This is a genomic window from Peptoniphilus rhinitidis 1-13 (assembly GCF_000246925.1).
Classification (GTDB): Bacteria; Bacillota; Clostridia; order Tissierellales; family Peptoniphilaceae; genus Peptoniphilus_A; species Peptoniphilus_A lacydonensis.
Map to the genome: position 1 here is coordinate 1 of NZ_BAEW01000006.1, position 57671 is coordinate 57671.

The 57671-nt window shown below is 29.1% G+C and carries 57 protein-coding genes and 1 pseudogene (1 of these 58 running past the window's edge); 10 read left to right on the top strand and 48 right to left on the bottom strand.

What is annotated here, in order from left to right:
• Nucleotides 1-254: 254 nt before the first annotated feature.
• From RH95_RS09565 to RH95_RS05120, 18 genes and pseudogenes are all read right to left on the bottom strand, one after another.
• Entirely contained in the window at nt 255-407 is a 153-nt protein-coding gene (locus tag RH95_RS09565; RefSeq protein WP_158309965.1) for a hypothetical protein, read from the bottom strand.
• A gap of 454 nt (nt 408-861) precedes the next feature.
• Nucleotides 862-993: a Maff2 family mobile element protein gene (locus RH95_RS09330; RefSeq protein WP_010245392.1), complete on the bottom strand. Its 132-nt coding sequence runs from the start codon at nt 991-993 to the stop codon at nt 862-864.
• A gap of 3 nt (nt 994-996) precedes the next feature.
• Entirely contained in the window at nt 997-1317 is a 321-nt protein-coding gene (locus RH95_RS05040; protein ID WP_010245394.1) for a hypothetical protein, read from the bottom strand.
• Nucleotides 1318-1645: 328 nt separating this feature from the next.
• Nucleotides 1646-3313, bottom strand: a complete 1668-nt coding sequence (locus tag RH95_RS05045; protein ID WP_010245398.1) for a DUF2326 domain-containing protein — start codon at nt 3311-3313, stop codon at nt 1646-1648.
• Nucleotides 3294-3554 carry an ABC-three component system middle component 6 gene (locus RH95_RS05050; protein WP_010245401.1) on the bottom strand — a complete coding sequence of 87 codons (261 nt, stop codon included), beginning with the start codon at nt 3552-3554 and terminating at the stop codon, nt 3294-3296. Before RH95_RS05050 ends, RH95_RS05045 begins: the two co-directional genes overlap by 20 nt.
• Nucleotides 3538-4530 carry a hypothetical protein gene (locus RH95_RS05055; RefSeq protein WP_010245404.1) on the bottom strand — a complete coding sequence of 331 codons (993 nt, stop codon included), beginning with the start codon at nt 4528-4530 and terminating at the stop codon, nt 3538-3540. Before RH95_RS05055 ends, RH95_RS05050 begins: the two co-directional genes overlap by 17 nt.
• 166 nt (nt 4531-4696) lie before the next feature.
• Nucleotides 4697-6469 (bottom strand): VirD4-like conjugal transfer protein, CD1115 family, encoded by a 1773-nt coding sequence (locus RH95_RS05060; RefSeq protein ID WP_036743113.1) that lies wholly within the window; start codon nt 6467-6469, stop codon nt 4697-4699.
• Between the two features lie 281 nt (nt 6470-6750).
• Nucleotides 6751-7035, bottom strand: coding sequence for a type II toxin-antitoxin system RelB family anti-toxin (locus tag RH95_RS05070; protein ID WP_010245412.1), 285 nt, complete (start codon nt 7033-7035; stop codon nt 6751-6753).
• A complete protein-coding gene (locus RH95_RS05075; RefSeq protein ID WP_010245415.1) occupies nt 7028-7387 on the bottom strand; it encodes a type II toxin-antitoxin system RelE/ParE family toxin in 360 nt (119 codons plus the stop codon). Before RH95_RS05075 ends, RH95_RS05070 begins: the two co-directional genes overlap by 8 nt.
• A gap of 55 nt (nt 7388-7442) precedes the next feature.
• Nucleotides 7443-7934 carry a PcfB family protein gene (locus RH95_RS05080; RefSeq protein ID WP_010245418.1) on the bottom strand — a complete coding sequence of 164 codons (492 nt, stop codon included), beginning with the start codon at nt 7932-7934 and terminating at the stop codon, nt 7443-7445.
• A 14-nt stretch (nt 7935-7948) separates the two neighbouring features.
• Nucleotides 7949-8806 (bottom strand): ATP-binding protein, encoded by an 858-nt coding sequence (locus RH95_RS05085; protein ID WP_010245421.1) that lies wholly within the window; start codon nt 8804-8806, stop codon nt 7949-7951.
• 14 nt (nt 8807-8820) lie between these two features.
• Nucleotides 8821-9804, bottom strand: coding sequence for a replication initiator protein A (locus RH95_RS05090; RefSeq protein WP_010245422.1), 984 nt, complete (start codon nt 9802-9804; stop codon nt 8821-8823).
• Between the two features lie 85 nt (nt 9805-9889).
• Nucleotides 9890-10180, bottom strand: a complete 291-nt coding sequence (locus tag RH95_RS05095) for a CD1845 family protein (RefSeq protein WP_000587722.1) — start codon at nt 10178-10180, stop codon at nt 9890-9892.
• 65 nt (nt 10181-10245) lie between these two features.
• Nucleotides 10246-11091, bottom strand: coding sequence for a GspE/PulE family protein (locus RH95_RS05100; protein WP_010245423.1), 846 nt, complete (start codon nt 11089-11091; stop codon nt 10246-10248).
• Nucleotides 11084-13165 carry a type I DNA topoisomerase gene (gene topA, locus RH95_RS05105; RefSeq protein ID WP_010245426.1) on the bottom strand — a complete coding sequence of 694 codons (2082 nt, stop codon included), beginning with the start codon at nt 13163-13165 and terminating at the stop codon, nt 11084-11086. Before topA ends, RH95_RS05100 begins: the two co-directional genes overlap by 8 nt.
• A gap of 25 nt (nt 13166-13190) precedes the next feature.
• Nucleotides 13191-14270, bottom strand: coding sequence for a DNA-processing protein DprA (gene dprA / locus RH95_RS05110; protein WP_010245427.1), 1080 nt, complete (start codon nt 14268-14270; stop codon nt 13191-13193).
• A pseudogene (locus RH95_RS05115) lies at nt 14271-15790 on the bottom strand (YifB family Mg chelatase-like AAA ATPase).
• 150 nt (nt 15791-15940) lie between these two features.
• Nucleotides 15941-17188: an aminopeptidase gene (locus tag RH95_RS05120; RefSeq protein ID WP_010245436.1), complete on the bottom strand. Its 1248-nt coding sequence runs from the start codon at nt 17186-17188 to the stop codon at nt 15941-15943.
• A gap of 243 nt (nt 17189-17431) precedes the next feature.
• On the opposite strand from RH95_RS05120, the gene RH95_RS05125 reads away from it, so the two are divergent.
• Genes RH95_RS05125 through RH95_RS05145 form a run of 5 tightly spaced genes read left to right on the top strand, consistent with a single transcriptional unit; the run spans nt 17432 to nt 23048 of the window.
• On the top strand, nt 17432-19117 hold the full coding sequence (locus RH95_RS05125; RefSeq protein WP_010245438.1) for a peptide ABC transporter substrate-binding protein: 1686 nt from the start codon (nt 17432-17434) through the stop codon (nt 19115-19117).
• A gap of 51 nt (nt 19118-19168) precedes the next feature.
• Nucleotides 19169-20110 carry an ABC transporter permease gene (locus RH95_RS05130; RefSeq protein WP_234346990.1) on the top strand — a complete coding sequence of 314 codons (942 nt, stop codon included), beginning with the start codon at nt 19169-19171 and terminating at the stop codon, nt 20108-20110.
• 4 nt (nt 20111-20114) lie between these two features.
• Nucleotides 20115-21044 (top strand): ABC transporter permease, encoded by a 930-nt coding sequence (locus RH95_RS05135; protein WP_010245443.1) that lies wholly within the window; start codon nt 20115-20117, stop codon nt 21042-21044.
• A gap of 10 nt (nt 21045-21054) precedes the next feature.
• Nucleotides 21055-22086: an ABC transporter ATP-binding protein gene (locus tag RH95_RS05140; protein ID WP_010245446.1), complete on the top strand. Its 1032-nt coding sequence runs from the start codon at nt 21055-21057 to the stop codon at nt 22084-22086.
• Nucleotides 22083-23048, top strand: a complete 966-nt coding sequence (locus RH95_RS05145) for an ABC transporter ATP-binding protein (RefSeq protein ID WP_010245449.1) — start codon at nt 22083-22085, stop codon at nt 23046-23048. Before RH95_RS05140 ends, RH95_RS05145 begins: the two co-directional genes overlap by 4 nt.
• 107 nt (nt 23049-23155) lie before the next feature.
• Here RH95_RS05145 and RH95_RS05150 read toward each other — a convergent pair whose 3' ends face one another.
• Nucleotides 23156-24499 carry an oxaloacetate decarboxylase subunit alpha gene (locus RH95_RS05150; protein ID WP_010245452.1) on the bottom strand — a complete coding sequence of 448 codons (1344 nt, stop codon included), beginning with the start codon at nt 24497-24499 and terminating at the stop codon, nt 23156-23158.
• A gap of 230 nt (nt 24500-24729) precedes the next feature.
• Between RH95_RS05150 and rpsD the strand changes: the two genes are divergently transcribed.
• Nucleotides 24730-25326: a 30S ribosomal protein S4 gene (rpsD, locus tag RH95_RS05155; RefSeq protein WP_010245455.1), complete on the top strand. Its 597-nt coding sequence runs from the start codon at nt 24730-24732 to the stop codon at nt 25324-25326.
• Between the two features lie 53 nt (nt 25327-25379).
• Here rpsD and RH95_RS05160 read toward each other — a convergent pair whose 3' ends face one another.
• Both RH95_RS05160 and RH95_RS05165 read right to left on the bottom strand, forming a co-directional pair.
• Nucleotides 25380-25673, bottom strand: a complete 294-nt coding sequence (locus RH95_RS05160) for a hypothetical protein (protein ID WP_010245459.1) — start codon at nt 25671-25673, stop codon at nt 25380-25382.
• A gap of 117 nt (nt 25674-25790) precedes the next feature.
• Complete coding sequence (locus RH95_RS05165) at nt 25791-27095, bottom strand: sodium-dependent transporter (RefSeq protein ID WP_010245462.1); 1305 nt, start codon at nt 27093-27095, stop codon at nt 25791-25793.
• Nucleotides 27096-27253: 158 nt separating this feature from the next.
• Between RH95_RS05165 and RH95_RS05170 the strand changes: the two genes are divergently transcribed.
• Nucleotides 27254-27511, top strand: a complete 258-nt coding sequence (locus RH95_RS05170; protein WP_010245465.1) for a putative signal transducing protein — start codon at nt 27254-27256, stop codon at nt 27509-27511.
• Between the two features lie 59 nt (nt 27512-27570).
• On the opposite strand, the gene RH95_RS05175 is transcribed toward RH95_RS05170, so the two are convergent.
• The 8 genes from RH95_RS05175 to RH95_RS05210 form a co-directional block, all read right to left on the bottom strand.
• Complete coding sequence (locus tag RH95_RS05175; RefSeq protein WP_010245466.1) at nt 27571-28125, bottom strand: DUF6648 family protein; 555 nt, start codon at nt 28123-28125, stop codon at nt 27571-27573.
• A gap of 103 nt (nt 28126-28228) precedes the next feature.
• The gene (locus RH95_RS05180; RefSeq protein ID WP_010245470.1) at nt 28229-28654 is read right to left on the bottom strand and encodes a hypothetical protein; all 426 of its coding nucleotides are present in this window, start codon (nt 28652-28654) and stop codon (nt 28229-28231) included.
• The gene (gene mnmL / locus RH95_RS05185) at nt 28651-29559 is read right to left on the bottom strand and encodes a tRNA modification radical SAM protein MnmL/YtqA (RefSeq protein ID WP_010245472.1); all 909 of its coding nucleotides are present in this window, start codon (nt 29557-29559) and stop codon (nt 28651-28653) included. Before mnmL ends, RH95_RS05180 begins: the two co-directional genes overlap by 4 nt.
• 8 nt (nt 29560-29567) lie before the next feature.
• Nucleotides 29568-29903 (bottom strand): DUF1292 domain-containing protein, encoded by a 336-nt coding sequence (locus RH95_RS05190; RefSeq protein WP_010245475.1) that lies wholly within the window; start codon nt 29901-29903, stop codon nt 29568-29570.
• A 14-nt stretch (nt 29904-29917) separates the two neighbouring features.
• Nucleotides 29918-31372 (bottom strand): beta-Ala-His dipeptidase, encoded by a 1455-nt coding sequence (pepD, locus tag RH95_RS05195; RefSeq protein WP_010245478.1) that lies wholly within the window; start codon nt 31370-31372, stop codon nt 29918-29920.
• Between the two features lie 48 nt (nt 31373-31420).
• On the bottom strand, nt 31421-32752 hold the full coding sequence (locus RH95_RS05200; protein WP_010245481.1) for a GTP pyrophosphokinase: 1332 nt from the start codon (nt 32750-32752) through the stop codon (nt 31421-31423).
• A 7-nt stretch (nt 32753-32759) separates the two neighbouring features.
• The gene (locus tag RH95_RS05205; protein ID WP_010245484.1) at nt 32760-33509 is read right to left on the bottom strand and encodes a peptidylprolyl isomerase; all 750 of its coding nucleotides are present in this window, start codon (nt 33507-33509) and stop codon (nt 32760-32762) included.
• A 77-nt stretch (nt 33510-33586) separates the two neighbouring features.
• Nucleotides 33587-34306: an acyl-[acyl-carrier-protein] thioesterase gene (locus RH95_RS05210; RefSeq protein ID WP_010245487.1), complete on the bottom strand. Its 720-nt coding sequence runs from the start codon at nt 34304-34306 to the stop codon at nt 33587-33589.
• Between the two features lie 292 nt (nt 34307-34598).
• Between RH95_RS05210 and glmS the strand changes: the two genes are divergently transcribed.
• Nucleotides 34599-36425, top strand: coding sequence for a glutamine--fructose-6-phosphate transaminase (isomerizing) (gene glmS / locus RH95_RS05215; protein WP_010245490.1), 1827 nt, complete (start codon nt 34599-34601; stop codon nt 36423-36425).
• 86 nt (nt 36426-36511) lie between these two features.
• A complete protein-coding gene (locus RH95_RS05220; protein WP_010245492.1) occupies nt 36512-37759 on the top strand; it encodes a hemolysin family protein in 1248 nt (415 codons plus the stop codon).
• A 103-nt stretch (nt 37760-37862) separates the two neighbouring features.
• On the opposite strand, the gene RH95_RS05225 is transcribed toward RH95_RS05220, so the two are convergent.
• From RH95_RS05225 to RH95_RS05260, 8 genes are all read right to left on the bottom strand, one after another.
• Complete coding sequence (locus RH95_RS05225) at nt 37863-39125, bottom strand: sodium/glutamate symporter (RefSeq protein ID WP_010245494.1); 1263 nt, start codon at nt 39123-39125, stop codon at nt 37863-37865.
• A 237-nt stretch (nt 39126-39362) separates the two neighbouring features.
• The gene (locus tag RH95_RS05230; RefSeq protein WP_010245497.1) at nt 39363-39713 is read right to left on the bottom strand and encodes a hypothetical protein; all 351 of its coding nucleotides are present in this window, start codon (nt 39711-39713) and stop codon (nt 39363-39365) included.
• Between the two features lie 74 nt (nt 39714-39787).
• Nucleotides 39788-40657, bottom strand: a complete 870-nt coding sequence (locus RH95_RS05235; RefSeq protein WP_010245499.1) for an S-layer homology domain-containing protein — start codon at nt 40655-40657, stop codon at nt 39788-39790.
• 80 nt (nt 40658-40737) lie between these two features.
• The gene (locus tag RH95_RS05240; protein WP_010245502.1) at nt 40738-41289 is read right to left on the bottom strand and encodes a hemerythrin domain-containing protein; all 552 of its coding nucleotides are present in this window, start codon (nt 41287-41289) and stop codon (nt 40738-40740) included.
• Between the two features lie 8 nt (nt 41290-41297).
• Complete coding sequence (locus RH95_RS05245; RefSeq protein ID WP_010245505.1) at nt 41298-41870, bottom strand: hypothetical protein; 573 nt, start codon at nt 41868-41870, stop codon at nt 41298-41300.
• A gap of 116 nt (nt 41871-41986) precedes the next feature.
• Nucleotides 41987-42169 (bottom strand): 50S ribosomal protein L32, encoded by a 183-nt coding sequence (gene rpmF, locus RH95_RS05250; protein WP_010245509.1) that lies wholly within the window; start codon nt 42167-42169, stop codon nt 41987-41989.
• Between the two features lie 2 nt (nt 42170-42171).
• Nucleotides 42172-42711, bottom strand: a complete 540-nt coding sequence (locus RH95_RS05255; protein ID WP_010245512.1) for a YceD family protein — start codon at nt 42709-42711, stop codon at nt 42172-42174.
• Between the two features lie 71 nt (nt 42712-42782).
• The gene (locus RH95_RS05260) at nt 42783-43979 is read right to left on the bottom strand and encodes an acetate kinase (protein WP_010245517.1); all 1197 of its coding nucleotides are present in this window, start codon (nt 43977-43979) and stop codon (nt 42783-42785) included.
• Nucleotides 43980-44080: 101 nt separating this feature from the next.
• Here RH95_RS05260 and RH95_RS05265 point away from each other — a divergent pair, with 101 nt between their 5' ends.
• Entirely contained in the window at nt 44081-45220 is a 1140-nt protein-coding gene (locus RH95_RS05265; protein WP_010245520.1) for a tRNA(Met) cytidine acetate ligase, read from the top strand.
• A gap of 36 nt (nt 45221-45256) precedes the next feature.
• On the opposite strand, the gene ftsZ is transcribed toward RH95_RS05265, so the two are convergent.
• From ftsZ to RH95_RS05320, 11 genes are all read right to left on the bottom strand, one after another.
• Nucleotides 45257-46348 carry a cell division protein FtsZ gene (ftsZ, locus tag RH95_RS05270; RefSeq protein ID WP_010245523.1) on the bottom strand — a complete coding sequence of 364 codons (1092 nt, stop codon included), beginning with the start codon at nt 46346-46348 and terminating at the stop codon, nt 45257-45259.
• Nucleotides 46349-46464: 116 nt separating this feature from the next.
• Nucleotides 46465-47289 (bottom strand): cell division protein FtsQ/DivIB, encoded by an 825-nt coding sequence (locus tag RH95_RS05275; protein ID WP_010245526.1) that lies wholly within the window; start codon nt 47287-47289, stop codon nt 46465-46467.
• A 15-nt stretch (nt 47290-47304) separates the two neighbouring features.
• Complete coding sequence (gene murG / locus RH95_RS05280) at nt 47305-48384, bottom strand: undecaprenyldiphospho-muramoylpentapeptide beta-N-acetylglucosaminyltransferase (protein WP_010245529.1); 1080 nt, start codon at nt 48382-48384, stop codon at nt 47305-47307.
• Entirely contained in the window at nt 48381-49493 is a 1113-nt protein-coding gene (locus RH95_RS05285; RefSeq protein WP_010245532.1) for an FtsW/RodA/SpoVE family cell cycle protein, read from the bottom strand. The genes murG and RH95_RS05285 overlap by 4 nt, the downstream gene beginning before the upstream one ends.
• On the bottom strand, nt 49494-50813 hold the full coding sequence (gene murD, locus RH95_RS05290; RefSeq protein WP_010245535.1) for a UDP-N-acetylmuramoyl-L-alanine--D-glutamate ligase: 1320 nt from the start codon (nt 50811-50813) through the stop codon (nt 49494-49496).
• 9 nt (nt 50814-50822) lie between these two features.
• Nucleotides 50823-51773 carry a phospho-N-acetylmuramoyl-pentapeptide-transferase gene (mraY, locus tag RH95_RS05295; protein WP_010245538.1) on the bottom strand — a complete coding sequence of 317 codons (951 nt, stop codon included), beginning with the start codon at nt 51771-51773 and terminating at the stop codon, nt 50823-50825.
• 15 nt (nt 51774-51788) lie between these two features.
• Nucleotides 51789-54200: a penicillin-binding transpeptidase domain-containing protein gene (locus RH95_RS05300; RefSeq protein WP_010245541.1), complete on the bottom strand. Its 2412-nt coding sequence runs from the start codon at nt 54198-54200 to the stop codon at nt 51789-51791.
• Nucleotides 54201-54210: 10 nt separating this feature from the next.
• On the bottom strand, nt 54211-54618 hold the full coding sequence (locus tag RH95_RS05305) for a septum formation initiator family protein (RefSeq protein ID WP_010245544.1): 408 nt from the start codon (nt 54616-54618) through the stop codon (nt 54211-54213).
• Between the two features lies 1 nt (nt 54619).
• Nucleotides 54620-55558, bottom strand: coding sequence for a 16S rRNA (cytosine(1402)-N(4))-methyltransferase RsmH (gene rsmH, locus RH95_RS05310; protein ID WP_010245547.1), 939 nt, complete (start codon nt 55556-55558; stop codon nt 54620-54622).
• A complete protein-coding gene (gene mraZ / locus RH95_RS05315; protein ID WP_010245549.1) occupies nt 55558-55986 on the bottom strand; it encodes a division/cell wall cluster transcriptional repressor MraZ in 429 nt (142 codons plus the stop codon). Before mraZ ends, rsmH begins: the two co-directional genes overlap by 1 nt.
• A gap of 299 nt (nt 55987-56285) precedes the next feature.
• Nucleotides 56286-57671 carry the 3' portion of a sensor histidine kinase gene (locus RH95_RS05320; protein WP_010245552.1) on the bottom strand. It continues 51 nt past the right edge of the window, so the window shows 1386 of its 1437 coding nt (coding positions 52-1437); the start codon falls outside the window, past its right edge; the stop codon is at nt 56286-56288.

The following is a 57671-nucleotide window of genomic DNA, read 5'->3' on the forward strand; positions in this document are numbered from 1 at the left end:
TTGAAGTTATTAACCCCATTAAATTTGAAAATACTTTATCCTCACTGCTATCTTTATATAGATTATCAAGGACCTCTTGCAAGTCATAATATTCCGTATAACGGATTTTATTTTGTTTTAATCTTGGTTTCGAAGTGGACACAGGCACCATCTCCTTTCGGATTTGATTTTCTTTGTCATACTCGAAGCTGTGTTTATCTTAATTTCAGTTCTTGTTCTTTCTTGTGACTAGTGGCTATCCCTCCACGAGCTTATTATTCTCGCTTCATAGGTACTATGCCACCACTTTCACCAAGATAAAAAATAGTTATATGATTTTTTTTTCTTATCATTTTCCCATTTAACACTTCATTAGCATTAGTCTGCCTCCATGTTCTTGGTTTACCACGTTCCAACAATCCTATCATTGAATACGTTTAGGTTCTTCCTCTAAGCCTGTGTTTAGCTCTCGCCTTATCGCCTGTAACGATATATGGACTTTCATAACAACCATTCTTACTAATCCACAAACACACCATCTTTGATGGTAATTGCCGTTAGACAAATTCAAACGTCTAGACTTGTACATTCGGAAGTGCGTCAGTGTTTTGGTATACACATTCTCACCATGCGTATTCGACACCCGGCATATAGGTAGCACCATTTACCTCTAAACAGGTTTCGTATAACTATATAGCTATTTACGGCTACTCTCTGCCGACTTCACCGAGCTTTTGACAATAAATTAGTCTAATATTTATTGCCAATCGGAGTATCAGTGTAGGCATTTTAGGGCGTTACTCCATCATTCTACCTATTAGATTGTTAGTTCTCCTAAGTTTCGGACTTTATGTCCTTAAACTTAGTGCATAAGCTTTTCGCTTATGAACGTGTCGCACGGTTATCATTACCATAACCTTCCATTAGATTAATTACTCCCCAAGAACCAAGTCCAGCTCCAATCGCTGTTACTAATACCTTTAATACATTTACTGCTTGTGTGAAAAACTCCATTTTTTATTCCTCCTCTTTTTCATCTTTATTTATTCTATTAATATGTTTTACAATAAAATTTTTGAATATTTTCTCCTCTTTTTTTACCTCTTTAAAATATCCAAATATATGAATATACTCACCGATTTCGAAATCCTCTACCGTCTCTACTTTTTCTCCGTATAGATTGCAATAAATATATTCTTTTTTTGTTTTTCCATTTTCTTTAAATTTATTTACTACAGTAAAATTTGCTACTTCTCTTTTTCCTTCATTTGTATCTATTGTTGTTGTTTTTATTTCTCCAACTAAGTTTCCATTTATGTTTATCATTTCTCTTTCCATTTATCTTATAACTCCTTTTCCCATAAAAAATAGCGATAGTCTCCTATCGCTCCCACTTATAATTAATATCTATATTATCTAGTATTTAATTTCTCTATCTTTATGCCTTATTTTTATCTATATCTTTTTTTACTTGGTTGATCTCTTATATAACTCATCTCTCCTCCTAATTTTTGGTAAAAAAATACACCGAAACTTTCCTTTTTTCGGTGTATTTTATCAATTATTTATAAACATTATATATTGTAAACTCTCATTTTCTATCTATTTATTAATTTCGTCAGATCTTTTTTAATTCATTAACAAAAATTCATTTCATTAAAAAGCCTTAAAATGAAAATCCTAACAGATTCTCATTTTCTGATAGTATCAATGATGACTTTTCATGTAGAAAATCATCAATATCATTATCCATTATAAGTTGATATCTATTTAACGATATTATTGCTTGCTTTTCTCGATCTTTTGCAAGTTTATCAACCTCCTTAATCATACTGGTTACCTGCCTTGGATCAATTCCATTATAACACGATGAATCTTGAATAAGAATTTCAAGTTCCTTATTATAACAAAAAATCAGATAATCTATTAAAAGCTTTTTAACATTTCCTACACCTTCACCAGTATCTCCTCGAAGTTTAAGTTCTAATTCAATAGGACGTCGTGTGAGATGTCTCTCTTTTATTTTAATATCGAAAAAAGCATCTACTCCTTCTGAATAAATTAACTTAACAAAGTCATAAATAAAATCCGTATAAACCTCTATTAATTCTCTATTATTTTCTGCTAATATTTTTATCTCTCCAAATTCTTTTGTCAACCTATTACTTTTTGAATCAATCTCATTATTGATATTTTTCAGCTGAACAAGTTGACCCTGTCTATACTTTAATTCATTTAAATCTTTTGTAAACTTTTCATAATACTTTACAGATTCTTTATATGCTTCATTTTCAGAAATTAATTTTCCTAATTTATTCACTTTATCAGTAAGTTCTCTATATTCATCTTCTAATTCAATAGATGACTTTTCCAGGTTTTTTATTTGTCCTAATAGGTATTCTTTTCTCTCTAAATATACTTTATTATGGAACTCCTGTACCTTGCTAAATTCTTTTTTTACCATGTCAGGTATTTCAATTTTCGCCTGGTCATAAATCAACATCACATCCTCATTTTGAATTTCTGTTTTACTTGACGTGATTATATAATTTTCTAGTCGATCTTTCTCAATTTTTATTGAATCAAGTTTTCGTTTAACTTTTTTTAGATTACTATTTTGAACTGCGAATTCTTCTAAAACATTTTCTTTTAGATCCAGAATTTGAATACTTTCAATTTTTTCAGTCACATTCTCCAATTTTTCTTCATATTCCTCAACTCTTTTATCTATCAAAAATATTTCTTCTTGTAAGTCTCTAGGCTTTTCTAAACTATAGGAATTCATTAATATATCTAAACTTTTTTTAAGTTTTTTAATAGAATCCTGTATTTTATATATTCCACTGGCTTTTTCTCCAAGTTCTTTCAAATTTAAAAGTGTTAAAACATCTAAATAATCATTACAACTAGGATTCTGCCTTGATGAAATCAAACTATTTTTTTCATCGAAAAAAACTTGCTTGTCTAAAAAACTTCTTTTAATAGAAAAAAAATCTTTATATTCACTCAAACTATATGATTTACCATTAATAGTATTATCATCCGGCATCCCAATAGTCCTTGAGCATAAATAAGACTCATTGTTAAACTTGATTTTCCCCTCTATAATATAATTGTTTAGTTCGTCTTTAAAATAGTATTTATCATTATTAGATGCATAAAGATAATCTATCATTTTAAGTAAAAGTGTCTTACCTAAACTATTAATCGTTTCTTTTTTCTTATCTTTTCTTTTTATATCCGCAAGTATTATAGAGACTCCGGTTTCATTAAACTCTATCTTGCGTTTTATTTCTCTACTTGGAGTGAATATTTTAAGTTCCAATATTTTCATTATATATTTCACCCTCTTTATTATAATTCAACATATTTGTAAAATACATAAAATCAAGTGTTAACAAAAATTTTTGATAAGAAGGATTGTTAGCTCCATTATTATTGACAACATATTTCTTTTCAAAATCTTCCCATAATTTCTCTATAGTAGTCTTACTTGACCCAATTATTGTCAAAATCATTGCACTTATACCTAAATAACTTTGTGAAAGTGTTACATATTTATTGGGTAATATCATTAAGCTCACCTTCCTCCTTCTTGAAAATATCACATCTATCAAAAACATAGCATATCAATAGTCTTGTTGGATATTCTGTAAATCCGTTCCTTGGAGAATACTTTTGTATTTCTGCAACTAAATTTTCTAACAATTCTACTCCATTATATTTTTTAGATAACTCTTTATACTTTGATATAATAAGGTTTACTACTCTAGTAAATGCAGTTGATGATTTTATATCTTGATTTATAATCTCAACGGTACTCTCTACTATATCTAAATGATTGATTAAGGATTCTATTTCTTCTTTCTTATTACCTAAATCATTAATATATATCTTCTGAATTGTTGAAATCTTTTTATAATCGCCATAATTTAAGGAGCAAAATAGCTTTTTATTTATATTGCTAGCTATACTTTCTATGGTATCCATTAATAGTTTTTCTGTTATTGATTCAACAAGTACAATGTTTTTAACTTTTAAAGTTGACGCTATTTCCATTAGAACATTAATATCAGAAATCTCCATTAAAATATCTTGAATATAATCTAAGTTATCAACTCTATAATCAAATTCTATTCCATTCTCTTTTTTTATTTTCTTAACCACTCTATCAAAAAATCTATCAGGATCCTTCGGTAAGGGTGTATCAAAAGTGTTAACTATAAAGATAAACTTATTTAAATTTCCGCCCCAGCTGCCTTCACTTATTTTTTCTACTAAACCTATTAGATCATTTTCAAATTTTTTACGTATTTCTTTAGATAAAGATGATTTAACTTGTGTTGGTGCATAAATTTGATAAAAAATAGCATCTTGTGGAACCCAACCATCATTTTTATCGTCTCCTCCATATGGTGATGGCATCTCGTATTTTTTGTCAAATGACTTGTAGTACAATCTTAAAACTTCTCTAATTTTAAGTTGAAATTGCAATCCAGTCGTCCCTCTTAAGTCATCTAGAATCGCCATTCGGCAATCATATTCGTCCAAATTATACACCCCTTTCATATTATGAAATTATACTAAATAAAAAATATTACGTCAATTTCATTAACTTATATTTATCACAGTTTCTTGCCTATGAAATTCATATAAGTTCTATTACCTTATCAATATCATACTCTTGTATGCTTAATATATAAATTATTTTAACGAACTAAAATTCTATAGCATTTACTATTAAGTCTTTTCTTAATTTTACTTCATCTTTATTCTTTAGATATTTATCCACATCAAACAAATTTTTCTTATCATAATCTTCAAGTAATTTATAATTCTTATGTTTTGTAATGTCAAACTTATCGGATAGAAAAGGTCTTACTCCTCTTAGTTGATAAATGCATTTACCTCCATCCATTACAGTTATCTCATCTTGACTCATTAATTCTTTTCCAGTTTTTTGATAATTTAAGCCAAAACTTTTTTGATTTGATCTAGTTTCCGACGTATTATATAAGTCTATTGTTTCTTTGCCTAAACTTTCAGATAGCTCTTTTAAGGTTGTTTTTTCTTTGCCACCTAAAAATAATGTGGAATCACAATTGCCTACTATGGTGTCCGCATTATCTTTATAAATTGCTTTTAGTTGAGACTGAGCTTGCAAAATAATGCAGGCTGATATTTCTCTGCTTCTAATTGTGGCAATTAGCTTTTCAAACTTTGGAATCTGACCTATATTACTAAACTCATCAAGTAAACATCTTACATGAACTGGCAACCTTCCGCCATACTCATCATCTGCCTTATCACATAATAGATTAAACAACTGAGAATACATTATTGATACTACAAAGTTAAAGGTATCATCTGTATCTGATATTATTACGAATAAAGCAGTTTTTCTATCTCCAATTTTATCTAGCTCTAATTCATCTTCACTCATTAAGTCCCTTAATTCTTCGATATCAAATGGTGCAAGTCTTGCTCCACAAGAAATAAGAATAGATTTAGCAGTCTTGCCCGCAGCAAGTTTGTATTTTTTGTATTGTTTTACTGCAAAATGATCTGGCTTTTCTTTTTCTAAAGCTTCAAACATATAATCAACAGCATTTTTAAAGTTTTCATCTTCTTCTCTAACTTCTGATGCATCTATCATAGCTAACAAGGTTGAAAAATTTTGTTCTTCTTTTGGTGCTTCATAGTAAATATAACCGACGAGGGCAGTATAATAGAGCTTTTCTGCCTTAATCCAAAAATCTTCAGTTGACTTTTCACCTTCACCTTTTGTATTTGCAATGATTGTTTGTACTAATTTGAGTATATCTTTTTCACTTCTAATGTAAGCGAATGGATTGTACTTCATAGACTTCTTAAAGTTAATGGTATTTAAAATTTTTATCTCATATCCATTTTTTTCTAGCATTTTCCCACATTCTAATACTAATGTTCCTTTAGGATCAGTAACTACATAAGACGAATGCATTTGCATGAGATTAGGCTTTACGAAAAATCTTGTCTTTCCTGAACCAGAACCACCAATGACAAGCACATTTTTATTTCTTGCATATTTAGGATTCTGAGGGCGATTATTCATTGTAAGTCTCTCTGTTTGAGTAAGTAGAATGTTATTTTCAAACTTTTTATCAATATATGGCTCTATATCTTTTTCATTTCCCCATCTTGCAGATCCATACTCTTTACCTTCTCTAAATTTTTTTGCTTTTTTCTTCTTTTGTATTAAAACCAATTTAATAATTAATGCTAGTATTAACCCTGCTAATATATTTCTTATTTTAAACGAAAGAAAATAATTTAAACTATCAATCTGACTAAAGGCTACCATAATTCTATCTAATATATCTCCTCCTTCATAGGAGTTTATATGACTAGCTAGTATATTTCCTATATAAAAAAATACGAGATATGGAAGATTTTCTAAAATAAATCTTTTCTTATCTCGTATGTGAAATACATTCTTTATATCTTTCATTACTTCATTAAGTATTTTCGTCTTGTTCACTCCCTTTCTAAAAAATTAATAACTCTCTTATCAGTTTTGTTTATTTTTTATACCTTATTACTGGAACTTTTTTTACCTTTTTACCTATTCTTCTTTCCAAAGCAAAAATCATATCTTCACTTCTTTCAAAATATCCTAAATCTTTAGGATAACTCATTCCACATTTACAATGTAATAAACCTATAAACTGTTGCCTCATTTCCTTTTTACATCTAGGACAAAGATTTTTTTCATTTCATACACTTATATACTTATATTTTACTTTCAAAGGTAACTTTCAATTTCTTTCCTAATGCATCTGCAAGTCTATCCAAGGTTTTAATAGAAGGATTAGCATTACCATTTTCTATTTTACTAATATCCCCTTGGGCAATACCTGTCATATCTGAGAGTTCTCTTTGAGTAAGGTGATTCTCATTTCTTCCATCTATCATAGCCTTTATTATTTGAAATTCCACCTCTAAATTATCCCATTCTTTTTTAAATTCGGGGTTTTCCATTTCTTCCTTTAAGGTATCTCTAAAATTTTTACTCATTTTTATAACTCCTTCTCTGATAATCTTCCCTATATTGCTTGGCTAATTTAATTTCTGACCTTGGTGTTTTTTGTGTTTTCTTTATAAATCCATTAGTCAGTATCACTTTGTTTCCTATGACAAAAAAATATAAAACTCTTGTTATGTTTTTTCCTAGTTTCACTCTTAACTCAAATATTCCATCTTCTAAATGTTTTGAATATGGCTCTCTAAGTTGATTCCCCTTTATTTCTAAGAGTTCTAAGTTTCTAAATACTTTAGCCCTCATCTTTATATCCAAAGATAAGAGGAATTCCTCTACTGGATAGCTTCCATCTTCCTTTTCATAATATTCAACTATAAATTGATTCATCCCATCTCTTCATCTTCATTTTATAGGATATATCCTATATTGTCAATCTTTTCCCTTATAAACTTTGCTCTTGATGTTTATGCTTAACCTTATCCTTATCCGTTGTAGCTTTTACTTTCTCTTTGAAGTTAGCTAATTTTTCTATAACAGATTCTTTTTTCATGGACTTTTCTCGAGTAAATTTATATACAGTTTTCTTAAAGGCTTGTTCCATTATCTTTTCATCTTTTGCTTGAAAAAATATAATATTATTTCCGCTTTCTAAATCTTTTTTTATTGAAAATTTAACTCCATATCTTTTTAATTCTCTTTTTAAAGTCTTTAAATCTATATCATTAAGCTCTAAGGTTTCTACTTTTCCTTTTTTTACCAGATCTTTTACTTTAACTTTCTTAAATTTACTAATTGTACCTGTCTTTTCTAAGCTTGCTTTTTGCTTATTTATTTCTAATATTTTTTTCATTAAGTTTATAACTTGCTTAGCTGTTACTACTCCAGCTTTTTTCATTATGGCAATTGTTCTACTATTGACATCGTCATTTTGCATTTACTCACCTACTTTCATTTATTTTTTAATATTCCATAGGCTAATTTCGATTTTTCTTTCATTTTTTCTATTCTTCTGTTTTCTCCCGTAAATATGATTGGGCTACATATTTCAAGTATTCTTGAGTAAATTCTTTTATCTTTTATTGTTTGAGGGTTTGTTAAGGCTGATATACTTAAATTCGTAGTTATAATCAGAGGTTTACCTACTCTATATCTACTATCTATGATATTAAAGATGTGTTCTGCTGCAAAAGCTGTGTCTCTTTCCATTCCAAAGTCATCTATAATAAGTAGTTGCTTATTATTTAGCTTTTCAATATATTTACTTTTGTCAATTTCAAAGTTTGTCATATCATTTAAAATTACTGAAAAGTTTGTCATCTTAACTTTTATTTCTTTTTCTAAAAGACCATTAGCTATGGAACTCGCAAGATAAGTTTTTCCACATCCTACATCTCCTGTTAAAATTAAACCTATATTATTTATATATATATCATCAAATTTTTCTACATAATTTCTTGCTACTTCTTCATATTCGCTGTCTTTATCCATGTTAGCAAAGTTCCAATTTAAAAGTATAGGATCATCAAAGCATTCTTTTTTTAATCTATCAATCTTTAAAAGCTGATTAATCTTCTGCCTTTCTTCTTCCTGCTTTTTTTGTTTTTCTTGTTTACACTTACATAAAATAGGTACTTTCTTTCTTTTTCCTAAAAAGTCAATTTCTTTTTCCATTGGACTTTTACAATGTGAGCAATATTTTAGTCCTGTTTTTTGATCTATATAACTTTCATTATTGTCTTTTTTTGAAGAATATATTTTTTCTAATGGTTCTATATTGTTTTCTAAAATATCTTTAATTGATTCCATAGAAATTTTACCTCCTATTTCATATTTAAAAATTCTTGCCAGATATCTTCATCCCTACTATAGTCATATTTTTTATTGTTATTATTACTGCCTTTTATAATTTCCATATTTTTAATATTTTCATCTGCATTACATAAGAGTGTAAGCAAGTAAGCGTTTATGTTTCTTATATCTTTAGGTGCGTTTTCTTTTAAATATATCAATACATAATCTATATGCTTATAGTTTAGATTTAAAATCTTTTCTTTTAACTTTTTATGATCTATCTTCTGCCCACCTATGTGAAAGCTTTTAGAATTATTTAATGCTCTTACCAGAACATTTATAATTACATCTACTTGTTTCTTATCTTCTATCCTTGATTTTTCAAATATTTCATAAGATATATTATTTTTAATCTTTTCTTTTAATTTTGCCTCCTCCAAAATTGTTCTATCTAAATTTTCTTCTTCATCTTTTAAGAATGCTATGGAGGTGGTATTATTAAAATCAGTATTACTAATATCAGTATTATTAATATTAGTATTATTAGAGTCCTCTTTTAAAACTTCTTGAGATTTATTATTGAAACTTCTTGAAGTTTGATTTTTAAACTTCTGCAAGTTTACTTTTGAAACTTCTGTAGGTTTATTGTTTTCTGTGTATATAAAGTTCTTTACATAAAGTAGATTTGGCTTGCCAAGTCCCTGTCTCTTTTTTTCTAATAGTCCTATTTCTTCAATTTCTTTCATTATCTTAACGGACTTATTTCTACCCCAATTTAACACTTCCATGATTTCTTCTATGGTGTAGATGATATATACTTTGTTTGACTCATCTAACCATTTGTTTTTTAGTGACAAACTCATTCTATCTAATAAAATTCCATATAAGACTTTAGCTTCTACTGACATACTATTAAAATATTTATTAGTAAATAAAGATTTTGGAATTCTAAAAAACGAATATTGATCTGCTTCATTACCATAGTAATATTCAAATTCTACTATTTCTTTCATCTTACACCCCCTTTCTTAGTACAGAAAAAGAGACAGCATATCTTAATTTGCTATCTCTTCTTGAATTAATTTTTATATTTTATTTTTATATTAATTTTATTTTTTCATTCACCTCTTCTATTAATTCTACTACAACATATCCTAACGCTGGAATTCCATAAGGACTAAAAAGAAATGCTAATATAATGGCTTCAACTGCAAGATTTTTTTCTCCGTTAATAACAGATCCTAAAAAACCCATTATTGCAATAAAAGATATTAATTTAAAAAATACCGTACTAAGTCCCAATATAAAAGTTAAAAACATAGCAATAATACTTAGTGCTATACTAATAGGAAAAAGTATGATTTTAAAAATCACTCTAACTATTATCATATCCTCTTCAATCCTTTTTACCTAAATTAAATTTATTTTGTGAATTCAACAAAAAGATGACAGATTCAAATTAAAATCATCTTGTTTAAAAATTTTGTGGAAGCCTTTAAACCTTGATTTAACTTAATTATTGTATCTGTCACCATTATACTATTCTCCCCACTTGAAGTGGGACCGCAGCAAAGTATTAATCCTGAAGGCTGACTTATTAAATTCATAACTTTATCCAAGTTTTCTCCACTTAATCCAATTCCCTCTGGAGTATAAGAAATTCTTTGTACATCTAAAATTCTAAGTACAATTTTTTCTCCTGTTCCCGTTGGCGTCGTGGCAACTCTTATATCTATATCTTCATTTTTAAATTTAAAACTAAATCTTCCATCTTGAGGAAGTCTTTTTTCAGAAATATCTAACTTAGATAAAATTTTTATTCTAGTTACAAGATGTGGATAAATATTTTTTGGCAATCTCATCAATTCATTTAGAGCTCCATCTATTCTTATTCTAGCTACTATATCTTGAAATCTTGGTTCTATATGAATGTCACTTGCGTTTCTAATTATACTTTGTCTAATTATGTAATCAAGAACTCTAACTGCTGGAGAATCCTCTTTTTCATTTTCTTTTAATGTTATGTCATCTTTATATCTTAAATTAATATCTCTTAATATATTGTACTTTTCTTCATCTCTATATATTTTATCTATTTCATCAATAACTTTTTCTTCTGACTTAATTTCAAATAGAACTTTCTTCTGTAATTTTTGTTCCAAATTATATTTTAAAAGTTCATCATTATGTAAAGAGTAGAAGACAAAACAATCATCTTCTTCTCTAGCTGGAGCAATAAAATTTTTGCGACAATAATTTTCGCCAAACTTATCCTTTATTTCAAAAGAAAATTTATTCACTTTCCTCTCTCCTATAATCACAAGTATTATTACTGCACTTTATTATTTTTTTACCTTTGGAATTCATTTCAGTTAAAATATTTCCACACTTTGGACATTTTTCATCAATTGGCTTATTCCACGAAACGAAATCACACTTTGGATAATTGTCACACCCATAAAATTTTCTTCCTTTTTTACTTCTTTTTACTACAATTTCTCCATCTTCACATTTTGGACACTTTACACCAATTTTTTCAACAAGAGGTTTTGTATTTCTACATTCTGGAAAACCTGGGCAAGCCAAAAATTTTCCATATCTTCCCATTTTTATTACCATATTTCTTCCACATTTATCGCAAATAACATCTGTTACAGGATCTTCTATTTCAACTTTTTCTATATTTTCATAAGCCTTATCTAAATCTTCTTTCAAATCTTTATAAAAAGATCTAACAAGTTCTTTCCACATTTTTTTACCAGCAGCAATTTCATCAAGTTCATTTTCCATTTGTGCTGTGAATTTTTTGTCAACTAAATCGTCAAAATTCTCTACTAAGATTTCGTTTACTGTAACTCCCAACTCCGTAGGTACAAACTTTTTTTCTTCCAACACCACATAGTATCTACTTTGAAGAGTTGATATTGTGGGAGAATATGTCGACGGTCTTCCAACTCCAAGGTCCTCAAGTTCTTTTATAAGAGAAGCTTCGTTATATCTTGGAGGAGGATTTGTAAAATGTTGTTCCTTTTTTACATCTTTAAATTTTAAAATTTGATTTTCTTCAAGGGATGGCAATTCCTTAGATTTTTCAGTATTATAATCATAGACTCTTAAAAAACCATCAAATGCCATATTCGATCCAGAAACTCTAAATACTTCATTATTTGAAATAACATCTGCAGAAATGGTATTGTAAATTGCACTTGCCATAAGCGATGCCACAAATCTCTTCCAAATTAAAGAATACAGTTTAAATTGATCCTTTGAAAGCGAATCTTTTATTGAATAGGGAGTCTTTGTAACATCAGTTGGCCTAATACACTCGTGAGCATCTTGGATTTTTTCACTTTTCTTAGTGCTTGCAATTTTTTTCTTTCCAAGATATTCTTTTCCATAATCTTTTTCTATAAATTTTAAACAAGCATCTTGTGCTTCAAGAGATATTCTCGTTGAATCTGTTCTCATATAGGTTATTAAACCAACAGAGCCTTCTTTTGGAAGTTTTACACCTTCATAAAGACTTTGTGCAACCATCATAGTCTTCCGAGTAGAAAAATTTATTCTTCTAGAACTTTCTTGCTGCATTGTAGATGTTGTAAAAGGATTCGGAGATTTCCTATTTCTTCTTCCCTTTTTTACAGAATCAACTACAAATTTTTCTTTATCTATATTTTTTATAACCTTATCAGCGTCATCTTCCGATTTTAATTCTACTTTTTTTATTTTATCATTCTCTTTTATTCCATAATAATCTGCCAAAAGTTTCTTTCTTCCTGCTCTAAGATCTGCTTCAATAGTCCAATATTCTTCTGGAATAAAATTATTTATCTCATCTTCTCTGTCACAAATTAACTTTAAAACAGCAGACTGAACACGACCAGCAGAAAGACCAGCCTTTACTTTTTTCCACAATAGAGGAGAAATTTTATATCCTGCAAGCCTATCTAGTTCACGTCTAGCTTGTTGTGCATCAACAAGATCCATATCAATCTTTCTAGGGTTTTTTATCTCTCTTTTTACTGTATCTTTAGTAATTTCATTAAAAGTTACCCTGTTTTTATCTTCTGGATCCATTTCCAAAATATGTGAAAGATGCCAAGAAATCGCCTCTCCTTCTCTATCAGGGTCAGTTGCAAGTATTACATTATCTGCTTTTCTTGCTTCTTTTTTTATATCTTTAATAAGTGATCCTTTGCCATATATATTCATATACTGTGGTTCAAAGTCATTTTCTATATCAATGCCAAGCTTTGATTTTGGTAAATCTCTAATATGTCCAACAGAAGCAATCACATTATAATTTCTGCCAAGCATCTTTTTTATTGTCTTTGCCTTTGTAGGCGACTCGACAATCACAAGATTTTTTGCCAAAATAACATCTCCTTCTTCCTAAAATTTATTTTAATATTTGAAATTCATTCATTGAAATTTTCTCAACTATACCCTTCAATTCCAACTTTGTTAGTATCTTATTTATATAAAATACCTCATTATTTAAATTATTGCAAATATCATTGATATTAATTATTCCCTTTTCTATCAAATTATAGACGAGTATTTCATCTGCACTCAACTCAAAACTTTCTTTTTGAGAATCTTTCATAATAAGGTCTGGGTAATAATCTAAAATATCCTTTGTTTCAATTAAAGGCATGGCTCCATCTCTTATCAGCTTATTAGTACCAATAGAATAAATTGAAGTAATATTTCCTGGAACAGCAAAAATTTCTTTTCCTTGCTCTGCTGCAAGTCTTGCTGTTATTAAACTTCCACTTTTATCCTTTGCTTCTACCACAACTACAGCCCTTGAAAGTCCAGAAATAATTCTATTTCTCATAGGAAAAGTAAACTTATTTGCACCTGTGCCAAGAGAAAATTCACTTATCACAGCGCCCCTTTCACAAATTTCATCATATAAACTTTGATTTGACTTTGGATAAACTACATCTATTCCAGTTCCCAAAACTGCAATTGTATTTAAATTATTTAAAATAGCCCTTTTATGTGCCAGAGAATCAATTCCGTAGGCCATTCCACTTACAATAGTAAAATTATAATTTTTTATAGAATCTATTATTTTATTGACAGCCATCTTGCCATAAGTTGAATGACTTCTTGCACCTACAAAAGCAATTGGATTATATATTTTTAAGTCACCTTTTATATATAAAACTATTGGTGGATTTTCAATATATCTAAGAGATTCTGGAAAATCATTATCTAAAATTGTAATTACTTTGACATCAAGTTTGTTAGTTCTAATATTTATCTTTTCAATTATTAAATCGAAATCTTTGGATCTTTGTTTTAACTTATCATAACTTCTTTTAGTTAAAATCTTTTCTTCTAAAAAATTAACTTTATCAAAATCTTCAATTGAAATATTATTGTCAATCAAATAGTTTAAAATTTTTAGAGAATTCTCGCTGCTAAAATTTATACAATTTAAAAAAATAAGTAAATCTCTCTTATTCATTTAATTCCCCCAAAATTTTTTATCCATAGTTCTATACTGAATGCTCTCTAAAACATGATCTTCCTTAATATTTTCGCAATGGTCCATATCTGCAATAGTCCTTGCAATCTTTAAAATCTTATTATAAGTCCTTGCGCTCATAGAATATTTTTGAAAAGCAAGTTCCAAAATTTTTTCAGAATTTTTCTCAAGAAAACAATATTTTTTTAATTTTTTTCTGGTATTTCTGAATTATACTTAAACTTTTCTTCTTTAAATCTGTCCTTTTGTATTTCTCTAACATATTTAACTCTTTCTCTTATAATGTCAGAACTTTCTCCAGATCTTTCAGATGAAATTTCTTTATAATCTACTTCTTCTACCTCAAGATGAATATCAATTCTATCTAAAAGAGGATGAGAAATTTTAGATAGGTATCTTTGTATTTCGTATGGAGAACAATTACACTCATGAGTTTTTGAATTGTGATAACCACATGGACAAGGATTTAATGCAACAACAAGTTGAAAATCAGCAGGATACTTAACATTGGCATTTGCACGAGAAATAATTATATCCTTTGATTCCATAGGCTGACGAAGAACTTCTAAAACTGATTTAGAAAATTCTGGAAGTTCATCTAGGAACAATACTCCCTTATGTGCCAGAGAAATTTCTCCAGGTTTTGGAATCTTTCCACCTCCTATTAATGAAACAGCCGATGCTGTATGATGAGGAGATCTGAATGGTGGCTTTGTTATAAGAGCATTATCATCTAAAAGACCTGAAACAGAATAAATCTTTGTAACTTCAATTGCTTCTTCAAAATCTAGTTTCGGCAAAATTGTTGGAAACCTCTTTGCTGCCATAGTTTTTCCCGAGCCTGGAGAACCTAAAATCAAAATATTAGACTTTGCACAGGCAGAAATCTCTAATGCTCTTTTCAAATTTTCTTGTCCTTTAATATCAGAAAAATCAACATCATAATAAACTTTTTCCTTTTGAAAACTCCCCAAAGACCTTTTAATTTGAATTTCTCCTCTTAGAAAAGAAATCACCTCTTCCAAATTTTTTACTGGATAAATTTCAACATCACTAATAATTGAACACTCTTTTCTATTTCCGTAAGGAACAATAAATTTTCTATAGCCTTTTTCACGCATTGAAATAATCATTGGAAGAGCACCTTGAATTTTATTAACTTTTCCATCAAGAGTAAGTTCCCCCAAATATACATAAGGTGAATAATTTAGTCGAAGATTTTCGTCACAACTCAAAAGACTAACTGCAATTGCAAGGTCAAGCTGTGTTCCGTCCTTTTTAAGATTAGCAGGAGCAAGGTTTATTGTAATCCTTTTCTTTGGAAAATTATATCCAGAATTTTTTATTGCAGATTTTACTCTTTCAGTGGATTCTTTTACAGCTGTGTCTGCAAGTCCAACAATAATAATTTTTGGCATCCCATTTGAAAGGTCAACTTCCACGTCCACAGGATAACCATTTAATCCTGTTAAAGTACAAGTTTTTGTGCAAGAATACATAATCCCTCCTAATATATTTTATTATTTTCCATCTTTAATATTTTATTACTTTATTATATTCTAACAGATTTATAATATTTAGTTCAATTATTTGCAATTTAAAAGCCAGACAAAATATCTGGCTAAATAAATAAACATTTTTAATTGATCTTAAATAACAAAATTTCCTTCTTTAAAAATTTGAACTTCTTCTCCATCTTCCTTTATACCAACAATATCTGTTGTAGCATCTCCAACCATAAAATCAACATGAACAAGAGAATCGTTCATTCCACGTTTTTTAAGTTCTTCTTCGCTTAATTTTTCTCCACCTTTGATGCAACTTGGATAAGATTTGCCTAATGCAAAGTGACATGAAGCATTTTCATCATAAAGTGTATTGTAGTATAAAACTTTTCTCATAGAAATTGGTGTGTTATGTGAAACAAGAGCAACTTCTCCAAGCCTTTTTGATCCTTCATCTGTTTCAATGATATTTTTCAAATATTCTTTACCATTTTTTGCTTCATAATCTACAACTTCTCCATCTTTAAAAACTAGATAAAAATCTTCAATTAAATTTCCATTATAGTTAAGTGGCATTGTGCTGTAAATTTTTCCATTTACACCATCAAGTCTTGGTGCAGAAAAAACTTCTTCGCTTGGCATATTTGCAACAAATTCTTCTCCACTGCTATTTACATCAGTTGAAGCTGAGAAAATATATTCATCAGGAAGTTCTACATCTAAATCTGTTCCCTTTTCTGATTTATAATGTAATTTTTTAAATCTATTTTCATTTAAAAATTTGCTATATCTATCTAAATTATTTACGTGATTTTCTAAAGCCTTTTCAGGATCATCTTCAAAAAGTCTTACAGAATTAAAAATTTCAAACCAAAGTTTTTTAACTGCTTCATTTTCATCTACATCTGGGAAAACTTTTGTAGCCCATGAAGGTATACTTGCCCCTGCAACAATCCATGAAACATAATTGGCCATCATCTTAGCAGAAAAATCTTTCAATGCTTTTGAATTTGCAAGATTTGATTTAAACAATTTTTCTGAATCAACACCTTTAAATGCATCTGGGTCAGAACCTGTAATAGAAAGATACTTTGCCTTTTTATCCATGTAATAATTTTCTTTGTCTACTTTGTGCTTAGGGACATCTGTCAACACTTCTACACTTTCATTTTCATATTTAAGTCTTGAAATAAGAGGATCTCTATAATCCATAACCACTTCTTTTGCACCAAGTTCATAGGCAATTTTTGTACAAATAATTGCAAAATCTCTTGCTTCAATTGGACATCTAACCACAAGTGTGTCGTCTTTTTTTATTTTTAGTCCATCTTTTAAAATTAATTTTGCATAAATTTCCAAATAATCTTCTACATTAAAATTTTTGTATTCCATATTTACTACACCTCTTTTTAAGAAAAAGATATCCTAAATAAAAATATTTGTCAAATAATATATTAAAATATTTTTTCCAAATTTTAATTAAATTAAACTAAAAATTTATAATTTGATTTTTATGTGTTTAATTTTATACATTATTTTGTTATAATTTTAAGTAACAATAATTACTAAAAAGTTTGCTTAGAAATTATTTTTTTATCAGCAGACAATTTTAGGTAACTTAAAGGAGGATTTATAATGAAAAAGAAAACGTTATTGTTAGCTTTGCTTTTATGCCTTTTTACTTTCACAGCATGTGGCAAAGGCGAAGAAAAAAAAGCTGAAAATGGAAAACCAGCAGCTGAATCTGGTGAAGCTTCACTTGACAAGGACCAATACTACATGGGCCACATTGGTGCAGAACCTGTTACTCTTGATGCTCAAGTAGGACAAGACTCTTATAGTAAAAATATAATTTCAAATGTATATGAACCATTAGTTCAAATTCATGAAGTTGAAGAAAATAAACTTGAAGTTGAACCAGCTGGTGCTGAAAGCTATGATGTATCAGATGATGGTTTAGTTTATACTTTCCACTTAAGAGATTTTGAATGGGAAGATGGCCAAGCTGTTACTGCAGGCGACTATGAATATGGAATCAAAAGAGCAGCTGACCCTGATACTGCTGCACAAGCTGCTTTCTTATTAGACCCTATTAAAAACTTTAAAGCAGTTAATAGTGGTGAAATGGCAGTTGACGAATTAGGAGTTAAAGCTGTTGATGATAAAACTCTAGAAATTACTTTAGAAGCTCCTGCTGAATATTTCATCAAAATTGTTCCTTATAGAGTAATGTACCCACAACGTAAAGATATGGTTGAAAAATATGGTGACTCTTTCGGATCAAGTACTGATGGAATTATAAGTTGTGGACCTTTCAAAGTTACTGATTGGACTCACAACTCTGAAGTAAATTTAGTTAAAAATGATACTTATTGGAATAAAGATAATATCAAATTAGAAAAAATTAATTATAGAATTTTAAACGACATAAATACTGTAGGTAATGCATTTGATGTTGGAGAAATTGACTCAATGTCTACTTCTATTAAGGAATGGACAGACAAACTTGATGACAAAGAAGGTGTCCACTGGTATCCTTTCATAAGACCTACTCTTGATTTTATGACTATTAATACAGAAAATAAACTTATGTCAAATAAAAAAATCCGTCAAGCTATCCAAGTTGGACTTGATAGAGATGGACTTAATAAACAAGTTTACTCTGGTGTAAATACTGACTGTACAGGTTGGGTTCCTCCTACTATAAACTTAGGAGAAAAACCATATTCTGAACAAATTGGTTTCAAACCTTTAGACGATCTTATTGACTCAGTAGATGATCCTAAGGAATTATTTATCGAAGGACTAAAAGAACTTGGCATGGATCCAGATCCATCAAAAGTTACTTTAGAATATAAAGTTTCAAACACAGCTGACTTAAAAGGTGCTAATGAATATATTCAAGCTAATCTAAAAGAAGCTCTTGGAGTAAATGTTGATATCGTTACTCTTGAATGGCCAGTTTTATCAAATGCTATGGATAAAGGAGATTTCCAAATTTCCTACTCTGCATGGTCTACAGATTATGACGATCCTTACGCAATGTTAAGTATGTTCTTAACAGATGCAGGAGTTATAACTACTAACTGGTCAAATCCTGAATATGACAAATTAGTCAAAGAAGCTTCTGAAACAACTGATACAAAAGAAGCTGCTGAAAAATATGGAGAAGCTGAAAAAATATTAATTGAAGAATCTCCTGTTATTCCAATCGCAAATGTAACTCACCACAAATTTAGATATGATTATCTAAAAGGACTTCCGGTATCAGAATTAGACACAACTGGGCTTAGATATGTTTACACTTCAGGTAGAAACTAAATAATTAAAATTAAGGGGGCCTAAGTTGCCCCCATATTACACTAAAAGGAGATGAATGAAGTGTTAAAATATATTGGTAAAAGGTTAATTTATATGATTATTACTTTATTTATAATTACTACAATAACCTTTTATATGATGCACAGCATCCAAGGCGATCCTCTTACTGCAATGGGAAGGACACTGCCAGAACAAACAAGAGAAAATTACAAAAAGAAATATGGTCTAGATAAACCAACTTCTGAACAATATAAAATATTCTTAAAAAATGCAGTTGTAAATCATGATTTAGGATCTTCTTATAAATATCCAGGTAGAGAAGTTACTACAACAATTAAAGAAACTGCTCCTGTATCTGGAAGAATAGGTGGTCAAGCTATGCTTATAGGATTAGTTATAGGTCTTGTACTAGGAATAGTAGCCGCTTTAAATCGTTCTAGATTACCTGACAGTATTATAAGAGTTGTTGCAATACTTGGAATTACAATACCTGTTTTTATAATGGGTGCTCTGTTACAGTACTTTTTTGCTGCCAAACTTAGATGGTTCCCAACTTCCGGTTGGGGTGGTGGAAGTTTTAAAAACACAGTTCTTCCATCAATCGCTATGTGCTTTGGATCAATAGCTACATATGCCAGATATATGAGAAGTAATGTACTAGAAGTTTTAAATCAAGATTATATACTCACAGCACAAGCTAAAGGTGTTTCTAGATTTAACATAATAAGAAAACATGTGCTTAGAAATGCAATTTTACCTGTTATAACAATAATTGGTCCACAAATTGTAGGTATTTTTATAGGTTCTTTCATCATTGAAAATATGTTTAGTATACCGGGACTAGGCTTTTATTTTGTAAGTTCTATTCAAAATAGAGATTATCCTATGATTATTGGAAATACAATTTTCTATGCATTTTTATTCTTAGTAATTCAACTTGTAGTAGACATCGTTTACGGATTAGTAGATCCACGAATTAAATTCACGGAGTAATATTATGGAAAATACAAAACATACTTTAAATAGAGATGACTTTAAAAAAATTTCAAATGAAGAAAAAAATTCCGAATTTATAGGACGTCCAGTGGTAACCTATTGGTCTGATGCGTGGAGAAGATTTAAGAAAAATAAATTAGCTTTATTTTCACTTGCTTTATTAGGTATTATAACTATTCTCGTTATTGTCGGCCCATATATCAATAGTTACGAATTTGACCAAGTTGTTGGTATAAGTAATACTAAGCCTAATTCAGAATTTTGGTTTGGAACTGACGATATTGGACGTGATATATTCACAAGGTTATGGAAAGGTGGACGTGTTTCTATTGTAATAGGAATTGTAGGTGCATTAATAGGAACTATTGTAGGTGGAATTTATGGTGCCATATCCGGTTATTTTGGTGGCAAAGTTGACACCATAATGATGAGAATTGTTGAAATACTATATTCAATTCCCTACTTACTTCTTGTAATCATAATTAGACTTGCAATCAAAGACACAGGTTATGGAGCCTTAATACTAGCTATGACTATCACAGGATGGTGTGGTCTTGCAAGACTTGTTAGAGGTCAAATTCTATCTTTAAAAGAGCAAGACTTTGTCCTTGCAGCTAAAGCTCTTGGTGTTTCAGATAAAGATATTATATTAAAGCATTTGCTACCCAACACTTTAAATGTAATTTTAGTTTCAATTTCTTTTGATGTTCCAGGTTACATTTTTAGTGAAGCATTCTTGAGTTATCTAGGACTTGGAGTACAACCCCCTAATACTTCTTGGGGTGCTATGGCGGCAGCTGCACAAACTAAATTTTTATTTTATCCTTACCAATTATTTTTCCCTGGACTTTTAATCGCAATAACTATGCTATGCTTTACATTAATTGGTGACGGATTAAGGGACGCACTAGATCCAAGTTTAAGAGATTAAGGAGGTAATTATGACTAATATAAACGATGAAAAAAAAGTTTTAGATGTTCAAAATCTCCATGTATCTTTTAACACTTATCTTGGAGAGGTAAAAGCAGTTAGAGGAATTTCTTTCGACCTTAAAGAGAAAGAAACTCTCGCACTTGTTGGAGAAAGTGGATGTGGCAAAACAGTTTGTTCAAAAGCTATTTTACAAATTCTTCCTAAACACACTTCTGAAATAAAAGAAGGTTCTAAAATATTTTTTAATGGCGAAGATGTTTTAAAAATGAAAAAAAATAGACTTAAAGATTATAGAGGATCTGATGTTTCTATGATATTTCAAGATCCTATGACATCATTAAATCCAACAACAAAAATAGGCAAACAAATTACAGAATCCCTTCTTCTTCATACTGACATGAATAAACAAGAAGCCAATGAAGAAGCTATAAAATTATTAGAACTTGTAAATATTCCAAACCCAAAAGAAAGAATTAATCAATACCCCTTTGAACTTTCTGGAGGACTTAGACAACGTGTTATGATTGCCATCGCCCTAGCTTGTAATCCAAAAATTCTACTTGCTGACGAACCTACAACTGCCCTTGATGTTACTGTCCAAGCACAAATACTTGAACTCCTTTCTGAACTAAAGGAAAAGAAAAATACTGCAATAGTATTGGTAACTCATGATCTCGGTGTTGTTGCGGATTTTGCAGACAGGATTCTTATAATGTATGCTGGAGAAGTTATGGAAGAAGGAAAAGTTAGAGAAATATTTAAAACTCCAAATCACCCTTACACTGAAGCACTTTTAAAATCAGTTCCAAGGCTCGACACTGAGTCCAAAGAAGAACTTTATTCTTTGGGAGGAACACCACCTGATTTACTTTTAGAAATAAAAGGATGTCCCTTTGCCGACAGATGCAAGTATGCAATGAAAATTTGTAGAAAACAAAAACCAGAAAAAACTTTAATTTCACCAACGCACAGATCTTATTGTTGGAGAAATCATCCTTACGCAAAAGAAGCTCAAGAAGATTTAGGGGGTGAACTATGAATAATAAAGAAGTTTTGATAAAAGTTGATCATCTTGAAAAGAAATTTAATATTGGAAAAAATAAAAAATTAACGGCAGTGGATAATGTAAGTTTTGATATATATAAAACTGAAACCCTTGGTCTTGTTGGTGAAAGTGGCTGTGGAAAAACAACTTGTGGAAGAACGATCATTGGTCTTCATAAAAAAACTGGCGGAAGTGTTTATTATGATGGAGTCGAAGTTTCTGAAATCAAATCTAAAAAAGATTTAAAAAAATTTAAGAAAAAAGCCCAAATAATTTTTCAAGACCCCTACTCTTCTCTAGATCCACGTATGACTATTGGAGATATAATAGCTGAAGGTATGAGAGTTCACTTCCCCGAAAAAACAGAAAAAGAAATACACAACAAAGTTTCCGAACTTTTAAAGATGGTCGGCCTTAATGCAGAACATGGTGCAAGATTTCCAAGAGAACTATCTGGTGGTCAAAGACAACGTATAGGCATAGCTAGAGCTCTTGCAGTTGAACCTGAATTTATAGTTTGCGATGAACCTATATCTGCACTTGATGTTTCTATACAGGCACAAGTAGTAAATCTACTTATAAAATTGCAGAGAGAATTAGGTCTTACCTATTTATTTATTTCACATGACCTATCAATGGTAAAACACATATCAGATAGAATTGGAGTAATGTATTTAGGATCAATTGTGGAACTTGCTGACAAAGAAAATATATATGAAAATCCACTTCATCCTTATACACAAGCACTTATTTCAGTTATACCAATTCCCGATCCTGATGCTGGAATAAAAAATAGAACTCCACTTAAAGGTGAAATTCCTTCCCCTATCGATTTACCAGTCGGTTGTAAATTTCAATCAAGATGCGAAAAATGTTTTGAAAAATGTCGTAAAATTGAACCTGAATTAAGAGAAGTAAAACCAGGACATTTCGTTGCTTGCCATTTATACGATTAATTTAATTTAGGATCTAAGAAAAGTGACTCTATTACAATATAAGGTCACTTTTTATTTTGTTGAGAAAATAAAGAGATACTACTAGAAAATCTAATAGTATCTAAAATTTATTTATTATATTTTTTCTTTAAAAAATCTTTTGCAACTTGTGGAAATAAAGCATAAGTTAATACATCTTCTTCGCTCTTTGCAAGATCTCCAATTTCTTGTTTGTATTTATCAAGAGCTGGATCAAGATGATTTGCAGGCCTATCCGTAATAACCTCTGCATCTTTTATAATTGATTTTCTAAATTCAGAATCAACTTCAACTGGACTCTTTCCATAGTTTCCCTTTAAATAGTCCTTAATTTCATTTGGAACCATTTTATATCTACTTCCCGTCATGACATTGAAAGAAGCTTGTGTCCCCACCATTTGACTCATTGGTGTAACAAGTGGTGGATAACCCATATCTTTTCTAACATTTGGCACCTCTGCAAGAACTTTATCAAATAAATGCTCTTGTTTTGCTGCAGAAAGTTGAGAATTTAAGTTTGAAAGCATACCACCTGGCACTTGATAAATAAGTCCCTTTGGATCAACTTGCATCATTTTAACTCTCATTGTCCCATTATTTAAATATTTATTTTTAACTTCTTGGAAGTATGGAGCAATTTCATTTAAAATATCTAGATTGAGGTCTACTTTATATCCTGCTTCTCTTAAAATAATGGCAAGAGTTTCCGTTGGCGGTTGACTTGTGCCACCTGAAAATGGTGAAAGAGCCGTATCTAAAATATTTGCGCCCTTTTCAACACCTTTTAAATAAGTCATAGACCCACAACCTGTAGTTTCATGTGTGTGAAGTTCTATTGGAATATCTATTTCTTTTCTCAATGATTTAACTAAATCTCTTGAGCTATAAGGAGTTAAAATACCCGCCATATCTTTTATTGCAATAGAGTCCGCTCCCATATCTTGAATCTTTTTTGCAAGATCAGTAAAATATTTTATTGTATGAACTTTAGAAGTAGTATAACAAATTGCAACTTGTGCTTCTGCCCCAGCTTTTTTAGTAGCTTTAAGCGCTATTTCTACATTTCTCATATCATTAAGTGCATCAAAAATTCTTACAATATCAACACCATTTTTCACAGAAAGCTCTACAAACTTTTCTACTACATCATCTGGATAATTTTTATATCCCAAAAGATTTTGACCTCTTAAAAGCATTTGTGTTTTTGTATTCTTTAAATGAGATTTTATATTTCTAATTCTTTGCCAAGGATCTTCGTCTAAATATCTTATGCAAGAATCAAAAGTAGCCCCTCCCCAACATTCAAGTGCTCTATATCCAACTTTATCAAGTTTATCTAGGGCAGGTTCCATATCTTTATAGGTCATCCTAGTTGCCATAAGTGATTGATGTGCATCTCGAAGAACAGTATCAACAAAATCTATCTTTTTCATAACTCCTCCAGAATATACAAATATTTTATTAATAAATTTATTCCTACTTATTTTAGTATAACATAACTTTTTAAAATTTTTTCATATAAGAAAACTATTTCTGATAAATTATATTTATTCCCTTGTAAAGTATTTTAACTATTTTTTAACTTTACAAATTACCACATTTCTAGTATAATGCTATCGGCTTATAAATTATCGCGGCGAAAATTTATAGGAGTTTGATAAAAATGGCAAAAATGATGGATCCAAAGTTCAAGCAATCAAGAAGACTTGGACTAAATGTATGTGGTCACCCAAAGGCTATGAAAAAAGCTACAAGGGGTACTGCAAGAAGCGATAAAAAACTTACTGAATATGGTAAGCAACTTTTAGAAAAACAAAGACTTAGAGCATATTATGGTGTTCTTGAAAAACAATTTGTTAATCTATTTAAAGAAGCTCAAAGAACTCAAGGCCAAACTGGTCCTAATCTTGTAACATTCCTTGAAAGACGTCTTGATAGCTTATGTTACAGAATGGGCTTTGCATCTTCAATTAGACAAGCTAGACAAATGGTTACTCACGGTCATTTAACTGTAAATGGAAAAAAAGTTAATATTCCATCTTATAGATGTGAAGCTGGTGATGTAATTGCACTTTCTACTAAAGGAAGAAAAGTTGAATTATTTAAAGAAAATTACAACACTAATCTTGTTGTAAATTATCCTTATATCTCTAAGGATGAAGACTTTAAAGCAACTTTAGTTTCTCTACCAAATAGAGAAGATGTTCCAATAGAAATTGAAGACCAATTAATCGTTGAATTTTATTCAAAGAATATGTAATGAAAACGAAAAAGACCCTTTCTGGGGTCTTTTTTTGGTTCTATGTTTTATTATTATACTTCATTTGAAATAGTATTTAAAATATTTAATTCTTCTTTTCTATACCCTAATAAGAAAAGATCACTATATATTCTGTCCATAAGTTTTAAAAATTCATCTTTATTTTTCTTAGAAAAAAATATAATAGTTACATTCAAATTATTCCCTTCTTTAGAATATACTTTGGATTTATTTATTTTTAATTCTTCTCTTAACTTTCTTAAAACATATTCATCTTTTGTATCTAAAAAAGCATAGGATACTTTAAAAGGATTTACAACTTTTAATTCTAACAAAAAATTATCCATAATAAATCACCTCATAAAAAATAAAATCTTTATAATTTACATAAAAAATTTAATTTAAATACTAAAGAAAAATAAGCCGAAGAAATTTATCCATGCGACTTATTTTTTATAAATTTTTTATTTTATAAATTGACTTAAAAATATTATCACAATAACAACTGGTGATATATATTTTATACTTACATTCATCCAAGTTCTAATAAATTTATTTTTTATATTTGCTGCTTCAAATACATTTTCCATTTTCCATGCTCTTGCTGAGAATAGTGCAATTAATAGACATCCAATAACCAAAATATAATTACTTTCTAAATTATCTATAAATGCAAATGCTGGATCGATAAAAATTGAAATAGCTGCTATTATAATTATTATAATATTTGCAAAAATAAGTGCCTTTACTCTTTCAAGTTTAAATCTTTCCATAAATTGCCCTACAATTGCTTCTAATACTCCAACTGACGATGTAAAAGCTGCTATATAAAAACCAAAATAAAATAATACAGACAAAATTCTTCCAAAAGGTACAACATTAAATGCAAGTGGAAGAGTTAAAAATGTAAGTCCTACCCCTTCTCCTGGTGTAAGACCAGTTGCAAAAACTATTGGCAAAATCATAAGTCCTGATAAAATTCCTGCAAATACAAGTGCAATGCAAATTACAGAAGAGTCTTTAAATATATTTTCATTTTTTTCTTTAATATAAGATCCAAATACCATAGATCCCAGCATGGCAAGTCCAAGAGCAAAAAAAGCTTGACCTAGACAAATTATGATTGAATTTAATGAAAATTTAGAAGGGTCTGGTTTAAATAAAAATTCAATTCCATCCTTTGCTCCAGGAAGTCTAAGTCCAAATATTATTATTACAATCATTATTACAAATAAAATCGGAATTAAAATTTTTGAAACCCTTTCTATACCCTTTTGTACTCCTAAAATAATTACAGCATCATTCAATATAAAATTAATTAAGAAAAATAAAAATACAATTGGTTTATTTGCGTTAAAACCATCAAAATAAGCTTGAATCCCTTCACTAGTAAGTCCAATAAAATCACCAGAAAAAGCACCTCCAATATATTTTATAATCCATGCATATATAACTGATGTGTAACCAACAATTATTAGTGCTGCCACTGTGTGAAGATATCCTGCTAGATACCACTTAGTATTAGGCTTTAGAACTTTATAAGCGTCTATCGCAGCATTACCAGTAGCATAACCTATCGTAACTTCACAAGTCATAAGAGGAATTCCTATAACTAAAATAATTAAAATATATAAAAATATAAAAATTGCTCCACCATTTTCTCCAACTACATATGGAAACCTCCATAAAGTTCCTATACCAAGAGCGAGTCCAATGGCAACCATAATAAATCCAATTATCGATGAAAATCCTTCATTTTGTTTTGACATATGTTACCTCCTTTTTTTATATTACTAAAAATATTATCACAAAATTCCTTTTTTTTAAATAGATAAAGTAATCTAATCCTATATTTTATGTTTCTTAAACTTAAATATTTTTAAAAAATACTAATTCAATTCATGATATAATTTATTTAGGTGATAATATGAAAAAAGATATTGAATATGTAAAACTTGTAAGTTCAACTAATAAGCTTATATTTGACGAAGTCTGTGCTTTTTTAGAGGACAATAAAATACCTTATTTTGTAAAAGACGAAGGTGATTTTATGAGAATTATTTCAGGTTTTTCGATTTATGAAAAAGGAATATACGTTTCTGAAAAAGATTTTGAAAGTGCAAATGAACTTTTAGTTTATTTTATGAAAGATAATGAAGATACAGATGGATTAAATTTTGATTAGAAAAATCCCTGATTTTAAATAATCATTAATAAAGATTACTTAAAAGCAGGGATTTATTGTTAATAATATTTTTCGTTTATATAATGGTCTATTATTGATGTCTTCATTTCATCTTCAAAAACACTTTCCTTCTTTAAAATTTCTAAAAGCCAAGGTGCTTTTGAATGAAATATTGCTTCTTTCTTATCTTCCAATACTATCTCGTAAAGTTCATTTCTAAGAGATTTCGATTCACAATTGATAAAATAAGCCCTTACATTTTTAAAATCCTGTATATATAAAATGTCTAAGACCGATTCATCTTTTAAATCATAATATTTATTTGTTAAATTTAAATAATAATTATAATATTTTGAATGTTTTTTCGTATTTTTTACATCTTTAGAAAGAGATCTGTAATATTTCGCCATTACATTATAATATTGATAGTTATACATTCCCTTTTCATAAGAATCCACTTTTATATAGGGCTTTGCATTTCTAATTGCAAAGTAATCAAAATTTTTCTGCAAAAATTCTCTCTTTGAAAGATCTCCATTAGTATATTGCATAATTAAATAAGACCTATGTTCAAAAAAATCTTCAAAAAGTCCTTTCCTTCTTTTAAACTCCACAAGGCACCATTAAATTACACTTAGAAACACTGGGATTATCATTGCAATTACAAGTATAATCGCAATAATTCTAGCAATAAGTTTTCTATCCACAATTAACACCTTATTTATAAGTTACTTCTAAAGAGTGATCTCTTAGGGATTCTGGCATATCTTCTTTTACATAATCAACATTTATATAAATTTCTTTATTTTCAGCATCAGGAATTTTAGAAATTTTATTATAAAGATGTTCTAAATCTTCAACATTAAGTGAAAGTACTTTGTAAATTCCGTCAACATAAATTTTGTGTAGATCATAGTCCATTGCAAGAAGTCCACAAATAAAACCATAAAAGCTATCAATGGAATTTAATCTATATTCAGTTGCATTAATAAGTCTTACATTGTAATCTAAACTAAAAATATGGTCGTCATCAACTTCAACAAAGGCAATATTTCCATCACCATTTTTCATATCTTCATTTGCACTGTCAATTAACCATCTTGTCTTTCCAGCGCCTTTACTTCCTAAAATATACTTTATCATAGTATTTCTCCTTTCACTAGATCACCCTGAGTGTATCCATTTTCTTGCATTTTCATAACTATTTCATCTCTAATTTTCCACCATGAAGTATTCCAATTACAAAAAAGAGAATTTTCATAAGGTGCTCTTCCTATTATTCTTTCTACTATTATATCATCTTTGAGATTTCTTAAAAAGAGTATAACTTTATTCTCATAATCTTTTAAAGAAATTGGTTTTATTTCCTCTTTTTCATACATATCTCCAAGAGCAGTGTCTTTTAAAATATAAAGAGCGTGAATCTTTACTTCATCAATATCAAGAACATTTAAAATCTTCGCACACTCAACAATATCTAAGTTATCGTCCCAAGGAAGGCCTATTATAATGTGAGTGCAGACATTAATATTTCTTTTTTTTAATTTTAAAACTGCATCAATAAATTCCGAAAGGCCATGACCTCTATTTAACTTTTTTAAACTGTGATAATTTGGAGTTTGGAGTCCAATTTCAACTGTCACAAAATATTCTTTACTTAACTCTTCCAAATAATCTAAATGTCTTTGTGGAAGATAGTCTGGTCTTGTAGAAATGCTCACACCAACAACATCTTCTATAAGGGATTCTTCTATCACTTTTTTAAAATCATCAAATTCCATATAAGTATTTGTAAAATTTTGAAAATAAGCAATATATTTATTGGCCTTGTATTTCTTTTTTATATGCTCCTTATTTTGTAAAAGTTGCTCTCTTACACTTCCATTATTATTTTCAAAGCTTCCGCCTTCTTCTCCACAAAAAATACATCCACCAAATCCACAAGTTCCATCTCTATTAGGACAAGTTAAATCAAGTTTAACCGGAAGTTTATAGACTTTTTCACCAAATTTTTCTCTTAAAAAGTCAGAATACTTTCTGTAAATCATCTAGAAAATTATTCTTCATCCCCATCATCAAGAAGCTCTTCAAAAGTTTTTGAAACTTTTTCAAATTCTTCTTCTGATTCGATAATATCAAGTTCAACTTCCTCTTCGTCAATTTCTTTATATTTGTAGATAAATACATCTTCGCCATCTTCTTCATCTTCAGGAAGAAGAGCAATGTATTCCTCATTTTCACATTCAAAAATTCCAAGAACTATGCACACCATTTCACTGTCATCATCAAGTGTAAGTGTAATAGTTTGATAACCTTCTTCTTCATGTTCGTGATCTAATCCACATTCACAATTTTCGTCGTGTTCATGTAATTTTTTTTCTTCGTTATTCATAATTCCTCCAAAATTTATTTTAAATTTTCTAATATTTTAATTAAAAATTCAAATGTCCTTTTTGTAGATGATATTGAAAGATGTTCTCCAGGTGCGTGAACTCCCGCCATATTTGGTCCTATGGAAAGCATATCTATATCACCAATAGTTTCTACAAAAATACCACATTCAAGGCCTGCATGAATTGCTTCTAATTTAAATTCCTTTCCGCTCACTTCCTTGTAAGCTTCTTTTGCAACATCTCTTAAAGGAGAGTTTTCTTTGTATTCCCATGCAGGATATTTTGTAATTATTTCAAAATCTGCACCAAGATTTTTTGTTGCAATTTTATTAATTTCTCCGACATATTCTTTTGCAGAAGAAACAGATGATCTAATATTTGAAATAATATTTACAGAATCTTTAACATTTTCAATTACTCCAACATTTACAGAAGTTTCAACTAAGCCATGTATGTTCTTACTCATGCTTATTACCCCATTTGGAAGTAAATTTAAAAGGTTCACAATATTATTTTTTAATTCATCAGAAAAAGCTTTGTCAAAAGAATCTCTTGATTTTTCAAAATTAAGTCTAACATCAGGATCAACTTTTCCAATTTCTGTGACAAAATCTGAATTTAATTCTACAATTATATCTTGAATTTCTTTTATATCTTCTTCATTTACAGCTATAATAGCTCTTGAATATCTTGGGATAGCATTTGGCTTTGCTCCACCTTCAATTTCTATTAAATCAGCATCAACTTTTTCAAAAATCTTGTAAAGACTTCTACCCAAAAGTTTTATAGCATTTCCAAGTCCAACTTGAATTTCTTGACCAGAATGTCCGCCCTTTAATCCATTTACAATTATCTCATAAAAACTCTTATTTTTATTTAAATTTTTGTAATCTTTTTTTAAAATTATTTTATCTCTTTCTGCACCTGCGCAGGAAATACATCCCACTCCTTCTGTCTCAGAGTCAACATTTAAAAGTCTATTTGAAGTAACCATTCCCTTTCCAAGATTTGCTGCTCCAGTCATTCCACTTTCTTCGTTTACTGTAAAAAGAGCTTCAATTTTTGGATGTTTATATTCATCTGATTCCAAAATTGCAAGAATCATGGCAACAGCAATCCCATTATCTGCACCAAGAGTTGTTTCTTTTGCAATTATATTGTCGCCTTCAATTTCATATTTTATAGGATCCTTTGAAAAATTAATTTGACATTCAGGAGTTTTTTCACAAACCATGTCCATGTGTCCTTGTAAAATTACACTATCCACACTTTCATAGTCTTTTGTTGCTTCTTTAATTATAACAACATTTCCAATCTCATCTGTCTTATATTCTAGATTATGTTCCTTTGCAAAATTAATTAAATACTCTCTAATTTTTTCCTCTTCACAAGAACATCTAGGGATTTTTGTCAATTTATCAAAGTAATAAAAAGTTCTATTCTCTAATAAAGAATTTGTTTCTTTCATTTAAACCTCCTAGGTCTATTATACATAAGTCAGAAGAATATTTATAGTTTAAAAAGTATAATTATCTTTAAATATTTTCAATATCTTTTCTTCACTTGTTGCATCACTTTTTCCTATTTCTAAAAGCACAGAATTAAATTTTTTAATGGACTTGTCTAACAAAAAGTCAGCAGAAGGCTTTTCTCTAAACTCATCAATTACAATTGAAAGTATTTCATTTTCCAGTCTTTCGCAGGATTCTTTGTCTAACTTTTTATCTTCAAAAAGTTTATATAAACAAGAAGTATAATCATATCTTACAAAAATTATAAATTCTGTAAAAATTTCTCCATAGGATTCTTGAGAGATTAACTTTATCATTTTAAATAGAATATTCCATTCTAAATCATTATTTAAAACTTTTCCCAAGATTTCTGTTATTCCCTTTGAGAAAGAGTCATAATATTTTGGATTATTTCTAAAAACTATGTACTCTTCAACATCCATCTCATTCCCAGAAACTGAGTTAATTTTATTTATTAAATCAATAAAATTTTCACCATAACTCAAATCTTTGTTCTTAGAAGATTTCATAAATAAAAAATCAACAACTACATCTGTTATTGTCTTAATATTAATAAATAATCCCAACTCATCGTGAATTTTTCTAGAGAAAACATCATGAAGAATCTTTGAAAGCAATGCTTTTAGTTGACTCTCTGCAGAAATAACTTCAGAAGCATCTTGTTTTTTCACGTGATCATATAGAATCATAAGTTGTTTATCTATCATTTTTAGATTATCATTTATAGAATTCATTATTTCCCTAAAAAATCCTTCTGTAATTATATAATTGTAATTTTTGTAGAGAAGTTTGTGATCAATTTCTCCCCAAAACACATTTACAAAAGACTTTATCTGAAGTTCGAAACAATAAATAAATGATCCAGTATCATACTCTCCATCAAGTTTATACATTGTGAAACCATTTGCAAGAGTTTGAGGCTGAGGATCATCTAGTTTAAGTCTTATCTTTTTATTTTTATTTGACTTATAATATCCTCTTTCAGCCTTTATAGTAAAATCTTCTATAATTTTTTTGTATAAATCTTCTTCATCTTTTATAAAGCGGCACTCAATTCTTATTCCAACAAGATCCTGAATTTGTTTGAACCCGCGAACGGGGTCAGGAAATCTCATAAAAAAATTTCTCCTAATTAATTTTTCCCTTAGAGATTCCTGAGTTTTCATTCTTGTAGTTATATTAGTAAATCTGTCATCATTTTCTAGTAATTCAGAAAAATATTTTTTAAGCTCTTTATTAACTCCGGCAAGTTCTATCTTGTGATAATCAAAAAGATTCATTACATCATCGATGTAATCAAAAAGCTCAAGTTTCATATTTCACCTATACATTCATTTTGACATCATATTTTTCTTTTAATTCTTCAATTTTTTTGTTGTAAAGATCTTGTTCTTTTTGTCTTTTAAGTTGAGAAAAAATCTTGTCTTTTACTTCATCAAATTCTAAATCTCTACCTTCATTTTTTTCATTTATTTTTATAATGTGATAACCAAATTGTGTTTTTACAGGTTCAGTTACAGTTCCAACTTCATTTTCAAAAACTGCATCTTCAAACTCTTTTACCATTTGACCTCTAGTAAAAGTGCCAAGATCTCCACCCTTTTCCTTTGAAGGGCAAGTTGAGTTTTTCTTAGCAAGAGTTTCAAAGTCTTCCCCATCTTTTACTTTTTCATAAATTTCTCTTGCCTTATCTTCTTCACTAACTAAAATATGAGAAGCATTTGCACTTTCTTTTTCTTTAAAAGCTTCTTTATTTTCTTCATAGAATTTTTTTACTTCATCTTCTGTAACATCAACAGTTGCAAGAAGTTTTCCAAGAGCATAATTTTTTAACATACTTTCCTTAGTTTTCTCAACAACTTGTAAAAATTCTTCGTCTTTATCCATTCCTTTAGCAATAGCATCCTCGTATAAAAGAGCTTGATAAATAAGTTCGTTTATAATTTCTTTATTCATATCTTCGCCAGCAAAATATTGTTTTATTTGTGGATTTAGAGAATCTAAAAATAAATTATAATCAACACCTGTGATTTCTTTGCCATTTACTGTCGCTAAAATTTTATCTTTATCCATAACTAATACCTCCATTTATACTTAAATAATTCAAATTTTCTATAACTCATGTTACCATCTCAAAAAAATTTTTTCAACTAATTAACATTAGCCCATATTCTAGCATACATCTCACTACTATCCTCATTTCTGAAGAAAAAATAAAATTCATCCTTTTCTAAATAAACATCAATAACAACTCTATCACCTAAGACTAATTCTTTCATATAATTTATATTTATTTCAGAAAATTTTATTTCAGAGTAAATTTCTGGCAATGATTCAAATAAAAGTTCCGCATAGATACTGTTGTTAACGTGATTATTTATGTCTATATCCCTTTTCATTATTTTGTAATTAGCTTCATTAAGTACTTTCTCATCTTTTTTTAAATTTATTCTTTTTATTTTTTCAAAATATTTTTCTTCCTTTATTCCAAATCTTTCTGCAAAATACTCAGGTATTACAACAGGTTTTCTCTTGTTCAAGTCTATTAACAAAAAAATAGATGAAGCGTATGCAATTTTTTCATCATCTAAATACATTTCAAATTCACGCTCTGCATTTAACCCTTTAAATCCACTTGCCCAAGTTTTCACTTTTATTTTGTCAAAGACTTTTGGATATTTTAAAATCTTTATTCTCCACTTATAAATCATCCATGTATAATTATTTTCCATTAACTCCCTACTTGAAAGCCCAACTGAAAGTGAATGCAAATTAGAAGTTTCAATAAAATAATTAATTATATTTTTTAAAGTCAGTTCCCCATTCTTACATAGAAAATCGTAAACTGTAAATTCTTTTTCGTAAATCATAATACCTCCAAATTTAATTTTATCATAAAAAGTTTAATTTGATTTTTATAAAAAATTTTACATAAATATCATGTCTTTCAAAAAGTTTACTTTAAATTACCATTATGATAAAATCACTTAAAGAGATAAAAATTATTTAAGCGCCTGAGCCCAAGTGGCTGACGAGGTATAGAGTCATCGAATTTCGGCGGATGCTCTAGAGGTTTCACAGCCTAAGCATTTTACAAAAAGTAAAAGAAATTTTACAACAAAATAAATGCAGTGAATCTCTAATAAATTTGGAGGTAGAAATATGTGCGGAATAGTAGGCTATATTGGAAAAAATAACGCACCTAAATTGGTGCTAGAAGGTTTAAAAAAATTAGAATATAGAGGTTACGACTCTGCGGGACTTTCCTTTGTAAGTGAGAATAAATTAAAAACTTTTAAAAAGAAGGGACGCATAAAAAATTTAGAAGATTCCTTTAATTTAGATGATTTTCATTCTAATATTTGCATTGGCCACACTAGATGGGCAACTCATGGAGAACCAAGTGAAATAAATGCTCATCCTCATTTATCAAGTGACGGAAAAATTTCTGTTGTTCACAATGGAATAATTGAAAATTATCTTGAACTTAGAAACAATTTAATTGACAAAGGATACAATTTTCTTTCACAAACTGATACAGAGGTAATACCAAATGTAATTTCTTATAATTACGATGAAGATATTTTAGAAGCTGTCTTTAAATCCACAAAAGTTTTAAGAGGAGCATACAGTCTTGGAATAATTGACGAAAATGAACCCAATAGGCTAATTGCTGTTAGAAATTCTTCTCCTCTTCTCTTTGCAATTTGTGAAGATGGTTATTTCATTGCAAGCGACATAACTTCTGTAATCGAACACACAAATAAAGTTATTTATTTAGAAGATGGCGATACTTTAGATATGAGATTGAATTCTTACACAATATATGATAAAAATCACAAAAAAGTAGAAAGAGAAGTAACTGAAGTTAAAATTTCTCCCGATGCTGCTTCAAAGGAAGATTACGATCATTTTTTAATTAAAGAAATTCACGAACAACCTCGTGTTTTAAAAGATGTTATTTCCATTAAACATAAAGATTATAAAGTCGATCTTCCATCTGAAGGAAGTTTTTCACTTGAAGAATTAAAAGACATAAATAAAATATATGTAACTGCCTGTGGAACTGCTTTTCATGCTGGAGAAGCTGGCAAATTTGCAATTGAAAAACTTGCAAAAATTCCTGTAATTTCTGAAATTGCATCGGAGTTTAGATATAAGAATATGTTTTTAGATGACAAATCTCTAGTTATTTTTGTATCTCAATCTGGTGAAACAGCAGACACATTAGCTGCACTTAAAGAAGCAAAACGCTGTGGAGCAAAAACTCTTGCAGTTACAAATGTTGTTGGCTCAACTATTTCTAGAGAAGCAGACAAGGTAATCTATTGTTATGCAGGTCCAGAAATTTCTGTTGCATCAACTAAGGCTTACACAACTCAAATTATTTCACTTTACTTCTTGGCAATGGACATCGCTCTTAAATTAAATAAAATTTCAGAAAATGAAGTAAAAGAAATCATTGAAAATATGGAAAAAATTCCTTCACAAATAGAAGAAATTTTAAAACATAAAGATGAATTTGAAAATATTGCATATTCAATTAAAGATGCCAAATCAATTTTTTACACAGGTAGATCACTTGATTTTATAACAGCAAAAGAAGGAGCTTTGAAGTTAAAAGAAATTTCTTATATTCACACTGAAGCCTTCCCTTCTGGTGAATTAAAACACGGATCAATTGCCCTCATAGAAGAAGGTACACCTGTTGTTTCTGTTGCTACTCAAGAATCCATTCTAGAAAAGACTATTTCAAACAATCAGGAACTAATTGCTAGGGGTGCAATAGTTATTTCAATAACAGAAGAAAAAAATAAATTTGTAAATGATTCTTGCGATGTTGTAATTGAAATACCAAACACAATTGATCTTTTGACTCCACTTCTTGCCGTAATACCTGAGCAATTACTTGCTTATTACTCTTCAGTTCTTTTAGGAAATGATGTAGACAAACCTAGAAATCTAGCAAAATCAGTAACTGTTGAATAATGAATTTAAAGCTGCCTATGGGCGGCTTTTTTGTTTTTATCAAAAATTTTTAGGGTATATATTTTTTAAATGGAGTTGAATTTTAAATGACTGAATACATATATTTGACAATATCTTTTGTAGCACTTTATTTTTCCTATTTGTTCACACTAATAGAAAATGCCTACCTGACTCTTAGCCCTGCTAAAATTTCTAAACTTGAAGATTTAGAAATAGAAAATCTATCTATAATAAAAAAACTTGTGGAAAAAGAAAATATTTTTTCTTCAATGCTTATTCTAGATTATTTTTGTAATTCTTTAGTTGTAATTTTTATGTCATTATTTTTCTTTAATAAGTGGAATTACCTTGGAATAATTATTGGAATAATAATTTCAACAATTATAGTAATACTTTTTGGAGAAAGTTTGCCACGAACTTTAGGAAAAAATAATTATGAAAAAATTGTGCCAAAATATGCAAAATTTTTACAATTTCTTATTATCTTTATAAGACCTCTTTCAATGTTTATAACTTTTTTATCTCAAAATATAATTAAAATTGCAACAAAAGAAAAAACTTACAAAGATTCAATCATAACAGAAGATGATTTAATAGACGCAATGGATCTTGGAATTGAAGAAGGGATAATAAATAAAAATGAGTCTATAATGATTCAAAATGTTATTGGATTTAAGGACAATTATGCAAAGGACATAATGACTCCACGAACTGACATAATTGCCATTGATATAGAAGACGATTATGCTGAGATTTTTGAAAAAATTTCTGAATATTCTTATTCACGAATGCCCGTATATGAAGACAGCTTAGATAATATAATTGGAATTTTAAATGTGAAAGATATTTTCCGCATGGACAAATCCAAAACTTTATCAGAAAATAAAGATTATTTTAAAAAACCTTTTTTCACTTTTCAATACAAACCCACAGGTAAACTTTTCAATGAAATGAGGCAAAATAAACTTTCTGTTGCAATTGTAACTGACGAATACGGGGGAACAGAAGGCATGATAACTTTTGAAGACATTATCGAAAAAATTGTTGGACAAATCTCTGACGAATATGACACCGAAGAAGATCAAGACATTGTAAAAGTTGCACAAGACAAATATTTAATTGACGGATCTGTAAATATTGACGAAATAAATATAAGACTTGGGACTGAACTTAAGTGTCATGAATTTGATTCTGTTGGAGGATTTATAATTGAAAAGTTAGACAGATTTCCCAAACCAAATGAAGTTATAGAAATTGATAATCTAAAATTTACTATAATGAAAAGTAAAAAAAATAGAATAGAAAAGATCCTTTTAGAACTTCAAAATAAATAAAAAAATCCCTATTAATTCTTCTGTCAAAGTTTTAATAGGAATTTTTAATAAGCACAAGTTTATAAAAAAATAGAGTAAGCAAAAACTCACTCCATTTAAATTATTACATTCCACTAACTATTTTACCAAAGAAAGATAAGAAAAGTGGATTATAAATATCATCAATTATTACTGCAAAAGATGGATACAATACCCAAGCTATATTGTTATAACCATAAGTGTCCATTACAGCTTTTGTATTTGCAACTGCATTTGGTCCAGAGCCACAACCCCAACCGCAGTTTCCAGCTGCCATTACAGCTGCGCCATAATTTCTTCCAAATAAATTATAAGAAACTAGAATTGTAAATAGTGCAATTAAAATTGCTTGAGTTAACAAAACTATTCCCATTTGTCCTAAATGGCTTAAAAGTTTTGTTATATCTATTGTCATTAAAACTAGTGCAAGATAAAGTTCCAAAAACATATGCTCAATTGCACTTATTTCTGCTACATAAGTATCCTTTCCTCTTTTTTCAATAATATTTCTTGCAATTGCTCCAGCAAATAAACATCCTATAAACTTAGGCATTTCAATTCCAGGGATACTATCAAGTAAGAAATATATAGGCATTCCTAATGCTGAAACTAAAAGAACCATTGCAAAAGCAACAATCATTCTCCCGTCATTTAATGCATGAACTTCATTTTTAAGTTCAGATTCTGGTCTATCATTTGGATCAGCTTTTAAATTATTTTTTCTAATTAAAAATGCTGCAACAGGTCCACCAATTAATGATCCCATAATATTTCCCATAGTTCCTGCTGCAACACCTATTTCCGTTATTCCTTCAGGTGCTCCCCATTTTTCAAAAATAGGTCCAAAGGCAGATGCTGTTCCAACCCCACCAGACATTGCTGCTGAAGAACATTGGAGTGCAAATAATGGATGCATTCCTATTGCCCTTCCAACTAAAACGCCAACAATATCTTGTAAAGTAATCAATAAACAAGCTGCAAAAGCTATGTTAAAAATAAGTTTTCCACCAGCTTTTTTAAATAAAGATGCGGAAAACCCATATCCAACTGTCAAGAAAAATACATTTTGTGCAAGATCTTTCGTAATCTTTGCATCAAAACTAAAGGCTATAAGTCCTGATAATTTTATTATTGCAATAATTACAGAAAATATAAGTCCTGAAACAACTGGTGCAGGTATTGCATACTTTTTAAGAGCAGCTGAGTGACTTACGCACCATCTTCCTGCAAAAATTATCAAAGCTGCTATCCCAAGAGTACACAAATACTCAAACTCAAATGATGCAACTCCTCCATTTTCGCCAGGAGTGTAAGTTCCAAAATAATTTAGTACACTTTCTAGTGTCATAAAAAACCCCCTTAATATAATTAGACATAACTTCATATTATAATTATAAGTATCGTCTTTATTTACATTATAGCACAGATAATATTATTGTATAAAAACTTTTCTTTAATGAATTACTTTTTTACTTAATTAATAATTATTACATTATTTGCATCTGAAATTTTTCGATGTGGAATTAAATAATAGAAAAATTCCCTAATCTAAATATTAGGGAACATCTTACAAAATTCTTCAATTTTAAACTTCTACTACTTGAATATTTGAATCTTTCCAACTTGCATCTTTGCCGAGTCTTTCCACAATATCTATCAAAGTTTCATCATCTTCTTGATCTTCTGAAATAGGAATAACTCTCATATCGTAGTTGTGGGGTATACTTTCCACCTCATTTCCAAGATCAACTTTTAACATTACTCTGTTTTTTAAATTTTTAAGTTCGTCGCTGTCTTCTACTTTTATGTACTTTCCATCTCTTCTAGTGTAGAAAAAAATATCTTCGCCATATTTTTCCCTATAATAAATCATATAAGTCTCACAAGAAAATTGAAAACTTCCAAGTGGACTAATGTCAAAAATTACTTTTTTCATTAACTCACCTTGAAAGTATTATAACATAATTATTTAATTTTATATACAAATTAAATATATTTGTAAAATTTCTGTTAAATATTACGCACAATAGATGAAATAACTTCTTCCCTCTTCATTTCATTTTTAGGATTAAATTTTTTATTTGAATCCAAATTTAAATAATTTCCACTTATAGATTTGTTGACAGAATCCTTTGCGTAATTAGAAATATTTTTTTCATCCTCTATTTTTATATTTTTACTTTCCCTTAAATTAAATAAATTAGAAATTACAACTGCATAATCTTCTCTTGTCATGTGAGCTTTGGGCAAAAACTTTCCATCACTTTTCCCCTTCATAAGTCCAAGATCATAAGCCATGTTTACATATTTATTGTCAGTATCTGTAAAATGTTTTACAGAACCTTGTGCACTTCTCTTATACTTTGTTTCATAAGTTTTTACAACAATTTCTGCAAGCTCTTCTCTAGTTATTTCTCCCTTTGCATTTGAAAAAGTATCTTTAGATAAAATCTTTAAATTTTGTGCCTTTAAAAGATCTTCATAAGCCCAAGAACTATAATTTCTAAATACAGTTGCCTTTCCCAAATGAAGTGGACCTGTAAAATTAGAATTATTATCTCCCTTTGCAAATCTAAGTCTAAAACTATATCCGCTTGAAGGTCCAACTAAATTATCAAGTTCACTTTGAGAAATGGAGATATACTTCTTATTATTCTTTTCTGATATATTTTTTATTATTTTTGATTTTTTATTTGAATTTACTACGCTTGTAACTTCGACTTCTATTTGATCATTTTTATTTGCATTTTTAACTTCAAAAGTATAATTTTCCTTTTCTTTTATAGCACTCACATTTAATGGCATTGCAATTTCTTTTGATGCAAAAACACTAAAAGGTAGCATAATTAAAACTATTATAAATATAAATATTTTTTTCATTTTTCACCTCGAGGATTAATAATAACAAAAATCCTTGGAAAAATCTTTAAATTTTATAATTTGTAATAATTTTGTAATCTTTATATTCCCAGATCTCTCATTAATTTTTCTTTTTCAAAATTATTTTTCATTTCTTCATCAATTCTCTTTTTTAAATCCATTGCAACTTTTTTCTTTATATCTTCAGGTAAATTTTTTAGAGCAAAGGGGTAGACAACTTCATTTTCTTTCTCTGCGTGGTTTCGAAGAAGAGTGACATAACTCATCGCACTTGTTATTATATAAAGTTTATTCTTTTCACAACTATATCTTTTAAAATCATCTAAACTCTTCTCAAGTTCTGTCACATAATTTCTAGCCATTTGATGTTCCACAAGCATTCCACCACGCACAACTTTTTCCGCAACTGGTCCCAGATTTTCTAGCATCGCTTTAAATAAAATGTCCTCTTCCTTTTTATGATGTCTTCCGTCTGCATAATTTCTTATAAAAACTATTGCCTTATTAAAAAATTCTTCATCCACATTTCCATTTAAAACTTCAATACATTTTTCTTCCATTTTGTCACAAAAACTAAGTATCTCTTCATGTTCTTTTTCCAAATAATCGATTTCATTTTTTAAAATTTTCATTTTATCACCTACCTAATGACGTAATCTCCATTAATGTTTTCGAAGTTTAATTTTGAATCAACCAAACTTCCTTTAATGAATTCATCGCGAAGTGTCCAATAAATTTCTGGATCAACAAATTTTTGCCAAATTTCTTTGTGCACATCGCTTATTACCCTAAAAATTAATTCATCCTCATCATCTTTAATTATCGTAAGAGCGTGGTCGCAAGGCATTCCATCTAAAAATTTAGAAGTAATAAATTGAAAAACTTCCATGGGGAAATTCCCTGCGTCATAATTTTTCCCAAATTCAAAATATCTTTTCTTTAATTCTTCTAGATCAAAGTCTTTAAGTAGAATTGAAACAGCTTTCGCCAGTCTATTTTCACTTCTATTTACTCTATCATTTAACCAGCCGTGAATGTTGTTTTCATCAATAATATTTTTTAAATCTCCTTTTTCAATAGGAAAATCATTATCAAGTTCTTCCAAAATGTTTTCTTTGTCCTTTGATAAATCTAATAAATAATCTAAAATTTCTTCTTGAAAAATGATTTTATTATACATCATATAGTGTATATGTCCTAAAAATAAACTCATCTTATCCCTCTTTTCTAATAAAATAATAACATTTAGAACAAAAAAATAATGTGACATTTATCACATAATAAAAAATATATTAAAAAAAGCGAGACCTGAGTCTCACTTTCACTTTGTTATTCTGCTTCTGCAATAATTTCTTTGCCTGCATAGTGTCCACAATTAGAACAAACTCTATGAGGTAATTTCATTTCATGGCAGTTAGGACATTCAACTACTGTCGCTTTATTTAATCTGTAAGAAGATGCTCTTCTCTTATTCTTTCTTTGTTTTGACGTTTTTCTCTTTGGTACGGCCATTTTTACACCTCCTCATCTTTAAATAAATCTAATAACTTTCCAAATCTTGGATCTATTTCCTCTTCATTAAGACTATGATCATGCACCTTACAATTACATGGTCCCTCATTTAAATTTTTGCCACATCGTGGACAAAGACCCTTGCAATCTTCACTACACAAATTTTTTCCACCAATAGATGTAATTATTTGGGAGAAAATAATTTCGGAAAGATCTATTGAATCTTCTTCAACTTTAAAATACTCATCTACTGAATCTCTATCATATAAACTTGTATCCTTAAAATTGTAACCCTTGTAATTAGTCTTTTTTTCATTAATAAAAGGTGAAAGACATCTGTCACAAGTTGTCTTAAATTTGTAGGAAATATTTAGACAAAGTTCTAACTCCCCTGTCAAATCATGAATATATCCATTGTACTCTACGGGATAAATGAGATTTAGATCTTCTAAATTTAAATCTGTATCATTATCAGTTAAATTTCCTTCAAAATCTAATCTAACATCGTTAGACGACAAAAAAGAGCTTAGATCTAATTTCATATACTCACCTCAAAAATACATACAAATAATTATAACTTTCAAAAAAGAAATTGTCAATAGAATATTAAAATTTATGCGTTGACAAGTTCCTTAGTATCTCTTGCAATCATAAGCTCTTCATTAGTTGGAATAACAAGAACTTTAATAGAAGAATCGTCAGAAGAAATAAGTTTGTCTTCTCCTCTTACATTATTTCTTTCTGGATCAATTTTAATTCCAAGAGAAGATAAGCCATTTACAATTGATTCTCTCATTTCAACTGAGTTTTCACCAACACCTGCTGTGAATACAATACCGTCTACATGGTCAAGTTCTGTCATGTATGATCCAATATATCCGCGAACCCTTTTTTCAAAAATATCAAGTGCAAGCTTTGCTCTTTCATTTCCTTCATCTCTTGCAGTTTCAATATCTCTAAAGTCACTTGATACTCCAGAAATTCCAAGAACCCCAGATTTTTTATTCATAAGTGTATTTAATTCTTCAGCAGAAAGATTTTCTTTTTCCATTAAAAATGGAAGAATAGCTGGATCTAAATCTCCACATCTAGTTCCCATTGCAAGTCCTTCAAGTGGTGTGAATCCCATTGATGTATCAATTGACTTACCATTTTTAACTGCACAAATACTTGAACCATTCCCAAGGTGACAAGTAATTAAATTAACTTCATTTACATCTTTTCCAAGCATTTCTGCTGCCCTATTTGTGATGTATTTGTGGCTAGTTCCATGGAAACCAAATCTTCTAATTTTATATTTTTCATAATATTCGTAAGGAAGTGCATAGATATAGCTTTCGCGAGGCATAGTTTGATGGAAAGCTGTATCAAATACTGCAACTTGTTTAACATTTGGAAGAAGTCTTTGACAAGCTTTAATTCCCATAATATTCGGTGGATTGTGAAGAGGAGCTATCTCAACATTATCTTCTATTCCTTTTAAAACTTTTTCATCTATAATTACAGACTTAGCGAAATCTTCGCCGCCGTGAACTACTCTGTGACCCACTGCGTCAATTTCATCAAGAGATTTAATTGCACCATATTCTTCATTAGTTAAAGATTCCATAACAAGTTCCAATGCTCTTTTGTGATCTTGCATTGCTGTTTCAATAGTTTTCTTTTCCTTTCCTATTGTTTCATGCTTAATTCTTGAACCTTCAATCCCAATTCTTTCAACTAGACCCTTTGCCATCAATTCTTCAGTTTCCATATCAATAAGTTGATATTTTAAAGAAGACGATCCGCAATTAATTACTAATATCTTCATATTTCCTCCTCATATTTTTTTTATTTATTAAATATAGTATAATATCTAATAATAATATTATAACAGATGAAGATTTTAGTCAATAATTGGAGTTTTAAAATATGAAAATTGCTTCTATAATAGCGGAATACAATCCCTTTCACAATGGTCACGCATACCAAATACAAAAAATCAAAAATGAATACAGCGACTATATAGTAGTTATAATGAGCGGAAACTTTGTACAAAGAGGAGAACCTGCAATTATAAATAAATATGAAAGAGCTAAAATTGCAGTGGATAATGGTGCGAGCATTGTTCTAGAAAATCCTGTAATTTATTCCACATCAAATGCAGAAATATTTGCTCGTGGTGGAATTAATATTTTAAACTCCATGAGAATTGTTAATAGACTTTACTTTGGAAGCGAAGATAATTTTAAAACTCTAGAAAAATTGCAAAATAAAATAGATGAAAACTTTGACGACGGAAAAATTAAAAATTTTCTACATAAAGGTAATTCTTACATTAAATCTCGCGAACTTGCTATGGATTTTTTAACTTTTGAAGAAAAAGAAATTTTAAAGAAACCAAATAATATTTTGGGTCTTGAATATATAAAAAATCTAAAAAAATTAAATTCAAGTATAGAGCCACATTCAATTCCAAGAAAAAGTGTAAATCACGATGATAATTTTTCTTATGAAGATTTTGCCTCTGCATCTTTTATAAGAAATAGAATTTATAAAGGTATAAATGTAGAAAAGTTTATCCCAAATTATAAAATAATTCCAGAAAACAATTTAGAAAATTACTTTGAAATTTTTAAATACAAAATCATTTCAGAAAAAATAAATTTTTTAGATTACTTTGACTATGAAGTTGGACTAGAAAACAGAATTTTAGAAAATTTAGATGCCAAAAACTTTGAAGATTTTATAGAAAAAGTTTATTCCAAAAGGCATAGTCGCTCGAGAATAAAAAGACTTTTATTAGAAATTTTATTAGATATAAAAAAAGATTTGATAAAAAAATCCTTTGAGTATCCCTATACAAGAGTGCTTGCTTGCGATAAAAATGGCATAGAAATTTTAAAAAAATCACAAAATATAAATAAAATTTATTCTCTTAAAAAATACTACGAGAATTCAGATGGAATAATAAAAGAGATGCTTGAAAAAGAAATATATGCAAGTAATTTATATAATATAAAAAAAGGAAAAATAAAAACAGATTTTGCTACAAAAGTTTACAAAAAATAAAACACCGGAAAAATATCCAGTGTTTAAATCTTAATTTTATTTTCTGTTTATTCTTAAGAAAGATGGGATTTTAAGTTCTCCATTATCATCTTCATCTTCAGAAAGATTTGATTCAATGGGCGATTTTGCATTTGATTCAACCTTATTTTCCTTTTTATCTTTTTTGTCATCTTTATATTGATCAAACTCAGTTGCAATAACTGTTATCTTAACTTCATCCTTAAGGGATTCATCAATTCCAGCACCAAATATAATATTTGCATCTTCAGATACACAATCTCTAATTAAATCAGCTGCTTCATTAACTTCAAATATACCAAGATCGGAACCTGCAGTAATATTAAGTAAAACTGATTTTGCCCCTTGTATAGATGTTTCTAATAGAGGAGAATTTATTGCAAGTTTTGCTGCTTCAGTAGCTCTCTCATCTCCAGATGCACGACCAATACCCATATGTGCAACGCCTTTGTCGTACATAATAGTTTTCACGTCTGCAAAGTCTAAGTTTATTAAATTTGGTACAGAAATTAAATCTGAAATACCTTGAATACCTTGTTTTAAAATATCGTCTGCCATTTCAAATGCTTGTGAGAAGCTAGTTTTTTTATCTGCAATACTTAAAAGTCTGTCATTTGGAATTATAACTAATGTATCAACTTTTCCTTTTAGAGCATTTATACCTGATTCAGCAGATTTTGCTCTCTTTCTTCCTTCAAATGTAAATGGTTTTGTAACAACACCAACAGTTAAAAGGCCCAATTCTTTTGCAACATCTGCAATAACAGGAGCTGCACCGGTACCAGTACCTCCGCCCATTCCTGCAGTAATAAATACCATGTCTGCACCTTCAAGGGCTTCCCTAATTTCATCAATTGACTCTTCTGCTGCTTGTTCTCCAACTTCTGGATTTGCACCTGCACCAAGTCCCTTAGTTATTTTTTCGCCAAGTTGCACTTTTGTTTCAGCAAGTGAATTTTTAAGTGCTTGTTTATCAGTATTAAATACTAAAAATTCAACGCCCTTAACACCAGCGTCAATCATTCTATTTACAGCATTGTTTCCGCCGCCACCAACGCCAACTACTTTAATTTTGGCAAATTCATCTTGGTCCATATCGAATTCCAACATAAACATCCTCCTCGTATACTAATTAATTAATTTTATATTCATTACTCTTATTTTATAGAAAGTCTGGCAATTAGTCAATATATAAAGGTCAATTGCTAATCTTTATTTATAATGTATCAATTTTTTTCTACTTCTCTATAAGATTTATCTTTTTCTTCTTTTTTACTTTTATTATCTTCTTCTCCATCTGTTATTAAAATTGGACTATCTCCTTTTTCCATTTGAATTAGAATTGCATTCTTATTTGTCTTCTTAATATCGTCTAAAATTAAAGAAAGCATTTTTAATTTATAAGAAGTGTTACTATATGATCCAAACTCAACTTTTATGCCTTCAACTGTTGTGAAAGTCGCTATTGAATCTAAAAGTTCTATATCTCTGATATTGCCGTGAAGAGAATATTCTTCACTTCTAAGTTCCATTAAAAGATCTCTTTTTTCTTTATCTTCTTTATTACTTAAAATATAACTTCCTGGCTCAGAATTTTCCACATTAAATCCCATTAAATTCACCAGATTCTCTTCTTTTTTATCTAATTTAGCAATTATCCTAAAATTTTCATCCACTATTAAATATTCATTCGATTCAATTTGGTAATAAGCCGTTCTCTCACTTACAACAACCTTCACTCTCCCAGTTATATTGTAAGATATTTTTGCATCCTTTATGTAAGGAATTGATTTTATTTTTTTCAATCTTTCTCTTTTAGATATATAAAAATATTTATTTCCTTTTTTTAGGCCTGAAACTTTCTTTATTGTATCAGCACTAACTACTTTATTACCTTCAACTACAACATTTTTTATACTAAAAATGTTAGAATTCTTGATAGCAAACACTAATAAAAAAATGAAGGAAAAAAATATAAAAAATCTACTAAAAATTTTAAAATATTTCTTCTTTTTATTCAATTTTCTTTTTTTCTTTTCCGACTTTTTCATAAAATCACTTTAAAATTATTTTAATAATAAATCAACTATCTTTGAAACTGCATCTGGGCTTGCCAGTTTCTTAGAATTTTCTGCCATAATCGACCTATCTTCATTGTTCTCTAAAATTTTATTTATATTTGATAGCAAAATTTCACCATTTAAATTTTCTTCTTCTATTACTACACTTGCACCCATATTGCTATAACTCTTTGCATTAAAATACTGATGATTTCCAGCCGTATATGCTTTTGGAATTAATAAGGATGCAATTCCTATCGCAGAAATTTCTGCCAAGGTCATAGCAGAAGATGATGCAATTACAAGATCTGCACTTGACAAATAGTCATAAACTTTGTGAGTATAATCAAGTATCTCTACATTTTCTGGAACCTTTTCGACTTTTCTCATAAAATATTCATAGTGTTCTCTTCCAGTTACATGAGTTAACCTAAAGGGCAACTTTTCATTTTTATTTAAAATCTCTATTATTGCATCATTTGTGGATTCTTGACCTCCACTGCCTCCAAAAGAAAAGACAAATTTTTCTTTAGTATTTATATTTAATGATTTTCTAGATTCTTCTCTATCAACATGAGAAAAAATATCTCTAACAGGATTTCCTGTAAATATTATATTTTCATTATCTAAATACTTCTTTGCTTCCATAAAATTTATAAAGACAAAATCAGCCTTTTTTGCCAAAATTTTATTTGTCTTTCCAGGATAAGCATTTTGCTCTTGAATCACTGTTTTTATCTTTTTTTGTTGTGCTTTAAATACAATAGGACCACATACATATCCACCAGTGCCTATTACAATATCTGGCTTAAATTTGTCTAGAATTTTTGTGCATTGGTTTAAACCCTTCATTAAATTAAAAAAAGTTATAACTGTGTCTTTATTTAATTTTTTCCTTGGAAGTCCTGATACGTCTATTCCTTCAAAATCAAAATTATATTTCTTTGCAAGTTCTTCTTCTAAAGAATCTTTTTTGCCAACATATAAAATTTGTGCTCTTTTATCTTTCTTTTTTATTTCTTCACCAATTGCCAGTGCTGGATAAATATGTCCTCCAGTCCCACCACCAGATAAAATATATTTCATGCTATGCCTTCTTTCGAAATTTTAAGTAAAATCGCCGTAGATGCAATTGCCATTACTAGTGCAGTACCTCCATAAGATATAAAAGGAAGTGTAATTCCTGTTACTGGAAGTAATTTTGCACAAACGCCCATATTAAAAAATGACTGTATTCCTATATAAGTCGTAAGGCCAATTGCAGTAAATTTATCAAAATAATTGTTTGTTTTAAATGCAATCATGTATCCTCTATAAATATAAGTCACAAAAAGTATTATAATTACTAAAACACCAAAAAAGCCAAATTCTTCTGCTATTACAGAAAAAATAAAATCTGTATACGCTTCTGGTAAATTTGTGTATTTTTGTCTTGACCTAAAAAGCCCAACTCCAGAGTACCCTCCAAGAGCTATCGCATAAAGAGATTGTCTGGCTTGATAAAGATCTGCAGACTGATAATCTGTAGATTCTGATACAAAGCCAAAAATTCTATTTAGTCTAAATTTATTTTCTGGATCCTTTAATACAATCCAAATAAGAATTACACCAAGTAAAACTAAAAATAAAAACTGTTTCTTATTGATTCCTGCGGCAAGAAGTATTGCAAATAAAGAAACTCCAATTACTACTGCAGTTGAAAAGTCCTTTATCATTATAGGTCCAACTGAAATACCCATAATAGCAACAGCAGTCAAAAAAGTTTTAGGATTTTTTAGTGTATAAACATTTCTGGACAAATACTTTGAAAAATAAATTATAGAAGAAATTTTTAAAATATCTGAAGGTTGAAAATTAATGCCAATACCTGGAATTCTAATCCATCTAACCTGTCCATTTCTGTGAACCCCAAGACTAGTCCATAATAATAGAATTAAAACTATACTCATCCAAAATATCCACGAAATATTCTTATATATTACAGCTCTTGGAACTTTTAAAATAAAAAATAAAATGAATACACCAAGGATTAGAAAAACTCCCTGTCTTATTAAGTAATAAAAACTATTTAAATTATCTTTTTTGGCAGCGGGAAAGGATGCAGATGTAACAGCAATAAGTCCAATGATTATTAAGAAAATCATACTTATTAAAAGAACTAAATCAACACCCTTTATTTCCCTTCTAAATTTCATCTATACCAACTCTCTAACTAAATCTTTGAAATGTCTTCCTCTCACTTCGTAATCTCTATACATATCCCAGGATGCACATGCAGGTGAAAGAAGCACGTCTTCCCCATTTTCTGCAATCTTATTTGCAAGCTCAACAGCTTTACCTAAATCCCTTACTATATAAAATTCCACGCCGAATTTTTTACACGATTTTGAAAATTTCTCTGCAGTTTCTCCAAACAAAATTACATCTTTTAATTTGTTTTTTGATTTTTCTACAAGGTCATCAAAATTTGCGCCTTTATCATAACCACCTGCAATTAAAATTACGTCGCCTTCCATAGCAGCTACTGCAACTTCAGTTGAATCTGGATTAGTCCCCTTTGAATCATTATAATATTTTACTCCAGCAACTTCTCTTACAAACTCAATTCTATGCTCTACACCTGTAAAGGACTTAATGCTATTTATTATAATTTCGTCATCAATATTTAAAAGTCTAGCTACTATTATTGCAGCCATAATATTTTTTATATTATGTTCTCCTAAAATCTTTATTTGATTAGTATCTACTATCTCGTAGACTCTATTGCCATCATTAAAATATATCTTTCCATTTTCAACATAGGCGCCCTTTTCGTCAATTTTTTCCATAGAAAAATAATATTTTTGGCTCTTTATATTATAACTTTCTGCAAGTTTTTTGTCTTCGTAATTTAAGATTGCATAGTCAAATTCATCTTGATTTGCAAAAATTTTAAATTTTGCATCTACATAATTTTCTACACTTTTATGCCAATCTAAATGATCACTTGTCACATAAGTTAATACTCCTATATGAGGCTTAAAAGTTTCTGTATCGTCAAGCTGAAAAGATGATGCTTCAATTACTACATAATCTTTTTCCTTTGCTTCTTCAGTTATTTCTAAAATCCCAAGTCCAATATTTCCTACTACATAAGTATTTCCCACTCTTCTTAAAATATCACCAATAACTGTAGTAGTTGTAGTTTTCCCATTCGTACCTGTAACTGATACAATATTTTTAGTTTTTAAATTTCTATAACTAAGTTCAATATCTGAAATTATTTCAATGTTTTTTTTGCGTGCATTAACTAGAATTTCATGATCTGGATAAATACCAGGACTTTTTATTATTAAGTCAATTTTTTCCAAATCCTCTTCTTTAAATATTATGAAATCTTCATCAATGTTTAAATTCTCAAGTTTTACATTCCCATCATAAATATAAATTTTACATGGATAGTTTTTCAAAAATTTTAGAGCTGCTCTTCCAGTTACTCCAAAACCCATAATCAATATATTTTTATTTTCTAACATATTTATCACCTAAAATAAAATCAAATATGAAATTACACAAAGTATAATTTCAATTACACAAAATACTGCAACTATTTTTGTTTCATGCCATCCCTTTTGTTCATAGTGATGATGAAGTGGTGCCATTAAAAAAACTCTTTTTTCCCTTGTCTTGAAACTCACAACTTGGATAATAACTGAGAGAGTTTCTATAAAATAAATCCCACCTGCAATTGGCAAAATTAGTGGCACATTTAAAAGAAGCGCAATAGCAGAAATTGCTCCACCAAGAGCTAATGACCCTGTGTCCCCCATAAAAACTTTTGCTGGATATTTATTAAAAACTAAAAATCCAAGTAAAGAAGCTGCAAGAGTCATCGAAAAAATTGCAATTTCTGGTTTATTTAACTTATTTGCACATATAACAAAAAAGAGTAGACAAATAATAGTCACACTAGATGACAGTCCATCAAGACCATCCGTTAAATTTACAGAATTTACAGTTCCAACTATTACAAAAATAATAAAAGGAATATAAAAAATACCAAAAGAACGGTAATCTTTTAAAAATGGAATATATACATCTGTGACCATGTTTTTAGAATTGTATTGATAGATAATTAATACTACAGCAACAATTATTTGTAAAATTAACTTCTGATATGCACGCAGACCTAAATTTCTCTTTTTCACAACCTTAATATAATCATCAATAAATCCAACTGCACCAAAGGCAAAAGTTGAAAAAATTATCATAAAAACAGAAACTTTTAAATTTTTTATTAGAAAAGTTGTAATAAGTGTGGAAGACAAAAATATTATCCCTCCAATTGTAGGAGTTCCACTTTTTATCAAATGACTCTGTGGCCCGTCTTCTCTTATACTTTGTCCTGCATTAAGTCTTTTCAAAATTGGAATTAAAATTTTTCCAAATATTAATGAAAAAATTAATCCCAATAATATATTAATTAAATAATCCATCTCTACTCCATTATTTTAATTTTTTGTACTATTTTTTATTTTATTTCTTCTAGAATTTTCTTTTTTATTTATTTTATTAGTATTATTTTCTTCTGAATTTTTATTTACTTCTTCTAATTTATTATTAGCGTCAAATCTATCTTCATCACTTTTAGAATAATTAATTATGACACTTTTATCACCAATTATTTTAGAACCAGCACTAGGACTTTGTGATATAAAGTCGCCATTTCCTTTGATATTATACTCTATATTCATAGAATTTAAAATAGATATACTTTCTTTTCTAGTCTTTTTACTTAGGTCTGGCATAATTAACATCCCACTATCTTTATCATTTACTGCAAGATCAATAATTGTATCTGATAACACAGATGAACCAGCTGAAGGACTTTGATTTATTACAACAGAATAGTTTTCCACATTTTCTGAATTAGTATTAAATTTTAATCCTTCCTTTAACAAAATTTTGCCAGCATCTTCCAAAAGAAGACCTTCAACATTTGGAACTGAAACATAGTTTTCTTTTTCATCAACTTCTTCAGTTTTTGGAATTTTCATATAATTTAATGACTTTTCTAAAATTTCTTGAACTATTGGAGCAGCTACTGCTCCCCCAAGTATTCCTCCCTTAGGATTATTCACCACAACTAAGACAGTAAGTCTTGGATCATTTAAAGGGGCAACACCTACAAAGGAAGAGTTGTAAGCTTCAATATAACCTGTTGGCGTTGCAATGTTTGCTGTACCTGACTTTCCACCAACTTGATATCCCGGAACTTGTGCAAGTTTTCCTGTCCCACTTTCCACAACTCGTTTCATCATATGTTTCATCTTATCAGAAGTTTCTTCAGATATTACCCTTCTTTTAAGCTCAGTTCTCTTTTTTTCTATTACATTTCCATTAGAATCTACTATTTCTTTTATTAAAGTTGGCTTGTTTAGATATCCTCCATTAGAAATTGCACTGACAGCATTTACAAGTTGAATCGGAGAAACAGCAATAGAATGACCATAAGACATTGTTGCAAGTTTGACTCTATTTATTTCTTCGCTTGAACTTGGAATGATTCCTGTCGATTCGCCATAAAGTTCTATTCCAGTCTTTTGACCAAACCCAAAAGCTTTTATATATCTTAAAAATTCTTCTTTCCCAAGATTTTGACCAACTTGTACAAGCGTCATATTGCAAGACTCCTCAATTGCTTTTGCAAGAGTTTTACTACCTCTAGTTACACTAGTACAGGTTAATTTTCTATCTCCAACTTTCATTGTTCCAGCACACGTATATTGAGAATCAGGTTGAGAAGTATTTTGCTCAATAGCAGCAGCTGCTGTTATAAGTTTAAATGTAGAGCCTGGTTCATATTGATCATTTACATTAAAATCTCTCCAATTAGAATACAAGACTTCCATTTTTTCGTCATTATCTAACTTATCCCACTCTTCTTCTTGTTTATCATTTATGGGAGATTTTGGATTATTTAAATTATAATCATCTTTTGTAGTCATTGCCAAAATTTCGCCAGTCATTGTATCTTGAACTATTACAGAAACTTTATCTGCATCATGTTCTTTTTTTGCATTGATAGCCGCAGTTTCTGCAAATTGTTGAATATTTGAATCAATAGAAAGAACAATAGAATAACCTTCCTTTGGTGCATAAGTTTCTTCATCTGTAAGTGGAATTTTGTTTGAAGCATTGTCTTTTAAAGAAACATTTTTACCAGATATCCCTGTCAGTTCCTCATCATAGCTTGCTTCAATTCCATATTGTCCAACATTTTCATCATTTGTAAAACCAATTACATAAGAAGCAAGATTGTTAAAAGGATAAAGCCTTCTAGTAACATCATCTATGGAAAGAGCGTAGAGATTATTTTTTCTGTTTTCCTTTTTACTTTTATTTTCTTCAATAATTTTTGTTCTCAACTCTTTAAGTTTATTGGCCTTATTTCTATCTACATTAGTAGCTAATCTAACTACCTTATCACCCTTCATCTTGTCTTTTATTTCATCATAATCAATTTCTATTACATCTGAAATAATCTTGGCATCTTCACTATATAACTTTTCCTTTCTCTTTTCGAACTCTTTATCACTTTCTTTTTTATTTTGTTTTAAATAATCCATGTTATAAAAAACATTGCACTTAGTTATATTAATTGCCATTTCTTTTTTATTTCTGTCATAAATTATACCTCTATTAGAATTTATGACTTCAGTTCTTGTGAGCTGATTTAATGCAGAAATAGTTAACTCTTCCGATTGAACTATTTGAATGTACAAAAGTTTTCCCACTAATATTACAAATAAAAAAGCTAGAAAGATAAAAAATATAAATATGAATTTATTGGCATTTTGATTTCGCCCTTTAAATCCACTTTTGATCTTTCTATCTCTAGCTTTATTTTTATCATTTTTCAATTATATCCTCCTAATCTCTTGTAAAAGATCTGAGAACAGAAACAATAGGACTCAAAAACACATTATAATTAATATCCTTTCGATTCTCCTCTTCTCCAGAATCAATATAAACAATTTGATCTTCAGAAGGATAGACCATACCAAGTTTATACATAGCCTCTTCAGCAATTTGAGAAGAAGATTTTACGGCTTTAATTTCTCCTACAAGAGTCGTCTTAGTTTTATTTAATTCTTCAATTTCATTTTTTTGACTTAAAATTTCCCTATCAAGGCCCGCAATTTGTGAATACAAAATTAAAATAGAGATTAAAATAATTACTACAATTGTCACAGTAAAAATAAACGGCTTATTATTTAAAAGTTTAGTCTTATATCTATTATAACTTTTATTTGAAATTTTAGTTAATCTTTTTGCCATTTCACACCTCTATTTTTTCGGCAACTCTAAGTTTCGCTGAATGCGACCTATTATTTTCACAAAGTTCTCTATCACTTGCAGTAATAGGCTTTCTTGTAATTATCTTTATTTCTCTTTTCTTGTCACAAGTACAAATTGGTGAACTAGGTGGACATATACAATCCTTTTCTAAATATTTAAAAGAATTTTTTACAATTCTATCCTCTAGCGAATGAAAAGTTATTATTGCAATTCTTCCACCAGGATTTAATTTTTTTACAAATTTTTCAATAGAATTTTCTAAAACATCAAGTTCTTTATTGACTTCAATCCTAAGTGCTTGAAAAGTTCTCTTAGCAGGATGATGCCCATTCCTTCTCGCTCCAATTGGTATCGCTTTTTTTATAATTTCAACAAGCTCAAATGTCGTGTCTATATCTTTTACTTTTCTATCTTCCACAATAAATTTCGCAATTCGAGAAGCCCACTTTTCTTCTCCATAATCTTTAATAATTTTAGTTATTTCACTTTCACTATATGTATTTACAATATCTCTTGCAGAAATATCTAAATTTTGATCCATTCTCATGTCAAGTGGTGCATCAAATCTATAAGAAAAACCTCTCTGTGGATTATCAAATTGATAGGAAGAAACTCCAATATCTAAAAGAATTCCATCTACTTTTTCTATCCCAAGTTCATCTAATGCTTTTTCAAAATCAACATAATTCAAATTAAAAAATTTAACATTTTCAAACTGAGAAAGTTTGCTTTTGGCAGCATCGAGAGCTTCCTTATCTTGATCTATTCCAATTAAAAGACCTGTCCCTTTTAATTTTTTTAAAATTTCAAAGCTATGTCCTGCTCCGCCTAAAGTTCCATCAATATAAATTTTTCCTTCTCTTACATTTAGTTCTTCAATTGTTTCCTCTAAAAGAACACTCTTATGTTCAAAATCCATCATATTCCCAACTCCGACATTTTTTCTGCAAGTTCCTCATAAGAAAGTGCTTCTTCTTCATTGTATTTGTTCCAATTTTCTTCAGACCAAATTTCACAGCGATTTGAAAGACCAATTATCACACATTTATCTTCAAGAGAAGCATATTCCCTTAAATTTTCAGCTATCAATACTCTTCCTTGTTTATCTAAAACACAATCAACTGCACCAGAGAAAAATGTTCTCACAAAAGACCTAACGGCTCTATTTGTCATAGGAAGTTCTTTTAATTTATTTTCAATCTTTTCCCACTGTTCCTTTGGATATAAAAATAGACAGTCATCTAGACCTTTAGTCATCACAAAAACTGAAAGATCTTCTCTAAACTTTGATGGAATTGTAATTCTTCCCTTGGGATCTAAATTGTGTTTGAACTCCCCTATCAACATTTTATTCTCCACTTTATTCCATTTATATTAATTTTTGAACCACTTTGCTCCACTTAAGTTAATTTTACTACATAAACATTTCTTCTTCTAGTATTTTAACTAGTTTTTAAAAAATAGGACTATGGGCCTTATTTTTTAATTTGCATGAAACAGCTTAATAAAAACTATAATTTTTAACTTAAATAATATTAAATTATTAGGAATTTCAATTTTACAAAAAAAAATCGACTATCTCTAGTCGATTAATTTTTTTATTTAATTTTAAACCAAAAGATTAACAAATATTAACATATCAGTAATTATTTTGTTCCTATAAAATAAAAATCAGATCCTTCATTTATTTTTGAATTAACTCCATACTCAAAATTATGAAGCTCTAAAATAGTCTTTACAATATAAAGACCAAGTCCTGTTCCAATTTCTGGTCTTGTATGATTATCTCTAACTCTATAAAATCTATCCCAAATTTCTTCAATATCTTCTTCTCTTATACCTATTCCTTTATCAATACAATGAAACTCTGTTATATTTTCATCTCCCGAAATTATAATTTTTATATTTTTATTATCTGGAGAATAATTTATAGCATTGTTTATTAAATTATAAATTACTTGCTTTATCTTAGATTTATCTCCTTTTATTTTTGTATTGCCCTTTGATTCAACTATAAATTTATAATCAGAACAGTTTTTATTTATTTTAAATCTGTCTAAAACTTCACCTAAAGAATCATTCAAATCAAATTCCTCTTTCTTTATTTCTTCAAGATTTGATTCAATTTTAGAAAGATCTAATAAATCATTTACTAAGTCTGTCAAATTATCTGCTTCACTTATAATAGTTTCTAAATGTCTATTCCTAAGTTCTTCATTTGGTCCAGAAATATCTCTAATCATTTCTCCATAGGATTTTATAACTGTTAGAGGTGTTTTTAAATCGTGACTTACATTTGCAACTAAATCCTTTCTCATCTCAATCGTCTTTGTAAGTTCATTTTTCGCATAATTAAGAGTGTTTGACAAATTATCAATTTCTGTATACTCGCCCTTTTTAAACTTAACTTTATAATCGCCTGCTGCAAGTTCTTTTGCAGTATTGGACATTCTCACAAGAGGTCTAGAAAGTCTTTTTGAAACAAAATAAGCTGTTATTGACGCAAAAATAAGGGACAAAAAAGAAATTATAATAAGCATCCTTCTAATAACATCTACAGTTGCATCTACTGGCTTTAATACAGAATTAATGTAAAGATAATAATCTTCTCCATCAGTGTTTCCCAAGTAACCTGCATAAATTATAGAGGGATCTTTTAAGTTTTCATATTTTACCGTATAAATTTTGTAAGTCCTGTTATCCCTTTTAAGAGATCCAAAAAATTTATCAAAATTTTCCCAAATCATTCTTGGTCTCTCAACAAATTCGTCAAATAATCTAAGAGGAAAAACCCAAGCTCCATTTTCATCCAAAACTTTAATTTCAAGGCCCTTAGTATTCGCATAATTAGAAAGTTTAGTTTCAAAATCAGAAGATTCATATTCATTCCTAAGCTCATTGCCGACTTTTGTTACTTCTCTTATTTTCATAGTTTCATAAAAGCTGGACAAAAAAACAGTTTGAAAAAGCCAAATAGAAATTAAAATTAGTCCAGCAAAAATTACAAAATATTCCCAAAGCTTAAATAAGAT

Coding starts and splice junctions, on each gene's coding strand:
- RH95_RS09565 (WP_158309965.1), bottom strand. CDS start 407: ATGATAGGATTGTTGGAACGTGGTAAACCAAGAACATGGAGGCAGACT.
- RH95_RS09330 (WP_010245392.1), bottom strand. CDS start 993: ATGGAGTTTTTCACACAAGCAGTAAATGTATTAAAGGTATTAGTAACA.
- RH95_RS05040 (WP_010245394.1), bottom strand. CDS start 1,317: ATGGAAAGAGAAATGATAAACATAAATGGAAACTTAGTTGGAGAAATA.
- RH95_RS05045 (WP_010245398.1), bottom strand. CDS start 3,313: ATGAAAATATTGGAACTTAAAATATTCACTCCAAGTAGAGAAATAAAA.
- RH95_RS05050 (WP_010245401.1), bottom strand. CDS start 3,554: ATGATATTACCCAATAAATATGTAACACTTTCACAAAGTTATTTAGGT.
- RH95_RS05060 (WP_036743113.1), bottom strand. CDS start 6,469: ATGAAAGATATAAAGAATGTATTTCACATACGAGATAAGAAAAGATTT.
- RH95_RS05070 (WP_010245412.1), bottom strand. CDS start 7,035: ATGAGTAAAAATTTTAGAGATACCTTAAAGGAAGAAATGGAAAACCCC.
- RH95_RS05075 (WP_010245415.1), bottom strand. CDS start 7,387: ATGAATCAATTTATAGTTGAATATTATGAAAAGGAAGATGGAAGCTAT.
- RH95_RS05080 (WP_010245418.1), bottom strand. CDS start 7,934: ATGCAAAATGACGATGTCAATAGTAGAACAATTGCCATAATGAAAAAA.
- RH95_RS05085 (WP_010245421.1), bottom strand. CDS start 8,806: ATGGAATCAATTAAAGATATTTTAGAAAACAATATAGAACCATTAGAA.
- RH95_RS05090 (WP_010245422.1), bottom strand. CDS start 9,804: ATGAAAGAAATAGTAGAATTTGAATATTACTATGGTAATGAAGCAGAT.
- RH95_RS05095 (WP_000587722.1), bottom strand. CDS start 10,180: ATGATAATAGTTAGAGTGATTTTTAAAATCATACTTTTTCCTATTAGT.
- dprA (WP_010245427.1), bottom strand. CDS start 14,270: ATGAATAAGAGAGATTTACTTATTTTTTTAAATTGTATAAATTTTAGC.
- RH95_RS05120 (WP_010245436.1), bottom strand. CDS start 17,188: ATGGAATACAAAAATTTTAATGTAGAAGATTATTTGGAAATTTATGCA.
- RH95_RS05125 (WP_010245438.1), top strand. CDS start 17,432: ATGAAAAAGAAAACGTTATTGTTAGCTTTGCTTTTATGCCTTTTTACT.
- RH95_RS05130 (WP_234346990.1), top strand. CDS start 19,169: ATGAATGAAGTGTTAAAATATATTGGTAAAAGGTTAATTTATATGATT.
- RH95_RS05135 (WP_010245443.1), top strand. CDS start 20,115: ATGGAAAATACAAAACATACTTTAAATAGAGATGACTTTAAAAAAATT.
- RH95_RS05140 (WP_010245446.1), top strand. CDS start 21,055: ATGACTAATATAAACGATGAAAAAAAAGTTTTAGATGTTCAAAATCTC.
- RH95_RS05145 (WP_010245449.1), top strand. CDS start 22,083: ATGAATAATAAAGAAGTTTTGATAAAAGTTGATCATCTTGAAAAGAAA.
- RH95_RS05150 (WP_010245452.1), bottom strand. CDS start 24,499: ATGAAAAAGATAGATTTTGTTGATACTGTTCTTCGAGATGCACATCAA.
- rpsD (WP_010245455.1), top strand. CDS start 24,730: ATGGCAAAAATGATGGATCCAAAGTTCAAGCAATCAAGAAGACTTGGA.
- RH95_RS05160 (WP_010245459.1), bottom strand. CDS start 25,673: ATGGATAATTTTTTGTTAGAATTAAAAGTTGTAAATCCTTTTAAAGTA.
- RH95_RS05165 (WP_010245462.1), bottom strand. CDS start 27,095: ATGTCAAAACAAAATGAAGGATTTTCATCGATAATTGGATTTATTATG.
- RH95_RS05170 (WP_010245465.1), top strand. CDS start 27,254: ATGAAAAAAGATATTGAATATGTAAAACTTGTAAGTTCAACTAATAAG.
- RH95_RS05180 (WP_010245470.1), bottom strand. CDS start 28,654: ATGATAAAGTATATTTTAGGAAGTAAAGGCGCTGGAAAGACAAGATGG.
- mnmL (WP_010245472.1), bottom strand. CDS start 29,559: ATGATTTACAGAAAGTATTCTGACTTTTTAAGAGAAAAATTTGGTGAA.
- RH95_RS05190 (WP_010245475.1), bottom strand. CDS start 29,903: ATGAATAACGAAGAAAAAAAATTACATGAACACGACGAAAATTGTGAA.
- pepD (WP_010245478.1), bottom strand. CDS start 31,372: ATGAAAGAAACAAATTCTTTATTAGAGAATAGAACTTTTTATTACTTT.
- RH95_RS05200 (WP_010245481.1), bottom strand. CDS start 32,752: ATGAAACTTGAGCTTTTTGATTACATCGATGATGTAATGAATCTTTTT.
- RH95_RS05205 (WP_010245484.1), bottom strand. CDS start 33,509: ATGGATAAAGATAAAATTTTAGCGACAGTAAATGGCAAAGAAATCACA.
- RH95_RS05210 (WP_010245487.1), bottom strand. CDS start 34,306: ATGATTTACGAAAAAGAATTTACAGTTTACGATTTTCTATGTAAGAAT.
- glmS (WP_010245490.1), top strand. CDS start 34,599: ATGTGCGGAATAGTAGGCTATATTGGAAAAAATAACGCACCTAAATTG.
- RH95_RS05220 (WP_010245492.1), top strand. CDS start 36,512: ATGACTGAATACATATATTTGACAATATCTTTTGTAGCACTTTATTTT.
- RH95_RS05225 (WP_010245494.1), bottom strand. CDS start 39,125: ATGACACTAGAAAGTGTACTAAATTATTTTGGAACTTACACTCCTGGC.
- RH95_RS05230 (WP_010245497.1), bottom strand. CDS start 39,713: ATGAAAAAAGTAATTTTTGACATTAGTCCACTTGGAAGTTTTCAATTT.
- RH95_RS05235 (WP_010245499.1), bottom strand. CDS start 40,657: ATGAAAAAAATATTTATATTTATAATAGTTTTAATTATGCTACCTTTT.
- RH95_RS05240 (WP_010245502.1), bottom strand. CDS start 41,289: ATGAAAATTTTAAAAAATGAAATCGATTATTTGGAAAAAGAACATGAA.
- RH95_RS05245 (WP_010245505.1), bottom strand. CDS start 41,870: ATGAGTTTATTTTTAGGACATATACACTATATGATGTATAATAAAATC.
- rpmF (WP_010245509.1), bottom strand. CDS start 42,169: ATGGCCGTACCAAAGAGAAAAACGTCAAAACAAAGAAAGAATAAGAGA.
- RH95_RS05255 (WP_010245512.1), bottom strand. CDS start 42,711: ATGAAATTAGATCTAAGCTCTTTTTTGTCGTCTAACGATGTTAGATTA.
- RH95_RS05260 (WP_010245517.1), bottom strand. CDS start 43,979: ATGAAGATATTAGTAATTAATTGCGGATCGTCTTCTTTAAAATATCAA.
- RH95_RS05265 (WP_010245520.1), top strand. CDS start 44,081: ATGAAAATTGCTTCTATAATAGCGGAATACAATCCCTTTCACAATGGT.
- ftsZ (WP_010245523.1), bottom strand. CDS start 46,348: ATGTTGGAATTCGATATGGACCAAGATGAATTTGCCAAAATTAAAGTA.
- RH95_RS05275 (WP_010245526.1), bottom strand. CDS start 47,289: ATGAAAAAGTCGGAAAAGAAAAAAAGAAAATTGAATAAAAAGAAGAAA.
- murG (WP_010245529.1), bottom strand. CDS start 48,384: ATGAAATATATTTTATCTGGTGGTGGGACTGGAGGACATATTTATCCA.
- RH95_RS05285 (WP_010245532.1), bottom strand. CDS start 49,493: ATGAAATTTAGAAGGGAAATAAAGGGTGTTGATTTAGTTCTTTTAATA.
- murD (WP_010245535.1), bottom strand. CDS start 50,813: ATGTTAGAAAATAAAAATATATTGATTATGGGTTTTGGAGTAACTGGA.
- mraY (WP_010245538.1), bottom strand. CDS start 51,773: ATGGATTATTTAATTAATATATTATTGGGATTAATTTTTTCATTAATA.
- RH95_RS05305 (WP_010245544.1), bottom strand. CDS start 54,618: ATGGCAAAAAGATTAACTAAAATTTCAAATAAAAGTTATAATAGATAT.
- rsmH (WP_010245547.1), bottom strand. CDS start 55,558: ATGGATTTTGAACATAAGAGTGTTCTTTTAGAGGAAACAATTGAAGAA.
- mraZ (WP_010245549.1), bottom strand. CDS start 55,986: ATGTTGATAGGGGAGTTCAAACACAATTTAGATCCCAAGGGAAGAATT.